General features: G+C 35.5%; 48 protein-coding genes, 1 rRNA gene and 2 pseudogenes (1 of these 51 running past the window's edge). 18 read left to right on the top strand and 33 right to left on the bottom strand.

Annotation, left to right across the window (positions count from 1 at the left end; genetic code table 11):
- Window positions 1-196: ribosomal RNA gene (locus tag ORL93_RS19480) — 16S ribosomal RNA — on the bottom strand; the annotation flags it as partial.
- 342 nt (window positions 197-538) lie between these two features.
- Here ORL93_RS19480 and ORL93_RS19475 point away from each other — a divergent pair.
- Window positions 539-895 (top strand): YgzB family protein, encoded by a 357-nt coding sequence (locus tag ORL93_RS19475; protein ID WP_016113001.1) that lies wholly within the window; start codon window positions 539-541, stop codon window positions 893-895.
- A gap of 63 nt (window positions 896-958) precedes the next feature.
- Here ORL93_RS19475 and perR read toward each other — a convergent pair whose 3' ends face one another.
- The 6 genes from perR to ORL93_RS19445 all read right to left on the bottom strand — a co-directional run bounded on the left by perR (window position 959) and on the right by ORL93_RS19445 (window position 5,275).
- Window positions 959-1,387: a peroxide-responsive transcriptional repressor PerR gene (gene perR / locus ORL93_RS19470; protein WP_018768004.1), complete on the bottom strand. Its 429-nt coding sequence runs from the start codon at window positions 1,385-1,387 to the stop codon at window positions 959-961.
- Window positions 1,388-1,705: 318 nt separating this feature from the next.
- Window positions 1,706-2,161 carry a thioredoxin-dependent thiol peroxidase gene (gene bcp / locus ORL93_RS19465; RefSeq protein ID WP_003194937.1) on the bottom strand — a complete coding sequence of 152 codons (456 nt, stop codon included), beginning with the start codon at window positions 2,159-2,161 and terminating at the stop codon, window positions 1,706-1,708.
- A 45-nt stretch (window positions 2,162-2,206) separates the two neighbouring features.
- Entirely contained in the window at window positions 2,207-2,611 is a 405-nt protein-coding gene (locus tag ORL93_RS19460; RefSeq protein ID WP_016112998.1) for a potassium channel family protein, read from the bottom strand.
- Between the two features lie 76 nt (window positions 2,612-2,687).
- Window positions 2,688-3,473 carry an ABC transporter permease gene (locus ORL93_RS19455; RefSeq protein WP_018782728.1) on the bottom strand — a complete coding sequence of 262 codons (786 nt, stop codon included), beginning with the start codon at window positions 3,471-3,473 and terminating at the stop codon, window positions 2,688-2,690.
- A 4-nt stretch (window positions 3,474-3,477) separates the two neighbouring features.
- A complete protein-coding gene (locus tag ORL93_RS19450) occupies window positions 3,478-4,269 on the bottom strand; it encodes an ABC transporter permease (protein ID WP_018768003.1) in 792 nt (263 codons plus the stop codon).
- Window positions 4,262-5,275: an ABC transporter ATP-binding protein gene (locus tag ORL93_RS19445; protein ID WP_003194928.1), complete on the bottom strand. Its 1,014-nt coding sequence runs from the start codon at window positions 5,273-5,275 to the stop codon at window positions 4,262-4,264. The genes ORL93_RS19450 and ORL93_RS19445 overlap by 8 nt, the downstream gene beginning before the upstream one ends.
- Window positions 5,276-5,402: 127 nt before the next feature.
- On the opposite strand from ORL93_RS19445, the gene hemL reads away from it, so the two are divergent.
- From hemL to ORL93_RS19430, 3 genes are all read left to right on the top strand, one after another.
- Entirely contained in the window at window positions 5,403-6,698 is a 1,296-nt protein-coding gene (hemL, locus tag ORL93_RS19440) for a glutamate-1-semialdehyde-2,1-aminomutase (RefSeq protein WP_141556351.1), read from the top strand.
- Window positions 6,699-6,906: 208 nt separating this feature from the next.
- Window positions 6,907-11,343: a glutamate synthase-related protein gene (locus tag ORL93_RS19435; RefSeq protein WP_097793906.1), complete on the top strand. Its 4,437-nt coding sequence runs from the start codon at window positions 6,907-6,909 to the stop codon at window positions 11,341-11,343.
- 327 nt (window positions 11,344-11,670) lie between these two features.
- Entirely contained in the window at window positions 11,671-12,759 is a 1,089-nt protein-coding gene (locus ORL93_RS19430) for an FUSC family protein (protein ID WP_003194921.1), read from the top strand.
- Between the two features lie 13 nt (window positions 12,760-12,772).
- Here the strand turns inward: ORL93_RS19430 and ORL93_RS19425 are convergent, their stop codons facing one another.
- From ORL93_RS19425 to ORL93_RS19410, 4 genes are all read right to left on the bottom strand, one after another.
- Window positions 12,773-14,533 carry an ABC transporter ATP-binding protein gene (locus ORL93_RS19425; protein ID WP_006093309.1) on the bottom strand — a complete coding sequence of 587 codons (1,761 nt, stop codon included), beginning with the start codon at window positions 14,531-14,533 and terminating at the stop codon, window positions 12,773-12,775.
- A 53-nt stretch (window positions 14,534-14,586) separates the two neighbouring features.
- A complete protein-coding gene (ntdP, locus tag ORL93_RS19420; RefSeq protein WP_003194916.1) occupies window positions 14,587-15,117 on the bottom strand; it encodes a nucleoside tri-diphosphate phosphatase in 531 nt (176 codons plus the stop codon).
- Between the two features lie 257 nt (window positions 15,118-15,374).
- Entirely contained in the window at window positions 15,375-15,629 is a 255-nt protein-coding gene (locus ORL93_RS19415) for a YgaB family protein (RefSeq protein ID WP_003194914.1), read from the bottom strand.
- Between the two features lie 250 nt (window positions 15,630-15,879).
- Entirely contained in the window at window positions 15,880-16,167 is a 288-nt protein-coding gene (locus ORL93_RS19410; protein WP_018767253.1) for a gamma-type small acid-soluble spore protein, read from the bottom strand.
- Between the two features lie 123 nt (window positions 16,168-16,290).
- Between ORL93_RS19410 and ORL93_RS19405 the strand changes: the two genes are divergently transcribed.
- The gene (locus ORL93_RS19405) at window positions 16,291-16,515 is read left to right on the top strand and encodes a hypothetical protein (RefSeq protein ID WP_097793907.1); all 225 of its coding nucleotides are present in this window, start codon (window positions 16,291-16,293) and stop codon (window positions 16,513-16,515) included.
- 11 nt (window positions 16,516-16,526) lie between these two features.
- On the opposite strand, the gene ORL93_RS19400 is transcribed toward ORL93_RS19405, so the two are convergent.
- Window positions 16,527-21,827 carry a lamin tail domain-containing metallophosphoesterase family protein gene (locus tag ORL93_RS19400; protein WP_098018900.1) on the bottom strand — a complete coding sequence of 1,767 codons (5,301 nt, stop codon included), beginning with the start codon at window positions 21,825-21,827 and terminating at the stop codon, window positions 16,527-16,529.
- A 114-nt stretch (window positions 21,828-21,941) separates the two neighbouring features.
- A complete protein-coding gene (gene mutY, locus ORL93_RS19395) occupies window positions 21,942-23,036 on the bottom strand; it encodes an A/G-specific adenine glycosylase (protein WP_006093315.1) in 1,095 nt (364 codons plus the stop codon).
- Window positions 23,037-23,184: 148 nt separating this feature from the next.
- Here mutY and ORL93_RS19390 point away from each other — a divergent pair, with 148 nt between their 5' ends.
- Window positions 23,185-24,165 (top strand): metal-dependent hydrolase, encoded by a 981-nt coding sequence (locus ORL93_RS19390; RefSeq protein WP_018782723.1) that lies wholly within the window; start codon window positions 23,185-23,187, stop codon window positions 24,163-24,165.
- 27 nt (window positions 24,166-24,192) lie between these two features.
- On the opposite strand, the gene ORL93_RS19385 is transcribed toward ORL93_RS19390, so the two are convergent.
- Window positions 24,193-24,459 carry a YfhJ family protein gene (locus ORL93_RS19385; RefSeq protein WP_003194903.1) on the bottom strand — a complete coding sequence of 89 codons (267 nt, stop codon included), beginning with the start codon at window positions 24,457-24,459 and terminating at the stop codon, window positions 24,193-24,195.
- Between the two features lie 214 nt (window positions 24,460-24,673).
- Here ORL93_RS19385 and ORL93_RS19380 point away from each other — a divergent pair, with 214 nt between their 5' ends.
- Together ORL93_RS19380 and ORL93_RS19375 are read left to right on the top strand one after the other, a co-directional pair.
- On the top strand, window positions 24,674-24,832 hold the full coding sequence (locus tag ORL93_RS19380) for a small, acid-soluble spore protein K (RefSeq protein WP_018767248.1): 159 nt from the start codon (window positions 24,674-24,676) through the stop codon (window positions 24,830-24,832).
- Between the two features lie 58 nt (window positions 24,833-24,890).
- The gene (locus ORL93_RS19375; RefSeq protein WP_003194901.1) at window positions 24,891-25,043 is read left to right on the top strand and encodes a YpzG family protein; all 153 of its coding nucleotides are present in this window, start codon (window positions 24,891-24,893) and stop codon (window positions 25,041-25,043) included.
- 63 nt (window positions 25,044-25,106) lie between these two features.
- Here ORL93_RS19375 and ORL93_RS19370 read toward each other — a convergent pair whose 3' ends face one another.
- A complete protein-coding gene (locus ORL93_RS19370; protein WP_029427596.1) occupies window positions 25,107-25,424 on the bottom strand; it encodes a YfhH family protein in 318 nt (105 codons plus the stop codon).
- Window positions 25,425-25,433: 9 nt separating this feature from the next.
- Window positions 25,434-26,246 (bottom strand): recombination regulator RecX, encoded by an 813-nt coding sequence (gene recX, locus ORL93_RS19365; protein ID WP_003194898.1) that lies wholly within the window; start codon window positions 26,244-26,246, stop codon window positions 25,434-25,436.
- Between the two features lie 82 nt (window positions 26,247-26,328).
- On the opposite strand from recX, the pseudogene ORL93_RS19360 reads away from it, so the two are divergent.
- From ORL93_RS19360 to ORL93_RS19345, 4 genes and pseudogenes are all read left to right on the top strand, one after another.
- Window positions 26,329-27,236: pseudogene (locus tag ORL93_RS19360) on the top strand (TIGR01777 family oxidoreductase).
- Window positions 27,237-27,312: 76 nt separating this feature from the next.
- Window positions 27,313-28,443, top strand: a complete 1,131-nt coding sequence (locus ORL93_RS19355; protein ID WP_003194894.1) for an amidohydrolase — start codon at window positions 27,313-27,315, stop codon at window positions 28,441-28,443.
- A gap of 241 nt (window positions 28,444-28,684) precedes the next feature.
- Window positions 28,685-29,242 carry a GNAT family N-acetyltransferase gene (locus ORL93_RS19350; protein ID WP_018782720.1) on the top strand — a complete coding sequence of 186 codons (558 nt, stop codon included), beginning with the start codon at window positions 28,685-28,687 and terminating at the stop codon, window positions 29,240-29,242.
- Window positions 29,243-29,420: 178 nt separating this feature from the next.
- Window positions 29,421-29,540 carry a YfhE family protein gene (locus ORL93_RS19345; RefSeq protein ID WP_003194890.1) on the top strand — a complete coding sequence of 40 codons (120 nt, stop codon included), beginning with the start codon at window positions 29,421-29,423 and terminating at the stop codon, window positions 29,538-29,540.
- A 588-nt stretch (window positions 29,541-30,128) separates the two neighbouring features.
- On the opposite strand, the gene ORL93_RS19340 is transcribed toward ORL93_RS19345, so the two are convergent.
- The 8 genes and pseudogenes from ORL93_RS19340 to nagE form a co-directional block, all read right to left on the bottom strand.
- Window positions 30,129-31,295, bottom strand: a complete 1,167-nt coding sequence (locus tag ORL93_RS19340) for a diglucosyl diacylglycerol synthase (protein WP_018767243.1) — start codon at window positions 31,293-31,295, stop codon at window positions 30,129-30,131.
- Between the two features lie 411 nt (window positions 31,296-31,706).
- On the bottom strand, window positions 31,707-32,438 hold the full coding sequence (gene pflA, locus ORL93_RS19335) for a pyruvate formate-lyase-activating protein (RefSeq protein ID WP_003194887.1): 732 nt from the start codon (window positions 32,436-32,438) through the stop codon (window positions 31,707-31,709).
- A 66-nt stretch (window positions 32,439-32,504) separates the two neighbouring features.
- On the bottom strand, window positions 32,505-34,754 hold the full coding sequence (gene pflB / locus ORL93_RS19330; RefSeq protein WP_018782719.1) for a formate C-acetyltransferase: 2,250 nt from the start codon (window positions 34,752-34,754) through the stop codon (window positions 32,505-32,507).
- A 568-nt stretch (window positions 34,755-35,322) separates the two neighbouring features.
- Window positions 35,323-35,469 carry a hypothetical protein gene (locus tag ORL93_RS19325; protein ID WP_179864018.1) on the bottom strand — a complete coding sequence of 49 codons (147 nt, stop codon included), beginning with the start codon at window positions 35,467-35,469 and terminating at the stop codon, window positions 35,323-35,325.
- Window positions 35,470-35,581: 112 nt separating this feature from the next.
- The gene (locus ORL93_RS19320; protein WP_003194883.1) at window positions 35,582-36,232 is read right to left on the bottom strand and encodes a DsbA family oxidoreductase; all 651 of its coding nucleotides are present in this window, start codon (window positions 36,230-36,232) and stop codon (window positions 35,582-35,584) included.
- A 108-nt stretch (window positions 36,233-36,340) separates the two neighbouring features.
- A pseudogene (locus ORL93_RS19315) lies at window positions 36,341-36,493 on the bottom strand (sugar ABC transporter ATP-binding protein); the annotation flags it as partial.
- 43 nt (window positions 36,494-36,536) lie between these two features.
- Complete coding sequence (locus tag ORL93_RS19310) at window positions 36,537-37,748, bottom strand: serine hydrolase domain-containing protein (RefSeq protein WP_098018902.1); 1,212 nt, start codon at window positions 37,746-37,748, stop codon at window positions 36,537-36,539.
- A gap of 260 nt (window positions 37,749-38,008) precedes the next feature.
- A complete protein-coding gene (nagE, locus tag ORL93_RS19305; protein WP_003205798.1) occupies window positions 38,009-39,502 on the bottom strand; it encodes an N-acetylglucosamine-specific PTS transporter subunit IIBC in 1,494 nt (497 codons plus the stop codon).
- 499 nt (window positions 39,503-40,001) lie between these two features.
- On the opposite strand from nagE, the gene glsA reads away from it, so the two are divergent.
- Both glsA and ORL93_RS19295 read left to right on the top strand, forming a co-directional pair.
- Entirely contained in the window at window positions 40,002-40,931 is a 930-nt protein-coding gene (gene glsA, locus ORL93_RS19300) for a glutaminase A (RefSeq protein WP_006093333.1), read from the top strand.
- Between the two features lie 177 nt (window positions 40,932-41,108).
- Window positions 41,109-41,450: a DUF3969 family protein gene (locus tag ORL93_RS19295; RefSeq protein WP_003194872.1), complete on the top strand. Its 342-nt coding sequence runs from the start codon at window positions 41,109-41,111 to the stop codon at window positions 41,448-41,450.
- A gap of 21 nt (window positions 41,451-41,471) precedes the next feature.
- On the opposite strand, the gene ORL93_RS19290 is transcribed toward ORL93_RS19295, so the two are convergent.
- Both ORL93_RS19290 and ORL93_RS19285 read right to left on the bottom strand, forming a co-directional pair.
- The gene (locus tag ORL93_RS19290) at window positions 41,472-41,630 is read right to left on the bottom strand and encodes a hypothetical protein (RefSeq protein WP_000532411.1); all 159 of its coding nucleotides are present in this window, start codon (window positions 41,628-41,630) and stop codon (window positions 41,472-41,474) included.
- A gap of 117 nt (window positions 41,631-41,747) precedes the next feature.
- Window positions 41,748-42,356 (bottom strand): manganese efflux pump, encoded by a 609-nt coding sequence (locus ORL93_RS19285; RefSeq protein WP_098018903.1) that lies wholly within the window; start codon window positions 42,354-42,356, stop codon window positions 41,748-41,750.
- A gap of 137 nt (window positions 42,357-42,493) precedes the next feature.
- On the opposite strand from ORL93_RS19285, the gene ORL93_RS19280 reads away from it, so the two are divergent.
- Both ORL93_RS19280 and ORL93_RS19275 read left to right on the top strand, forming a co-directional pair.
- Window positions 42,494-43,147, top strand: a complete 654-nt coding sequence (locus ORL93_RS19280) for a helix-turn-helix domain-containing protein (RefSeq protein WP_098018905.1) — start codon at window positions 42,494-42,496, stop codon at window positions 43,145-43,147.
- A gap of 377 nt (window positions 43,148-43,524) precedes the next feature.
- Window positions 43,525-43,728, top strand: a complete 204-nt coding sequence (locus tag ORL93_RS19275) for a hypothetical protein (protein WP_018767239.1) — start codon at window positions 43,525-43,527, stop codon at window positions 43,726-43,728.
- Window positions 43,729-43,912: 184 nt separating this feature from the next.
- Here the strand turns inward: ORL93_RS19275 and ORL93_RS19270 are convergent, their stop codons facing one another.
- Together ORL93_RS19270 and ORL93_RS19265 are read right to left on the bottom strand one after the other, a co-directional pair.
- Window positions 43,913-45,334, bottom strand: a complete 1,422-nt coding sequence (locus ORL93_RS19270; RefSeq protein ID WP_265959381.1) for an amino acid permease — start codon at window positions 45,332-45,334, stop codon at window positions 43,913-43,915.
- A 232-nt stretch (window positions 45,335-45,566) separates the two neighbouring features.
- Window positions 45,567-45,821, bottom strand: coding sequence for a biotin/lipoyl attachment domain-containing protein (locus tag ORL93_RS19265; RefSeq protein WP_003194859.1), 255 nt, complete (start codon window positions 45,819-45,821; stop codon window positions 45,567-45,569).
- 281 nt (window positions 45,822-46,102) lie between these two features.
- Between ORL93_RS19265 and ORL93_RS19260 the strand changes: the two genes are divergently transcribed.
- The gene (locus ORL93_RS19260; RefSeq protein ID WP_003194858.1) at window positions 46,103-47,518 is read left to right on the top strand and encodes a sigma-54 interaction domain-containing protein; all 1,416 of its coding nucleotides are present in this window, start codon (window positions 46,103-46,105) and stop codon (window positions 47,516-47,518) included.
- Window positions 47,519-47,582: 64 nt separating this feature from the next.
- Here the strand turns inward: ORL93_RS19260 and truA are convergent, their stop codons facing one another.
- Both truA and ORL93_RS19250 read right to left on the bottom strand, forming a co-directional pair.
- Entirely contained in the window at window positions 47,583-48,320 is a 738-nt protein-coding gene (gene truA / locus ORL93_RS19255; protein WP_040119100.1) for a tRNA pseudouridine(38-40) synthase TruA, read from the bottom strand.
- Window positions 48,321-48,553: 233 nt separating this feature from the next.
- Window positions 48,554-49,405, bottom strand: a complete 852-nt coding sequence (locus tag ORL93_RS19250; RefSeq protein WP_265959380.1) for a DnaD domain-containing protein — start codon at window positions 49,403-49,405, stop codon at window positions 48,554-48,556.
- A 412-nt stretch (window positions 49,406-49,817) separates the two neighbouring features.
- Here ORL93_RS19250 and ORL93_RS19245 point away from each other — a divergent pair, with 412 nt between their 5' ends.
- The gene (locus tag ORL93_RS19245; RefSeq protein WP_006093344.1) at window positions 49,818-51,266 is read left to right on the top strand and encodes a L,D-transpeptidase family protein; all 1,449 of its coding nucleotides are present in this window, start codon (window positions 49,818-49,820) and stop codon (window positions 51,264-51,266) included.
- A gap of 235 nt (window positions 51,267-51,501) precedes the next feature.
- Here the strand turns inward: ORL93_RS19245 and ORL93_RS19240 are convergent, their stop codons facing one another.
- From ORL93_RS19240 to ORL93_RS19230, 3 genes are all read right to left on the bottom strand, one after another.
- Entirely contained in the window at window positions 51,502-52,980 is a 1,479-nt protein-coding gene (locus tag ORL93_RS19240; protein WP_098018908.1) for a WD40/YVTN/BNR-like repeat-containing protein, read from the bottom strand.
- A gap of 211 nt (window positions 52,981-53,191) precedes the next feature.
- Window positions 53,192-54,577 carry a 23S rRNA (uracil(1939)-C(5))-methyltransferase RlmD gene (gene rlmD / locus ORL93_RS19235; protein ID WP_003194847.1) on the bottom strand — a complete coding sequence of 462 codons (1,386 nt, stop codon included), beginning with the start codon at window positions 54,575-54,577 and terminating at the stop codon, window positions 53,192-53,194.
- Window positions 54,578-54,587: 10 nt separating this feature from the next.
- Window positions 54,588-55,322, bottom strand: partial view of a DNA-3-methyladenine glycosylase family protein gene (locus tag ORL93_RS19230; protein ID WP_033798588.1) — the 3' portion only. It continues 129 nt past the right edge of the window; 735 of the gene's 864 nt are visible here — the last part of the coding sequence; its start codon lies beyond the right edge, outside the window; it ends in the stop codon at window positions 54,588-54,590.

Below are 55,322 nucleotides of genomic sequence, written 5' to 3'. Positions count from 1 at the left end.
ATGCGGTGCAAAATGTTATCCGGTATTAGCCCCGGTTTCCCGGAGTTATCCCAGTCTTATGGGCAGGTTACCCACGTGTTACTCACCCGTCCGCCGCTAACTTCATAAGAGCAAGCTCTTAATTCATTCGCTCGACTTGCATGTATTAGGCACGCCGCCAGCGTTCATCCTGAGCCAGGATCAAACTCTCCAATAAAGTTAGTTTGTCTAGCATCTAAAATAAAAATTGACGTTTCACGTTGTTTGTTTCGTTCAGTTTTCAAAGAACTTGTTTGTCGCTCATTTGCGACTCCCTTATGTTAACACCTTCATTTTTCCATGTCAACTAAGTTTTTTAATTTCTTTTTTTCGCTTTCTGCCGTTTCGCATCAGCGACGGTTATTAATATATCATGCAGTTTATACATGGTCAATACTTTTCATAAAAAAATTTCACATCCCGTTTATTTCTTTTTTTCATCATTTTAACAAACCCCGCTTCTTTTAAATCAAAAATTCAAAATTTTATGTTATATTATTCCTATAGGAGCGTGATGGGAATGGGGATTAAATATTCGAACAAAATCAATAAAATTCGAACCTTTGCATTAAGTTTAGTATTTATCGGACTCTTCATTGCATACTTAGGCGTATTTTTTCGCGAAAATATTATTATTATGACCATTTTTATGATGGTTGGCTTTTTAGCAGTTATCGCTAGCACCGTCGTTTACTTTTGGATTGGTATGTTATCTACAAAAACCGTACAAATCATTTGCCCAAGTTGTAACAAACCTACCAAAATGCTCGGCCGAGTAGACGCATGTATGCATTGCAATCAACCCTTAACGCTTGATCGTAATTTAGAAGGAAAAGAGTTTGATGAGAGGTATAATAAAAAGAGCTATAAAGCATAAAATGGAGTTTATATAATAAAGAAAGAGGTCAACGTAACCGTTGACCTCTTTCTTTATTATATATTACGCCTTATGACATTCTGGACATACGCCATAAATCTCTAAACGATGACTATTAATAACAAAGCCGGTTGCTTTCACAGCTTCATCTTCAAGTTTTTCCAAACCTCCATAAGGAAAATCAACAATCTTACCACACTTTTCACAAATTACATGGTAATGCTGACTTGTAACATAATCAAATCTACTTGAAGCGTCTCCATAAGTTAATTCCTTAACAAGCCCAACTTCTTTAAATACACGTAAGTTATTATAAACAGTTGCAACGCTCATATTTGGAAACTTACCTTCTAACGCTTTATAAATTTCATCCGCTGTTGGGTGCGTCATAGATTCCACAAGGTACTCTAAAATAGCATGACGCTGTGGAGTAATGCGTACACCCGTATTTTTCAGCATTTCTAGCGCTTCTTTTAATTCTTCTTTGACCACCGTCATGCACCCCGATTCTATACGGATTATTATTTTATAATTCTTATAAAGAGTGTACTCCTTTTCTTGTCAATCGTCAATATTTCTACTATAACTGTGTAGTTTATTTTTCATCTAACCTTATTCTTATGTATATTTGTCCTTCCTTTATACATTTACATAGAAAAAAGTGCGAAATAATCGCACTTGGAATACTATCATCTGAGGAGGTATGCCCTACCCTTTTAATGTATGAAACATCAGCACAAGTGTATAGACATATGCCTCATAGTAATTACATCATAATAAATTCCCTTCAGTTCTTGCTTATGCAGAACCTTAATCTAAATAAGAAAGGATGTCTTCGATATGCCCTTTCACTTTTACTTTACGCCATTCTTTTACTAGTTCACCATCTTTATTAATAAGAAACGTAGATCTTTCAATTCCCATGTACTCTTTTCCGAAATTCTTTTTCAGCTTCCATACATCATATAGTTCCGCCACTTTATGATCTTCATCTACTAAAAGTAAGAATGGCAAATCATGCTTTTCAATAAATTTCAAATGTCTATTCACTGGATCTGGACTTATACCAAGTATAACCGTATCTTTTTCTTGAAATAATCCGTATGCATCTCGGAAATCACACGCTTCTGTTGTACAGCCTGGTGTCATATCTTTCGGATAAAAATATAGTGCTACATTTTTCCCGTGAAAGTCCGATAGCTTAACCTGCTCTCCGTTACTTCCTTCTAGTGTAAAATCCGGTGCCATTTCTCCTACTGCGACCATCTTTATCACTCCTTGTCTTTTCCTTCTACTATAACAAATGTTATCTCATTTTTCATTGTCTATCACTGTTCGAACTACGAATGCAAACGGCAATGTATATCCAATCAACGCTTCAATAATTGCAATCCAGCGTCCGATTCCAACAGGAGTTACATCACCATATCCAACAGATAATAAAGTAACCGCACTAAAATATAAGCATACTTCTACCAGTTGGAAAGAATGGACAGTTAAACTTTCTCCGTCTTCTCTTAAGACGGCAAATCCACTTTCCTCTAATACAACATAACTTAATCCGAATGCGATAAGCACCGTTGTGTAAATTAGAAATAATGAAGTTAGGTTATACAAGGAAAAGAAACGCTTCGAATCTGAGTATGAGCTCCATAATATTTGAATACTCCTTAACACAGCAATGGCTGAAATTAATAAAATAAGTCCCCATAACATGTCCTCCACCTCATCCTATATGTATGAGGACAAAGAACAATTTATCCCACAGTAGATGAAACTTGTATATCTGTCGTTAGTTTCCCGCACCGCGGTATTTCTTCACTCCAAAATTCCAAAGCGTGATTGCAATTGTAAAACAAATTACACCAACAAACGGTGTCGCAAACGCATAACTGTTCCATTCTGTCTTTCTAAGAAAATACGCCGCTGGATATACACCAACAAATGCAAATGGTAAGACAAACGTTAAAACAAACCGGATCACACGGTTATAAATATTTACAGGATATCGCCCGTAATTCCCAATGTTATACATCAATGGCATAATAGAGCTTTTTGCATCTGACCAAAAGCCAATACTTGCAAGTGTCACAAATATCCCGCCATATACAAGGGCACCTCCAGCTACCATGAACAAGAAAAGAAAGAAATCGTACCAATAAAAGGATAATTGAAGCTGCACTGACGCATATCCCATTACAATAATCCCAGTAACTGCACCAATCAAAGACTCCAGTTCCATTCGCTCTAATATAATTTGGAATAAACTATGAATCGGTCTTGTTAAAACACGATCCATTTCTCCCTTAATAATGTATCGATCATTAAAATCCCATATATTAAAGAAAGCAGAAAAGATAGCAAATGGTACTAAGAAAAAGCCATAAATAAAAATAACTTCTTCTCGACTCCATCCCTTTAATGCTTGTGTATGTCCGAAAACAACAAGAATAAAAATTAAGTTAACAGCTTGGAGTAGTAAATCAGATAATAATCCAACGATAAAATCGCCGCGATACTCTAGTTTAGTTTTTATATATTGGCTTGCATATTGCAAAAACAGTTTTATATACAGCATCTCATCATCCCCCTTGTACAATTAGGCGTTTTCTCGCCGTTTTCCACATCAGCACAATTGGAACAATAAGTACGACTGCCCAAATCATTTGAAATAATAAAGCCTGATACAACTTACTTCCTTGTATTCCTTCAGAGAAAATCATACTCGGAATATAACTGATTGCTTGAAATGGCAAAAACACCATTGCTTTTTGTGCCCATAGAGGATAAAAGCTAATGGGTAGTAATAAACCTGAAAATAAATCAATAACCACACGTTTTGCATACATAATTCCACTATTATTAAATAAGAAAAAAGTAAGCATGCCTGTCATTAAATTAATTTGCGTATTAATAATAAAACTGAAAACTAACGACAGAAAAAAATATAACCACGTTTGAAAATTGGTTGTAATTTGCAACGAGAATAAAAGTGTAACAATGATCATACCGGGAATAGAAAAGAATGCAAAACGGAAGATCCCCTCTCCAAGACCTTGCATAACTTTCATTCCTAAGTAGTTATATGGACGAATTAATTCAACAGCTACACGTCCCTCTTGAATTTCCATCGCAATTTCTCTGTCAATATTATTAAAATAAAAAGCGCGAGCCATCCACGCGATGGCAATGTAGGTTGTCATTTGAGAAATCGATAAACTTTCGATATTCTCTTTCCCACTGTAAATAGCTTGCCATAAAAAATAATACGCTCCGATGTTAATCGTATAAATTAAAATTCCACTATAGTAATTTGTCCGATAAGCAAGCATCATTAAAAAACGAATACGAATCATTTCAATATACTTACCCATGAATCATACCCTCTTCATAAATATTACGGATAATTTCTTCTGTCGACACTTCATTAATTTTTAAATCTTTAATTTGAAAGGCTTGGACTACTTTGGAAATAAGCATAGAAATTATAACTTCTTCATTGGGTATTTTCGCAATCCATGTATATTCTTCTTTCCCTTGTGACCAAACTACATGATTATCCGGCATTAGCATTAACAGTTGTTGATATGAAACTGGTGCTGTAAATTGAAAATGTATTTCTTTTTCTGCTCCCCACTGCGAACGAAGCTTTTCTAATGATCCATCATACATAATGTTTCCTTCATCCAGCATAATAACGCGTTCACATAACGCTTCAATATCAGTAATATCATGTGTTGTTAATAAAATTGTTGTTTTATAACGTTCATTCATTTCCTTTAAAAACTCACGGATTTTTAATTTTACGAGAACGTCTAGTCCAATCGTTGGTTCATCTAAAAATAAAAGCGGTGGATTATGAATTAACGCTGCTGCTAATTCACAACGCATTCGTTGACCAAGCGACAATTTACGCACCGGTTTATCTAGCAATGGTCCAATATCTAGTGTTTCAATGACATGCTCCATATGTTCCTTATACTGCCTATCAGATACACCATACACTTTTTTTAATAAACGAAATGATTCTTGTACCGCAATATCCCACCAAAGCTGTGAACGCTGACCAAATACAACACCAATTGTTTTCACAAACTCTTCTCGCTGTTTATGTGGATTCATGCCATTTACTGTAATTTGACCAGACGTCGGTGTTAAAATTCCGGTTAACATTTTAATTGTCGTTGATTTACCCGCACCATTCTCACCAATATAACCAACCATTTCACCTTGATTTACAGTAAACGAAACATCATTCACTGCTGGCACTATTTTATAATTACGATTTAATAAATCGCGAAACGCACCTTTTAAACCAGAGCGGCTTGAATATGCTGTAAATTCTTTACGTAATCCTTGTACTTCAATTACCGATTTCATAATCGGACCCCCTTCCTCGATACCACAACGAATAGTTTACCCAACTGCCCTTCCTATCACAAACAATACGTCTTTTTGAAAAACATGTTAGAATAATACATAGATTTTTGTAAGGAGATGAATTGTAGTGAATTTCACAAAATCAGAAGCATTACATAAGGAAGCGTTAGAACATATCGTTGGTGGTGTTAACAGTCCTTCTCGTTCTTTCAAAGCAGTTGGTGGCGGTTCACCTGTTGCAATGAAACGCGGAAAAGGTGCTTATTTTTGGGATGTAGATGGTAACAAATATATCGATTATTTAGCAGCATACGGTCCAATCATTACAGGACACGCTCATCCTCACATAACAGAAGCAATTAAAACAGCAGCTGAAAATGGTGTTTTATACGGAACACCAACAGCACTAGAAGTAAAATTTGCAAAAATGTTAAAAGAAGCAATGCCTGCTTTAGATAAAGTTCGTTTCGTAAACTCTGGTACGGAATCTGTTATGACAACAATTCGTGTGGCTCGCGCTTATACAGGTCGTACAAAAATTATGAAGTTTGCTGGTTGCTACCACGGTCATTCAGACTTAGTTCTTGTAGCAGCTGGTTCAGGTCCTTCTACTCTTGGTACTCCTGATTCAGCCGGTGTGCCCCAAAGTATCGCTCAAGAAGTTATTACCGTTCCATTTAATAACGTAGAGACATTAAAAGAAGCACTCGATAAATGGGGACATGAGGTAGCAGCTATTCTTGTAGAACCAATCGTTGGGAACTTCGGAATTGTCGAACCTAAACCTGGCTTCCTAGAAAAAGTAAATGAGCTTGTTCACGAAGCTGGCGCACTAGTTATTTATGATGAAGTAATCACAGCTTTCCGCTTTATGTACGGCGGTGCTCAAGACTTACTTGGTGTAACACCAGATTTAACAGCACTTGGTAAAATAATTGGCGGAGGTCTTCCAATCGGTGCATATGGTGGTAAAAAAGAAATTATGGAACAAGTTGCACCGCTCGGCCCTGCTTACCAAGCTGGTACAATGGCTGGAAACCCAGCATCTATGGCTGCTGGTATTGCTTGCTTAGAAGTACTGCAACAAAAAGGTGTATACGAAAAATTAGATGCACTTGGAGCAATGCTTGAAAAAGGAATTTTAGAACAAGCTGCAAAACATAGCATCGATATTACAGTAAACCGTCTAAAAGGTGCGTTAACTGTATACTTCACTACAGATACAATTGAAGATTATGACGCTGCTCAAAATACAGATGGAGAAATGTTCGGTAAGTTCTTCAAGCTTATGCTCAACGAAGGAATTAACTTAGCTCCATCTAAGTATGAAGCATGGTTCTTAACAACAGAACACACAAAAGAAGATATCGAATATACAATCGAAGCTGTCGGTAGAGCATTTGCTGCTTTAGCGAACGCATAAGAAAATACATGCTCAAAAGAAAAAAATAGAGGCCACCCTCTATTTTTTTCTTTTTTCTATTTCATAAATCACACATCAATAGTATAATTATTCATAATTATCTGTTTTATATCAAAATTCATATTAATTATTCTGTTGTTTATAAGGCAGTATACACCTTGAATAATTAGATTATTCTTAATTTTATAACAGAGGGGGGGATTGACGGATGCCTAACAATACAAATAAATGGACACCGTCTTTATTTCGAAATTACGCAAATGCAGAACACGATGCGTGTGGAATCGTTTCCGTTATGGAAAAACAAAATGTTCCAACAAAAGAAAACATCGATCTTTGTATACAATCACTGATAAAAATGAATCACCGTGCTGGCTTTATTAATGGAGAAGGCGATGGTATTGGTGTTCATATCGACTTACCGAAAGCCCTTTGGAAAGAAAAATTAAAAAATAGTGGATATAATCCAGCGATTGTGGACCATCCCCACTTTATCGTTGGACATTTTTTTCTAAACAAAAAAGAAAATCCTACTCTTTTAAAGAACAGTATTCGTAATAAATTAAACAATAAAAATTTCACCGTTCTCTTCGAAAGTGATAATGTTATAAATTCTGATGCACTTGGTCCTCTTGGCAAACAAGAAGAACCGTTATTTTGGCAAATTGCTATTCTTTCAGAAACAAAAAATGAAGCCATCGACCAAGTACTATTCTCTTTAACAATTGAAATTGAAGAAAATACAGCAATTCATGTTGCTTCATTAAGCCACGACCATGTTGTATACAAAGTTCTGGGCGCTGGCGATACACTTGTTGCCTACTATGATGATTTACAACATTCACTTATTGCATCAACAATGACACTTGGACATAATCGCTATTCTACAAATACATTATCTAATTTCTTTCGCGTGCAACCATTTAGCATCCTTGGACATAATGGTGAAATTAATACAATTTCCAAGTTACGTGATCAAGCCGAAATGATCGATGTACCACTTACTGCTGGAGGCAGTGATTCTCAAGATTTAAACCGCACCTTAGAAACACTTCTCGTTCACTACAACTACAGTCTATTTGAAGCAATGGATGTATTATTTCCACCAATTATTAATGAGATTAAATTATACGAGCCACATATGCAAGATTTATATACGTATATTCGTGAAGCATGGGGACATTTCGCCCAAGGGCCGGCCGGCATTATTTCACGTTATAAAGATGAAGCTGTTTTTAGTGTAGATTCACTTGGTTTGCGACCAGTTTGGAAAGTAGAAACAGAAAGTTCCTATATCTTTTCTTCTGAACCAGGTGTCGTATCACCATCTGAATATGTAGCAGAACCAAAATCACTTGCTCCCGGAGAAAAAGTAGGTTTGAAGTGGAATAAACAAGGTGCCCTCGTTCTCTACGAATATGAAACATACCAAGAAGAAGTATATAAACGCATGAAACAACGTATTAATTTTTCAGATTATCATTTCAACTTATCTATTCCAGCTATGGAAAAGGTCGAAGGGCTATCTAACCTCTCTCAAGTTGAAACAGAACAATATGTAGCTTTCGGCTGGGATCGCGAGCATATCCAACTTCTTGAACAGATGGCAACAAAAGGTGTTGAACCAATTCGTTCACTCGGCCATGACGCCCCTCTCGCTGCACTTGATACAGACAGACGAAACATTGCCGATTTTATAAAAGAAAGTGTTGCTGTTGTTACAAACCCAGCAATCGATCGCGACCGAGAAATTGAACACTTCTCTACACGCACAGTACTAGGAGAACGTCCTAGCTTGTTTAGTGGTGAGCAGCAAACTTTTGTTACCGAACTTTTGTCACCGATTATACTAGAAGGTCATTTAGCACAATCAATTTCAGAAGATTTAGAAATTATTTCATATGAACAACTTGTAAATCTATTTGCAATTCATAGTACAGTTTACAAGTTATCTGTTTCCTTTTCAGCATCAGACACTTTACAAGATGCATTAAATCGAATTAGTGCCGAAGCTACAGCAGCTATTAAAAAAGGTGCTTCTCTCTTATTACTTGATGATGCAAAAGCTCATCAAAATGAACACTTATGGATCGATCCACATTTGATTACAGCTAAAGTACATCAAGAACTAACTGAGCACAAATTACGCCGAAAATGCTCCATTGTTATAAGATCCGGCGCTCTCCGTTCTTTACACGATATTGTTACACTGTACGGACTAGGCGCAGATGTTATTAATCCATATTTAATGTTCGCAACCGTAAATGATGGGACAACGATACCAATTTCTAATTTATATAAAGCGCTAAACAAAGGTCTTGAAAAAGTCATTTCAACTATCGGTATCCATGAACTGCGTGGTTACGGCCGTCTCTTCTCTTCAATTGGTTTACACGAAGAAATTGCAAACATACTACAAATTACAAACTTTTTAGGATCACGTACTGTAGCATTTTCACTTGAATCTTTAGCAGAAGACGCTAAAGCCCGGGCACTTGATTATAATAACCCAAAAGTTAGAATGCGAAAAACGTTTCATATATTCCCTCGTATTTGGAAAGCAATTGGTGATGTGGCAAAAGGGAATGCTTACGATAATTATCGGGAGAAATTAGCTGAGGTAGAAGATAAGAATCCGATTGCAATTCGTCACCTTGTCCAAATGAAAGAAGCAGAGCAACCAGTGCCGACTGAGCATGTTTCAATTGGCGTAAAAAATCATGACTTGCCGTTTATTATTAGTTCGATGTCATTTGGGTCCCAAAATGAAATTGCATTCCGCGCTTATGCAGAGGCGGCAGACCGTCTCAATATGATTAGTTTAAACGGTGAAGGCGGAGAAATTAAAGATATGATTGGTAAATACCCACATACACGCGGCCAACAAATTGCATCAGGACGTTTTGGGGTGAATGCCGAACTGTTAAATTCATCAAATTTAATTGAAATCAAAATTGGTCAAGGAGCAAAACCTGGTGAAGGGGGACATTTGCCTGGATCAAAGGTAACTTCTAAAATTGCAGAAGCTCGTAATGCAACAATTGGTTCGGACTTGATTTCTCCTTCCAATAACCATGATATTTACTCGATTGAAGACTTAGCACAAATTATTACTGAAATTAAAACAGCCAATCAACTTGCAAGAGTCGCGGTCAAAGTTCCAGTTGTCCCTAATATCGGAACGATCGCTGTAGGAATTGCAAAAGCTGGTGCTGATTTTATTAATATTAGCGGCTTTGATGGTGGAACAGGTGCCGCTCGTATTCATGCACTGCAACATGTAGGCCTTCCAGTTGAAATCGGAGTAAAAGCTGCACACAACGCTCTATTAGAAGCAAATATGAGACACAACGTAGAGATTTGGGCAGATGGTGGTATCCGCAGTGTAAATGATGCACTTAAAATTATGCTTCTTGGTGCAAACCGTATTGGATTCGGTACTTTATCCATGATTGCAATCGGTTGTACAACGTGCCGGGGCTGTCACTTAGATACGTGTCATGTTGGTATTGCAACACAAATCGAATCCGAAGCGCAGGCAAAAGAACATGGACTACGTCGCTTCGTTCCACGGCAATTTGAAAATGCTGTAGAAGGTTTATTGCACCTATTTACTACTTTCGGAACAGAACTTAAACGTTTAACCGGTGGACTCGGTTATACGAACTTACAAGAAATTGTTGGTCGCTCTGATTTGCTAGAACAAACGCGAGGCACAGAACTATTAGATTTACAAAATTTATTACAAACATTAGACAGTACATCCTACATGATAACAGGAGCAGCCCAGCAACAACATTATGCAACAACTGATTCTTTCCAATCAAAAGAGCTAGTTGGTGTTGGTGTGGATCAACGCGTAATGGGTGGTCTTGAATCATGCTACCGAGTCCGCAGTAAATTATATGACAACAATACGCTGGAACCAATTACACTAAAATACACAAATGGCTCCGTTCCCGGAAACGGATTAGGTGCCTACAATAGTGAAAACTTATTTATTCACGTCAATGGTGGTGCACAAGATGGTATCGGAAAAACCTCATTTGGCGGTGGCATTTATATCACAAAAGCAAGAGGAAAAGATGGAACATACTATAACGGTTCTGTCGGAAAAGGATTCGGGTATGGTGCACAAAAAGGAACTTTATATGTGCAAGGTAACGCTGATGCACGTGCTGGCATCCGCTTATCTGGAGCAGATATGATCATCGGGGGAAGAATCACAAAACCACTTCGAGAAAAAGAACACGGGAATCTCGGTGTTCATGCAAATATTAAAGGCTTTGCTTTTGAATATATGACAAACGGTCGCGCACTCGTTCTTGGTGATCCTGGCCCATGGATTTGTGCAGGTATGACTGGTGGTGTCGTTTATTTACGCCATCAACCTAAACTTGGTTTAACAGAAGCTGCTTTGCGAAGAAGAATTGCAAAAGGAGCGAATGTAACATTACGTGAGCTTAGCAAAAACGGGGAATCAGACATCACAGAATTATTATTAGACTACGTTCGTGTATTAAAGGAGCATGAACAATATGAAGAAGCTGCTCTCTTAACACCATTATTAGAGGACATTCAGTCTCACTTTTATGAAGTCATTCCGAAAAAAGAGCAAGCAGATCCATCTATTTCGACTGAATAATTTCCATTTGCTTAAAATTGACTAAGTGAGCATCACATAGTAATCTATAATAACAATTTGAAAACCTGCTGAAATTCAGCAGGTTTTTTCACTAAAAAAGAAGGATAAAGAGAGCCGAGCAGTTCGAGGCACGGAAGCCAGGAGGATACGGAGTGTAGCTTATACTACATGAGTACCGGACTGGCGACGTAACGAAGAATCGCGACAGCTATCTTTACCGGACTTTTTGAACATCACTAAAATATCACTTGCTAACATATTGTAATGAATGTATAGTATCATGTTGTACATTCATTATGACAAGAGAGAAAGGATATTAAAAAGGGTATGAAACTTGGTGCTCGCATTTTAAAAACGGGTATTGCCATTACATTAGCTTTATTTGCTTGTACTCTGCTCCAATTACCGAGTCCAGTATTTGCGGGGATTTCAGCAATTTTTGCTGTACAGCCATCTGTATATCGCTCGTATTTGACAGCACTCGAACAAATCCAAGCAAACGTAATTGGTGCAGTATTCGCTATCGGATTTGCATTTGCTTTTGGACACAATCCTTTTATTATTGGATTAACTTGTATATTAGTCATTGCTCTTACACTACAATTACGTTTAGAAAATACAATATCAATTGCTTTAGTGACGGTTATTGCGATTATGGAATATCAAGGAGCAAACTTCTTTGACTTCGCTCTGCTTCGCTTTGCAACCATTATGGTCGGTATTGTCGCGGCTTCACTTGTAAATTTAATGTTTATGCCGCCAAAATACGAAACAAAACTATATCATCGTATCGTTGATAACACCGAAGAAATTGTGAAATGGATTCGTATGAACAGCAGGCAAGCTTCTGATTTTACAACACTAAAAACAGATATTGATCGTATGAAAGAAAAAATGATTAAATTAAATCATTACTACTTACTTTACAAAGAAGAAAGAAGCTATACGAAAAAAGTACAATTTGCAAAAATTCGTAAGCTCGTCTTATTTAGACAAATGTTAGCAACAACGAGTCGTGCATTAAGTACATTAAAAGCATTACATCGCACTGAAAACGAATTACGATATATGCCTGAACCATTTCAAGAATCCATTCAAAATGAATTAGATTCATTAACACACTATCATGAACAAGTTTTGTTAAAATTTATTGGCAAAGCGAAAAAACAACAGTCTGTTGAGATGCTTGATGAAGTAGAAACTGGTAAGCAGGAATTAATCGATATATTTATGGACTATCAAAATAAAGATAATGAAGAATCATATAAAATATGGTTACATCTCTTCCCTCTTATTTCTTCAATTATTAATTACAGTGAAGAAGTTGAACATTTAGATTTACTTGTAGATAGTTTTTATACGTATCACAAACCCGAAGACGAACTACAAATTGATGAAAAAAAAGAAGATGAATGAAAAAACAGCCCCTTTACGCCAAAGGGGCTTTTTCTTCTATATGTTGAATTTGATATAAATCATAATAAAATCCTCGTTTTTGCATTAATTGTTCATGAGAACCCTTTTCTTTTATTTCACCATCTTCGATATATATGATCGTATCCACATGTGTAATAGTTGCCAATCTATGAGCAATGATTATTGTTGTACGGTCCGCAGCTAATGTTTGAAGAGCCTCTTGAATATGTCTTTCGTTCTCTAAGTCTAAAGCCGATGTTGCTTCGTCTAATATAAGTAAAGAAGGATTTTTCAAGAAGACACGTGCAATCGCTACACGCTGTCTTTGTCCACCAGACAACTTTACGCCTCTTTCTCCCACAACTGTATCGTATCCATCTGGTAGATTCATAATAAAATTATGAATCTGCGCTGCTTTTGCAGCCGCAATAACTTCCTCTTTCGTTGCTTTCGGGTTTCCATATAAAATATTAGATTGAATCGTATCACTAAATAACAGATTATCTTGCAAGACAATACCGATATGACTACGTAAATTTCTTACATTATACTCTCTCACATTCACACCATCTACATAAATCGCACCGCTAGAAACATCATAAAATCTTGGAATTAAACTAGCTAAGGATGACTTTCCACCTCCACTCGCTCCAACGAGGGCAATTTTTTCTCCAGAACGAATTGAGAAAGAAAGGTCATGTAGTACATCTTTTTCATCAGTATTATACCGAAAGGAAACTTGATCAAATACAATTTCACCAGAAAGCTTTTTTGCTTCAATTGCATTTGGAGTATTTACAATATCATACTTTTCATCTAACAGTTCAAACACTCGATCCATTGATGCAAATGATTGTGTGAGTGTTGTAGAAGAGTTAACAAGGCGGCGTAATGGACTATATAAACTATCCATATAGCCAACAAAAGCAACCATCGTTCCAAGTGTTAAAGAGCCTTGAATCACTTCATATGCCGCAAACGCAATAACAAGTAACGGTCCTAAATCCGTTAACGTATTCACTGTAGAAAATGTCCGTGCTGTCCAGCTTGTATGTGTTAATGCCTTTGTTAAAAAATCATTATTTTTCTTTTCAAACTGCCCTTTTTCATACTCTTCTAATGCAAAACTACGCGTTACTTGCATCCCTTGGATACGCTCATGTAAATAACCTTGCATCGTTGCCAATGCTTGTGAACGCTCTCTCGTTAATTTACGAAGACGCCCGAAAAAATATTTCACTGCAACTGCATAAATCGGCAAAATTAACAATGCAACAAGCGTTAATTTTATATTCATAGAAAACATAACTACAATTGCAATAAAAATTGTAGCTGTATCAAGCCAGACATTCATAAGTCCTGTAATAACAAAATCCTTCGTCTGCTCTACATCATGGATTACACGCGAAATAATTTCACCTGTTTTTGTATTCGAATAGTAGCGTAAACTTAACTTTTGCAGATGACCAAAAATATGTTTTCGTAAGTCGTAAAGTACTGTATTACCAATACGCTGTGCAAAATATTGACGATAATATTCAACAGGTGGTCTCAGTACACCAAAAATAAAAAAGGCAATCCCGATTGCTGTTATCAATTGTGATGTTTTTTCCTGAAGTGATCCACCACCTTGAATGACATCATCAATAATATACTTTAATAACCACGGCATAATAAGCGGAATACCAAACTTAATGAGTCCAATAATAATTGTAATTGTAATAAGCCATCGATATGGTTTTACAAATTGTAAGTATCGATTTATTCCTCTCATATGATCCCCCCTTAATAGGACAAACCTGCCGGGAAAACCCCTGCAGGTTTGTTCTAATCTCTATACATTAAATATCGTTCATACCACATATCTACAAAATCTGGCGCGAATGGTCCTTTTCTTTGATGAATCCACTGCGTTAAATACTCTACATTTCTTTTTAGAATCGTATCAATTACTGGAGGATAATTCATCATCTGACTATGCTTTTCATACTCATCTTCATCTAAAAGTGTATATGTCATATCTGGATATACCTTAATATCCAAATCATAATCAATATACTTTAATGCTTCAAAGTCATATGCAAATGGAGAGCTTAAATTACAATAATAATACACTCCCTCTTCTCTTAACATACCGATTACATTAAACCAATAATTTGAATGAAAATAACAAATTGCAGGCTCACGCGTAATCCATGTTCGACCATCTGATTCGGTTACTACAGTCCGATCATTTGCACCAATTACAAGACTTTGTGTCCCTTTTAAAATTGTAGTTTCTTCCCACATTCTATGAATGAAACCATTATGTTTATAACTATGTATTTGTATTTTTTCTCCTTCTTTGGGAAATCCCATACGTTCTCCCTTCTTTCACTGTGAATGCTCTTCTAAAGTTGTCCCAACTAGTATCGTTCCTTTTAAAAACGTATTGAGCCGAATTCACTTTTTTTCTATTATAACTTTTTTGTCAAAATTTTAAAACTAAACCGACACAATCCAGCTTTCGTAAAACATTATTACTCTCCATTGACAAATCCTGATGCGACAAAAAGCCCTTTTTCATAAATTAAGAAAGGGCTTTTCCAACTAAAGCATCCGGATACATCACTTCTTTAGTTAGAAATTATTTTTTCAGTTTCAAAAGAGTGAATCACTTCATTTGTTTGTTGCTCAAATTTTTCATGCAAAAGCTTCAATGCTTGTTCCGTTTTGTGTATTTCTTGACGAATAAAATGCAACTCTTTTTTATCATCTTTTTCTTGTTCACTTGTTTCGATCTGTTGGTACTTCTCTAAATGCGCTTGTAATTTCAACAACTCATCCATTGTTTGCAATTGTTCTCCTACCAACTTATCAAATGAATTCATTATTTACCCCCTGTTTTTAATAAATTCCAACATCTATTCATACAGGATACATCGCTACTAAATATTTTCTAATGTCCTATCTCCTTCTCCTTTGACTACATTTGTTGACTTATTAGAAGTTATGTCGGCTCCCTCAACAAAATTCTTAAAGCAATCGACCTTAAACTATCACTAGTAAATTTCCCCCTGTCATAATCACATTACCAAACAAAGAAAACACTTCTCTTGAATCGAGAAGTGTTTTTCTTTGTTATTGATTCGTGCTAGAAGATTGTGATTTTTTTGCTGCTGATTGTGCATTTTGTTGTTTCACTGCTTGCACATCTGTGTCAGTTGCAAACTCTGTGCCGTAGCTAGCATTTGCACTTTGAACACCAGCGCTAGAAGCCTGTGCTTTTTTCGCTTCTGATTGTGCATTTTGTTGTTTTACTGCTTGTACATTTGTCTCAGTTGCAAACTCTGTACCATAGCTAGCATTTGTACTTTGAATGCTAGCACCAGAAGTTGCTTTGTTATAACCTTGTTGTTTTTTACTCATCTTTCTCACCTCCACAATCAATAATGTAACCAACCCTTTCAAAAGATATCCGCAATTTTATTTTTTAATTTACGCATACATCTCCCTAGGCTCATTCAAACTACATATGATGGAGGTGTACACATGTACATTGGACGCGATATGACAGAACTATCTATGATTTCGAAAGAAGAATGGAAACAAGATGAATTAGCTTATTTTCACCATTCCTTGCAACAAATCATGCCTTATTTAAACGTAGAAGGCCAAACGATTTACAAAGAAATTATAAAAGAGATCGAATCTCGAGGTGGTCTTCAAAGAAGCGACGTGGATTGGACGCACAGTACAAAAGTTTCTTATGACTAAAAACGTGTTCCCTAATTTGGGAACACGCTCCATCTCCAACCTTTTTTACCTGTTGTAAAGGACCAAACTGGTGAAGTCACTTGACCACCATATCGGTCTTCGACTTTTATATACCATTGATACGTCGTATTTTCCTTTAAATTCTCCCATTTTACCTTTGCGTTGCGCCAATTCGCCACAAAATTATCTTTACCGATTACTTCATTCGTGTACACGTTTACTTCTACATAGTCTGTTGCGACTTGTTTTATCGCAGGTTTTAAATCAATGTCTAATTCAAATTCATCTTTTCCTGGATACTCTTCTGGTTTATAAAAATTATACTCATTTAAATATGGGGAGTACGTTTTGACATACATTTTGTTCGCAGTTGTATGAAATTGTAAAAGTCGCATATATCCTTGTCCACCCTCTGGACCACCTTGATAATCCGCCAGCATTTGATATACTTTACGATCTACGATGCCGTCCCCATTATCATCAATTTCATCAACTAATGTCTCACTATCATGATAATGTCCACTCAACACAGCTAACACATTCTTATTCGGTTTAACTACTTCATTAAAAATTTTGTCACCAATCGGACTACGATTGCCTGATACAAGTAAATATTCATGGAATGATAAAATCGCTTTTCGATTCGGATATTTCTGCAATACTTCCTTCATCCATTGAATATCTTCATCTGTAACGCCCCATCCCATATACAGCATAATAAAATCGTTGCCTTTTACTGAAATCAAATCATAATGTCCGCGGTTATCCTTATAACTTTCTCCATAAAATGGCTTATCTTTAAAACGCCAATCCCCAAAATATTTCGAGTATGCTGTATAGTCTTCATCTTTATGATTTACATCATGATTCCCGGCCAACACACCATACGGTACTTTCGCATTCTCAAGTACTTTCATATATTCATCTGCGCGCTGCCATTGAAATTCTTGATATGACTTATCAACAAGATCCCCTGTATGGAATACATATTTAATATTTAATGGATCTTTTTGTGCAGCAATCCAGTCAACCTGGCTTTTGTAAATATAGGGATAACTTTCAGAGTAATACTGTGTATCCGACATCCATACAAATGTGTAATCAAACTTATTTGGTGAACTTGGAATTTGGTCTTGCACAATTACACTTACTTTTTGATCTTTTACATATTCTTTCGCTAATACAGCACCTTTTAATTCAAAGTCCTTATCCCCAGCAATTTTCGATGTAAGTTCTGTCCACTTATTTGTCATGTAGTTCCAAGCATACATCGTAACTTTTCTTCCTTCTAGAGAATGTCCATACCATTTTACTTCTACCGTATCATCGTTTTTCACATCATCAGCAACCGTTACATCAAAACGATGATATGGAAATTTCTCTGTTGATTCCGTTGTATAATATTTCCCATCTTTTTTACTAACTTTACTTAGCTGATCTTGGTCAAAACTTTTCTCACCATTCACAGCAAAAGCTTGTGGTGGTTCTTGTTCTATCGAATTTTCGGTAATTTTCATACGATCCGTTTCATTCGGCTTATACGTATACCCTTTATAAAATATTGCCTTCATTGCGTCATTTGTTGGATCAGTTACTTTTGCTTCAAGTGTCGGATTCGTGCTCACATTTTTTTCTCCATCTTTAGGTGCAATTGGAGTAGGATCTGTTGGATTTTCAGCCCAAGTTTCAAACATAATTGTCTTTTCTTCACGATTTCCTACCTGATCCTCAGCCTCTACATGTAACTCATGCTTTCCTGCTGCTAATTGTGCAGATGATGTTTCATATGGAGTTACAATTTCCTTGCCATCCAATATAACTTTTTTACTTTTCACTCCTGCTATATCATCTGTAACTGTTACATCAATTGGAATTTTCCCTTTATATTTTTTCTCGTTCTGTACCGTAGTTGAAATCTTTGGTGGTGTATTATCAACTTTTACATTTGCAACGACTTCTTTATTCACACCATCTTGCACTGCAATTCGATGCTTTCCATCCTTCACTTGTTTTGTATCCCATAAATATGCATTCGAAATAAACTTTTCTTCTGGAACTTGGAATCCAAACGTAAATACTGGTGTTGATGTATCTCCATCACCAATTGATAACTCCTGATTTGGATTTGCAAAATTCGGATCATATAAAGTCGTTCCATCCGCTAATACAAGGCGAACATTTTTTAAATAAAAATCATCTTTATTCTCTTCAACTCGATTGTCAAATGGTGACGTCTTTGTGCCAGATCGAATATCAATTTTGAACGGCTCATTATATTTAATTTTTGATTGATCAATTTTTACAGTTAATGTGACATAATCACTATACGTATCATCAAATATACGTAATACCTCATTTTCAATTGTGACTGCGTTTTTAAAATACAAGTCAGTTTGCTTCACATCGAAAGCAAAATAAGCAGGCTTCTCTAACGAACGATATGTGTTCGTCTCAACTTTCTTTCCGTCCACTAAAAGAGAAAGTCGTTCAGCCCCAACCGACGAAGAGGTTCCTTTTAATAAAACTTGATTTGCAACCACTTCATCATCTTTTACATTAAGACGAAGAGGTCCTTTATCTTTCTCTCCAGCTATTTGCACTGAATACATATCACTTTTTACTACATTGAAGCCATCAGAAGCTTCCAAGTAATATGTCACTTTCTCTTTTCCAATTAATTCAGGTGAATAAATGGTATAATGATATTTTTTATCTACACGATCCTCTACTAAATTTTCAGCTTTATATTCTGCATTCGGATTCGTTTTGTAATATAATTTCACACTCTTAACCCGTTCGTTATCAAGAACAGAAAAACTCAGTTTATGATCTTGAAATTCAGAAACTAGTCCTTCTGCTGCTTTATGTGAAATCGTCGGCGCAATCGTATCCTCTTTCAAAGCAACTCGTTCAGCTGGTACTTGTCCTTCGAATATAGTTCCAGGAGATGCATTATGTTCTGCACTACTAATCTTTTGCATAATTTGCGAGCCATCTTGAGGATAGCGATATAAAATTCCCTTATTAGCTTTCACATCAGCTTGGTTTGCTTGATCATTGTAGTAAGCAGATGCAATTTCTGTCCCCGTCTTTGTTGCAACGACAATACCACGTGCACTTCCATTCGCCATTCCATTTGAATATATTCTAACAATATTTTTATTTTCTACTAAGTTCACACCAAATTGTTTATTAAAGTCAGCAACGGTTTTCTCATTGTTTTCACCATTTATAATCCAAAATACGAGAGACTGCCCTGATGGAATTACAACATCATCTGGAGTAGATCCCCAAATGAGATCACCTTCTGGTCCTTCAGATGGATAACGATATCGAATTGTATAATCCTTAAAATTAAGATCTTGTGTGCTATTGTTATACACTTCAATAAATTCATATCCATCTGCTTTCCCAACATTCGTCGTGTCCGGCGTCACTTCGGTAATCAACAACGGCGGTACGCTTTGTGGTTCTATTTTTTTATGCTCTATTTTTGTTTCATAAGATTTTTCAATTGTTTCTTGATTCCCTTGCACGACAATTTTATAGAATAATGAATTTCCCCATAGCTCTTTTTGAGGAATTGTCACCTTATAAACATCGCTATTTCCTTCTTTATTCATCTGCAATTTTTTGTGTGTTAACTTGCCATCTTGGGTATACAAAACTGCTACATTCTCTCCGCCCTTAATCGTTGCAGTGATAGTTAAATCTTCTGTTACTATATGAGCAGGTAATGCCGTGTGCTCAATCGCAACGCCTACTTGATCTGATTGCTTTACTAGCTCTAGTGGTACTTGAAATGGTATTTGCACACCAAGTGTTCCTTTTTCAAACCAACCTACTTTTTGCATTTCAGTACTTTCGGTTTTGTATGCATACGCCATACTCTGACCAACTTTTACATCCTCTTTCCCATATGTTGCAGATGATAAAACTGTTCCGTACTGATCAGCAAATTGAATGGTTCTCCCAGCGCTATTAGACATTCCATCCACTTTAAGTGGAAGAACTTGTTCTTCGGTTATATTCCCGCCGTATGCTTGAATAAAGTCTTGTTTTGATAATGCTGCGTTTCCTTCATTTTTAATCCAAAACACTTTCGTTCCTTTTGATGGAATTGTTGCATTTTCTGTAAAATTCCAATCTTCACTTCCAGTTTCTGAATACTTATAAATAAGTTTATAATCTTTCAACTGTATTGCTTCACTAGAATTATTGTATATTTCTATAAACTCATATCCATCTTTCCCGTTCACATTTATCGTATCTGGCATTAGTTCAGTAATCATAACTGCCCTATTCTTTGTATAATCCTCTACATGACGTTCAACAGTACTTACATATTGTTCTTTTTCTGGAAAGGTAATAATCTTTCCATCCTGTTCAATTTCAAACCAATATGTAAATGTATCAGACCAAACATCTAGCTTTGGAACAACAGTAGAATACAAATTATTCTCACCTTTGTTCATTTCCAGTTTTTTCACTACCAAACCGGACGCACTACGATATACAAGGTTTACTTTTGCCTTATCGTATACACTTGCTAACTGAAGTTCAATCGGTAAATCTTCATGTGCATTAATTTTCATTTTAGGTACATGCGCTGTTTCTTGTAATGACTTTTCTTTTTGATTATTATCTTTTTGTGCAGGCTGCTTTTCTATCGTTTCTTTGGAGTTTGGTTGTGTAGGCTCTAGTTGTTTGGAGTCTGGCTGGACTGCCTCTTTTTGTGTGGGTTCTGTAGGTGGATTTTCTTTTTTATGCGATTGGAATACAGTGTAAGTCCCAGGTGATGGTATTTCATTTTTCATTTCTTTCTTTGTTTTATTCCAAAAAGAATGAATGGATACATCTTTATTCTCTTTTCTTGTTTCAATGACATCTACCGTTTCATTTTTTTCAGTCGTTACTTCAATCCTAATTTGTTTATCACTTAAATCCTCAGTAGCAAATAAAACTTGTTCTTCTTTTATTTCCGTCTTATAGCGCTCATTAATCTCATTAACTGTTTTATTTCCAAATACGATTAACTTCGTTTCTTTTGGTTGTACAGATTGCTTTTCATTTTCATCTTTAAGTTTTAGCACTTTTCCATTGACCTTCAGTTGAACATTCTTCATATCCATAACTTTCGCTGATGGGTTATACAATTCGATATAGCTCAGATCATCCGTATAATGCACTTCTGAAATGAGAGTGTGCTGATTTTGTTCCTTCTCCTCAGCAAAAGTAACATGGCCTGGCCCAGTTAACGTTTGAAGTAAGAAAGTCGCTACAACTGCTGAACTGATTACTTTTTTAAGCATTTCCTATCCCCCTTTAAATTTTTCATTACAACTTTCATTGTATTTGTCATTTGTTAAGGGAATATGAAATATTTGTAAGTAATTATTATGTTTATGTCGAAAAAACTTCAACCATTAAGGCTGAAGTTTTTTAACACATTCTTCATAAATCATACGATGCGATTTAGAAAAAGGTAATTTTTCAAATTCTTCTTTAGATACAACTTTTAATGTATCTGTTTCTTTAATAGCACTTGTTACCTTCCCATAAAATACAAATACATCCCATGTCCGATGAGTAAAAGTATGTTGCACATTCATTGCATACTCATCGATAGAAATAGAAATGGAAAAGTTCTCTTTCATATAATCAGTAAGCTGTTGTTTCTGATTTCGAATCCCTTCGCTAATTTCAACATTTGGGAATTCCCACATATTTGCAAGTAATCCTGTACTCGGTCTTTTGTTAATTACATAATTTCCATCTTCTGTTTGCAGCACACCCGCAACAAGTGGCACCATTTTAGGAGCTTTCGCCTTACTTTTGACTGGTAACTCTTTCTGTACACCTTCTGCATAACCACGACAGTGTTCCCGAACTGGACAAAGTAAACAAGCTGGATTTTTCGGAATACAAATGAGCGCACCTAGCTCCATTAAGCCTTGATTAAAATAAGATGGATTTTCCTTTGAAATGATTTCACGTACAATCTCTTCAAATACTTTTCGCGTCTTAGGTTTCGCAATATCATCCCAAACCGATAATATACGGGATAAAACACGCATTACATTTCCATCTACAGCTGGCTCTGGTATACCGTATGCAATACTTAAAATTGCACCTTTTGTGTATGGACCAACACCTTTTAATTTTTCAATTTTTTTCACATCACTTGGTACTTTCCCACCATATACTTCTTTTACTTCCTTCACCGCTGCATGTAAATTCCGCGCTCTAGAATAATAACCGAGGCCTTCCCATGCTTTTAATACCTCTTCATCATCTGCCGATGCCAACGCTTCTAACGTTGGGAACTTTCCCATAAAATTTGCGTAATATGGTTTTACAGCTTCCACTCTTGTTTGCTGCAACATAATTTCAGAAACCCAAACGCGATACGGATCTTTATTTTTACGCCAAGGTAAATCACGCTGTTCTTTTTCAAACCAACTAATTAAATCATGTTGAAACTTCTCTATGTTAAAATCATCTAATATTTCAAGTGCCAAACTTGATCCCCCTCATTTTTTGCATATACGTACTATTATAAAGATTTTAGGAAAAAATTTAAGTAAGATGATATAGGAAATAGAAGGCAAATGCCTTGAGATATCGAATAAAAAGAGTTACATTAATAAAAAACGGAGGTGTATTTTCATGGACACGGCCACTCACCTTGTTATGGGCGTCACATTAGGTGGTTTAGCAACGTTAGATCCAGCCATTAGCCAGAGTGATTTCGGACCACAAGCTGTTATGCTTGCAACGATCGCTGGTTCCAATATTCCTGATATTGATACCGTCTTAAAATTACGTAATAATGCAAAATATATACGAAACCATCGCGGGGTTACTCATTCCATTCCTGCTGTTATTCTCTGGTCTTTCCTTATAAGCGGAATTTCCTTTGCCTTCTTTACAGAAGCTCCCTATTTTCATCTACTACTTTGGTCATTTATCGCCGTCTTTCTTCACGTGTTTGTTGATATTTTTAACGCCTATGGTACACAAGCGTTGAGGCCTTTTACAAAAAGGTGGGTTGCATTAGGTGTAATTAATACATTTGATGCTGTTATTTTCTTTATCCATATACTCGCTATCGCTTGTATGGTTGTTGGCTCCCATAAAGGATATACTGCTTTAGCTGCATATATATTAATGTTTGTCTACTATGTCGGTCGAATTGTAATGAGACAAAATGTAAAAAGTGTAGTTTACAAACGATTTGAAGATGTAGAGGAAGTCATTATTTCTCCTTCTTATCGCTTTTATCACTATCATTTGGCTATTGTAACAAAAAAACACTATTATGTTGCGCGTTGGCACCGCGGCCATATTATGGTGCATGATAAATTTAATCGTATTCCACTTCCAGATAATAAAATTATGCGAGCTGCACAAAAAGATGAAAACATTTCTGCTTTTTTATCTTTTTCACCCGTATACCGCTGGGATATTTTTGATTACGACAACTATTATGAAGTGCGTTTTATCGATTTACGGTACCGTAGTAAAGACTATTACCCATTCGTTGCAATTGTCCAACTGGATCAAAATTTAAATATTATTAGTTCCTATACTGGATGGATTTTTAGTGAAGAAAAGCTTCGTAAAAAATTGGAATTGATTCCGCATTAAAAAAAGCGACCAACTTCGGTCGCTTTTTTAATGCTTTAAATGATCATCTTGATTAATTAAATGACTATATTTCGGATTATTCGTGCGGATTTCATGAAGGCGTTCACCATGGTTATTAATCCATGTTCTTACAATTTGTTCCGTCATCTCTTCACCTTGATAACGACCAGACTTTGCATACGTTACTTGGAAGTCCTCCCATAATAACTCAATCCATGCACGAGCCTGAGAATAAGACAGAAAGCTATTTTTTTCAAGTAATTCTTTTGTTAATACTTCATACTTATCATTCATTATTTATTTCTCCTTTTATTAATTTCGTACTTTATTTCCAAACCTCATTACCACATCAAAATTATAAATGAACAAAAGGATACACGCATTCATGAACTTCTTCCATCGCCAACAGAAGTTTCATTTTATGTTCAAGCATAATTTTCTCTATTTTGCACATTCTATTAATGATACTTCTTAGTAAGTATCATTTAATAATGAGGGGGCGTTCTTCTTGGGTAGACAAGCCGAATTTTGGTCTGAATCAAAAAACAACAGCAAAATCGATGGTCCAACGAAAGCAAAAGCTCGTTTTGCTTCGAAAAGACCTAACGGCACAATTAACACGCACCCACAGGAACGTATGCGTGCCGCAAATCATCAGGAAGAGTAAAAACAATAGTCCGTTCTAAAGAGTTATTGCAATTAACTTCCTACATGAGGTGATAAAGATGAGCTACCGTAATCATTTAGATCGTCGTTCTGAATTATTCAACCCTACCTGGGCACGTCCGAAACATGCAAAAGCGCAAGTAAATGGACAGACGCAGCAAAACCAGTCTCTCATTATTTTGGCGAATGAGATGAGAAAACGCCAAATTTAATTGCCTATCTCCTTTAACAACTACGAAAAATGAAAACCAGAGCAGCCAAGGCTCTCTGGTTTTTTATTTCTCTTGTAATAGCGAAATAGGAATACCAATTTCCTCTGTCTCATTTTGTTTATGTCCCCAAGCAAATACCCCATTGAAATACGTAATCGTAAAGAAGACACCCGGTTCTTCTATAAGTTCATACATTTCACCAATCTGAAATGCGTTTATATCTGTCATATAAGCACGAGCCATTGCCATTTTTCTCATTAATACGTCAAACTCATTTACTATACCAAGCTGCTCTGCTTTCACAGCCTGTTCTTTTAAAATGCCAATTTCCTCTCTTAACTCATGTGGTGTCATATCACTATAACGTTTTGGCATATTCATCATATTCTCTCATCCCTCTTCACGTTTCATTTGTAAAAATGTCTCTATCTCATCAATAGAAAATCCTTTTCGATATAATGCTTGTTTCATCTTATTTTCATATGTCCATCCATCATGCTTTTTATGCTTCTCATGATACTTATTTCCATGATATAACAATGCAGCTTGTTGCTGCGTATCATCCTTTTCCTCTTTTAATTCTTCTAGACAAATTTGAATTACATCACGATTATATCCTTTACGGACTAACATTTCTTCTAGCTTTTGTTTCATTTGTAAAAAAGAATGCTTTTGATAGGACTTTTTCTTTTTTTCTACAAGCTCAAAAGCATTTTCAATTTGCTTCTCTTTCGGATACTCTTGTAAACTATGAGTAATAATTATATCTTGGACACCTTTACTAAAAAGTTCTCGTCTAATAATTGTCGGTCCTTTTTGGTTCACGTTACTATGAGTTCGCACATACGAAATGGCATACTCTTTATCATTAATATAGTGATCATGTAATAATTTCGAAATAACTTCAGAGATGACGGCTTGTCCAATTTCTTTTTTTCGTAAGTATTCTTCTACTTCCTGTTTCGTCCGCATTTGATAGGATAAATAAGAAATTGCTTGCAAATATGCTTTTTGTACTTCTTCATTGTATAAAATATTTGCTAACTCTACTTCATCGATTTCTAAACCCTTTTGCAAACCGTGCTTGATTAAGGTTACTTGATTCACACTAAATCCGTATTCTTCACCTTGTCCTTTATCAATATAAATATTAAATCGTTCTTTCGTTCGTTTTTGTACTTCTATTTTTGTAATGACAGCCATATTCTTCACCCCGCTACTATTTTAACATAGTTGCGGAACAATTTTGCTTTTCATGAATATATATAATGAGGAGGAAGTTTAGTTGAAAATTGCAATTTCTGGGGGCACTGGTTTTATCGGTAAAGCATTAGCTACTTTTTTAAGCCTAAAAGGGTACACCATTTACATTCTTACCCGAGAAAAAAAGAGACACCTTTCAACTCTAACATTCACTACGTCCAATGGGATAAATGCTCACCTAAATTCCCTCTCACCTCTATCGATGTTGTTGTTAATCTAGCTGGAGAATCTATTAATAACGGTCGATGGACAAAGAAGCAGAAAGAAAACATTATAACGAGTCGTCTTCATACAACAAATAGTCTCATCAAACAATTACAAACATTACCAAATAAGCCCCATACTTTTATTAACGCTAGCGCAATTGGCTATTACGGTACATCTGGAACAAAAATTTTTACAGAACAGAACAAAGAACATGGCAGTGACTTTTTAGCAACTACAGTAAAACTATGGGAAGAAGCCGCCTCTCATGCAACTTCTCTCGGAATTCGAACCGTCTATACACGCTTTGGAATTGTTTTAGGAAAAGAGGGTGGTGCCCTTCCTAAAATGTTGCTTCCCTACAAATTATTTATTGGTGGCACAATCGGTTCAGGTAATCAGTGGCTGTCTTGGATTCATCTAGATGATGTCATCCGCATGATTGATTTTGCAATAGACACAAAAGAAATAGAAGGCCCTCTTAACATTACAGCACCAAATCCTACAACAATGAAAGAGTTTGGAAAGACACTTTCATTTATCATGCATCGCCCACATTGGCTTCCCGTTCCAGCATTTGCACTACATGCTTTACTTGGAGAAATGAGTATGCTTGTGCTACAAGGACAACATGTATTGCCTAACAAAGCAATACAGCACGGATACCAATATTCTTTTCCTACATTAAACCCTGCATTACAAAATATTATATTGCATACACTGTAGTACTTCTGAAATAAACCCATTAAAATTGTTCTATTTACTAATTTAAAGGTTATTAGCCAATGGAAATGAGGTATCTATGAAAACGCTATTTAAGCAGGCCATTGTATATCCCATTACTTCTTCCAAATTTCAAGGAGATGTATTGGTTAAACACAATCAAATCGCTGCGATAAAACCACATATTGAGCCCACTCAAGATATGACTGTTATTGATGCAAGAGCCCTTCACCTTTTACCAGGATTTATCGATGTGCATACTCATCTCGGCTTATACGATGAAGGGACTGGATGGGCTGGAAATGATGCCAATGAAACATCTGAAGTATTAACACCACATATTCGTTCTTTAGATGGTATCCATCCTTTTGATATTGCTTTTCAAGATGCGGTTCAAAATGGGGTTACAACTGCCCACGTTATGCCTGGAAGTCAAAATATTATTGGCGGGACAACATGTGTGATTAAAACTGCCGGAACTTGTATCGATCATATGATTATTCAAGAACCTGCTGGATTAAAAATTGCATTTGGAGAAAATCCAAAACGAGTTCATAGTAATGGCACAAAAGAATCGATTACTCGTATGGGGATTATGGGATTGCTTCGTGAATCTTTTTACGAAGCACAACATTATGGAAACGAAGCAGATTTTCGAATGCTCCCTATTCTAAAAGCTTTGCACCGAGAAATTCCAGTACGTATTCATGCTCATCGGGCAGATGACATTCTTTCCTCTCTTCGCTTTGCAAAAGAATTCAATCTTGATTTACGTATTGAACACTGCACAGAAGGACATTTTATTGTAAAAGAACTTGCCAATCAAAATTTAAAAATATCTGTTGGTCCGACATTAACACGCCGATCAAAAATTGAACTAAAAAATAAATCATGGGATACTTACCATACTTTATCAAAGCATGGGATAGAAGTTTCGATTACAACAGATCATCCCTATACTCCCATTCAATATTTAAATGTTTGTGCAGCCATCGCTGTCAGGGAAGGATTAGATGAAAAAATTGCATTAGAAGGAGTTACAATCATTCCCGCTCGAAACTTACGTTTAGAGAAAAGAATTGGAAGTATTGAAGTTGGAAAAGATGCCGATCTTGTATTATGGACACATCACCCATTTCATTACTTAGCCAAGCCCGTACTAACTATGATTGATGGAAAAATAATTTACAAAAAAAATAAAAAAAACTAGTTTATTTTTTTGACTAGATAAAGTATTATACGATTATAAACTGAATGAAACCATAATCAATTTGTGTCGTGATTTTTCATTTCAAATTGATGAATGGGGAAGGCAAATGGTGCGCCACCAGCGTTATAGACTGGTTCTAGTGGGTTCGATTCCCACCCCGAAATTTTTTAAAGGTTGATATAAAAATTTCGAGGGTGGGGTGTTTTTTCGTCATGCTACCCTCATATGAGGAGGAGTTAGTATGTTAAAAAAACGCGACTTACACGACAGCCACGTTCTATATGATTTAATGGTGGATCCTGCTGTCTTCCCTTTTGTGCGTCAAAAAGCTTATTCATACGAAGAGTTTTTATTTTTAACAAAGCAAACAATAGAAGCAGAAGAGCGTGGTGAATTAATTTCACGCACAATTTTAGATGAATGGGGAAACCCTATCGGCACGATTACTTTATTTGATGTGCAAGAAAAAGCTGGTTTTCTTGGTACATGGCTTGGAAAACCGTATCATGGCCAGGGGTATAATAAATTAGCAAAAGATGCTTTTTTCAGCGAGCTTTTCTATGAGTTAGATATTGAAATAATCTTTATGCGTATTCGCAAAGTAAATATTCGTTCGATGAAAGCAGCTGAAAAACTACCATATGTAAACCTAGCAAACGAAACTAGAAAAGCTGTTTATGATCAAATTAACACAATCGAAGAAGTATATAACTTATATGAAATTCCAAAAGATCAATATACTCTTTCTACAATGCGTGATACTACATTCCAAGATACTCATCATTTAAAAGAAGCGTAGTATGTCACTAATTATAAAGTGAAACTTTAATCAGTGGGAAACTTATCCCCCACCTATTTTGTGGGAGCCTTACTGCCCGCGAATAGCGGGATAAAATGAATATACTTGTTTATTGTGTATACCTCTTTATGTCATTGGAAATGATAGATAATAACTTTATGACACGAGGTGATCTGTAATGGATAGAAAGAAACGTGAAAAAGCAAGAAATACATTAAATAGTACACAAGAGGTTCTTTATCAACGAGAGTTTCGAAGAGCAGATCGTGCAGCGGGATATCGCCCTAAAGGTGTATAATTATAAAGTGAAATTTTAATCAATGGGTGCTTTATCCTTCACTGATTATCAGCCCTCACCAATCGGGCTTTTACGGGCACTTGATCACTTAACTTCTTTGCTTTCGTCAAAGTTTGAGATGAAATTTTACTGCCCACAAATAGTGGGATAAAGTGAAACTTGAGGTAATTTTTTTACCCTCTCCTACCCTTTACTTTTTGGATGACAAAGTAAAGATTTACCCCTTATATTATAAGGGGTATTTTTTGTGGAAAACTTTATCCACAAAATTAATAGAATTGTGTATAAATTTATCAATTCTTTTGGATTATTATAAACTTAATCACAAATATCATGTTTATTTTGTGGATATTTTTTCTGAAAATTGTGGACAATGTGGATATCGTTGTTAATATTCCGACTTTACCGTCTATTGAAACCGCATTCTCTTGTGGATAACATATAACGAATATATAAAAACATACAACTTTATCGAGGGGAACTGTTTTGGCTAGGGCAGTTATACCTTGTGACTAACTTTAACTTTTATACTGAATTCCTACAAAACAACAAAGAAACCCTCTTTCCAAATACAAAGAGGGTTTCATATTACGTAAAAGATTGAGCAAGAGCTGGCGACTTAATCGGCATATGATTAGATTGCACATGGTTCTCTTCTAAAATTGCATCTACAATGTGGCAAGCTGGCTCTGGACGATAGATACTTCCCATCGCTTCTTTCATTTGTAAGAGCTTCCTATCATCTTCTAATAGTGCCTTTGTTTTCGCAAAAATGTCCTCATCTTCACGAATTACAAGTGCAGCTCCTTTTTTTTCAAAATATATTGCATTTTCATTTTCTTGTCCCGGTACTGGTTTATATAAAATGACAGGTACTTGTAAAGCTGCCGCTTCGCTTAATGTAATGCCTCCTGGCTTTGTAATCATACAAGAGGTAATACGGAATAACTCATCGATATTCTCTACATAACCAAATACTGTTAATGCCTCAGGCTTTTGTTCCTTAAGCCCTAATAACTCTTGTTTTAAGGCTTCATTTTTCCCACAGACAACAGCTATTTGAAGATTAGGAACTGTCATAAATGATTGACATAATTCTTTTACATTTCCTAATACACCATGGGCACCTGCTACAATAAGTAAAATCTTTTTCTCACGAGATAAATGATATTTACTATATAGGATTTCCGGGTTAATAGTTAATTCAAAGTTTTTACGAATTGGAATCCCAGTTTCTACAATTTGCTCTGAAGGTACACCAATTTCAACCATTACTTTTTTCACATGATCTGTCGCTACAAAATAACGATCTACTTCACGATGAATCCATATTTTGTGTAAACAAAAATCCGTTAACACATTATAAACAGGAATTGAAAAACCTGTTTGCTTTTTCAATTCTGGCACTGCAATAATTGGAAATGTATTAATAACAATATCTGGTTTCTCTGCATGTAATAGTGCTTTTAAACGTTTTCTCCCAAAATTCGCATACCACGATGCAATTTTCTTATCGTAAATCTTTTCCACACCGTAATAAAATAAGCGATATAGCTCTTTACCTATTGTATAACTTTTTAAGTATAAGTATTTTGTAATATCCGTTATGACTGGATGTGACTCTCCAAATAGATCACACACAATCACATCTTCAATTCCTTTTTGACGAAATGTTTGTGCTAATGTTTTTGCTACTTGCACATGACCATTACCGTAATGTGCAGTTAATATTAAAACCTTGGGGTTTTTTATCAAACAAATCCACTCCTAGCTTTTTCGCTTTTCCATATTGCATATACGACAATAGGAAAAACATTTTCCTAAAAAAAATTACATGTTTGGATTCCAACACTTTCATGTTAGCTATGTACCTGTCGTGGATATGCAAAGCATATAAGATTGACCCCTTAATCCTATCTGTGCTCATATCTTTACATTATACTTTCCTATCAGAGCTTTCGCAATAACTTACAAATGATCATATTCCATGATACTCACCCTGCTACTTCTTAATTCTTGTTACTATTTGGTTTTCCCTTTACAATTATGTAAATTTATCCTCTTATTTCTTTACAAAAATATGGATATTCTACTTTCAGTATACTCTTTTCTATAGATATACTCTAGATTTTATTAAAAGAAAGCAAAAAGTCTAATCCAAATGGATTAGACTGCTTGTAAAATATTTTTTGCCTTTTGAACATTTTTTTCTGTTGGAGGTTCTACCCCTTCAAGAGGATACTTATGTCCTAGTGCTTCCCATTTATATACACCAAGCTTGTGATATGGTAAGACTTCAACTTTCTTTACATTAGAAAGACTTTGAATGAAGCTAGATAATCTCTGCAAATCTTCTTCACTATCAGTAACACCTGGAACTAATACGTGTCTTACCCAAATTGGTTTTTGTTTATCAGATAAATAACGAGCAAATTGTAGAATGTGTTCATTCGTTTTACCAGTTAATTTACGGTGCTTTTTAGGATCGATATGTTTTAAATCTAATAATACTAAATCTGTATAGTCCATTAAAATATTTAATTTTCTTTGGAACTCTGGCTCTTCAGAATAACAGCCTCCAGAAGAATCGATTGTTGTATGAATTCCAATTTCTTTGCATTTCTTAAATAGCTCAATTAAAAAGTCTAACTGCAGTAATGGTTCCCCACCGCTCACAGTAATGCCACCACCGGAAGCTTCAATAAAAGGAAGGTAACATGTAACATCCTGCATCACTTCTTCAACTGTTATTTCTTTTCCTTTACCGATTTCCCACGTATCAGCATTATGACAATATTGGCAGCGTAATAGACACCCCTGTGTAAATATGACATAACGAATTCCTGGGCCATCAACAGTACCACAAGACTCTACAGAATGAATTCTTCCTTTTACCATGTTAACTTCCTCCTTTATTGAAACAGCCTCCCTCTGCTTTTATTACAACAGAGGGAAACTTTTTACTTACATACTTTCATGCATTGTACGATTAATTACATCGATTTGTTGTTCACGAGTTAATTTAATGAAGTTAACTGCGTAACCAGATACACGAATTGTTAATTGTGGATATTTTTCAGGATGTTCCATTGCATCCATTAATGTTTCACGGTTAAATACGTTAATATTTAAGTGATGTCCTTCTTTCACTGCATATCCATCAAGCATAGATACTAAGTTTTTAACTTGTACATCATCTTCTTTACCAAGTGCTTTTGGAATAATTGAGAATGTATTAGAAATACCATCTTGCGCATCTTCATATGGTAATTTTGCAACAGATAATAGTGACGCTAGTGCACCTTTTGTATCACGTCCATGCATAGGGTTTGCACCTGGTGCAAATGGCTCACCAGTACGACGACCGTCTGGAGTGTTACCAGTTTTCTTACCATATACAACGTTAGATGTAATAGTTAAGATTGACATTGTATGAACAGAGTTACGGTATGTTTTATGTTTACGAAGCTTGTTCATAAATGTTTTCACAAGGTTTACTGCAATTTCATCTACACGGTCATCGTTGTTACCGTATTTAGGGAAATCACCTTCAATTTCAAAGTCAACTGCAATGCCATTTTCATCACGAATTGGTTTTACTTTCGCATATTTAATTGCACTTAAAGAATCAGCTACTACAGATAAGCCAGCGATACCCGTTGCCATTGTACGAAGAACATTTGTATCATGAAGTGCCATTTCAATACGTTCATAGCTATATTTATCGTGCATATAATGGATAACATTTAATGTGTTTAAATATAAACCTGCTAGCCATTCCATTGTCATATCGAATTTGCGCATTACTTCTTCGTAATTTAATACTTCAGAAGTGATAGGTGCAAATTCAGGTCCAATTTGTTCTTTTGATTTTTCATCTTTACCGCCATTAATTGCATATAATAGTGTCTTAGCTAAGTTTGCACGAGCTCCGAAGAACTGCATTTGCTTACCTATTCTCATTGCAGACACACAACAAGCAATACCGTAATCATCGCCATACTCTGGGCGCATAATGTCATCATTTTCATATTGAATTGCAGATGTTTTAATAGACATTTTCGCACAGTAGTTTTTAAAGTTCTGTGGTAATTGTTTAGACCAAAGAACTGTTAAGTTTGGCTCTGGAGCTGGTCCTAAGTTATCTAATGTGTGTAAGAAACGGAATGAGTTTTTCGTTACTAATGGACGACCATCAAGTGCAATACCACCGATAGATTCTGTTACCCAAGTTGGGTCACCAGAGAATAATTCATTATAATCAGGTGTTCTCGCAAATTTCACAAGACGTAATTTCATAATGAAATGATCGACAATTTCTTGTGCCGCTTCTTCAGTTAATGTACCATTTTCAATATCTCTTTCGATGAAGATATCTAAGAATGTAGAAGTACGTCCAAGGCTCATTGCTGCCCCGTTTTGTTCTTTAATCGCTGCAAGGTAAGCGAAGTATAACCATTGGAATGCTTCTTGTGCATTTGTTGCTGGTTTAGAAATATCAAAACCATGAGAAGCAGCCATTTGTTTTAACTCTTGAAGTGCACGCATTTGCTCAGATAACTCTTCACGTAAACGCATTGTATCTTCGCTCATTACACCGCCGGTTAAATTTAAGTCTTCTTTTTTCGCTTCGATTAAACGATCAACACCGTATAATGCCACGCGGCGATAGTCACCAATAATACGTCCTCGACCATATGCATCTGGAAGACCTGTAATAACACCTGATTTACGAGCTAATCTCATTTCTGGAGTATAAGCATCAAATACACCTTGGTTATGCGTTTTGCGCCAATCTCTGAAAATACGACTAAGTTCTTTATCCATTTCGTATCCATAAGCTTCACAAGCTTGTTCTGCCATACGAATACCACCATAAGGTTGTAATGAACGCTTAAATGGCTTGTCAGTTTGGAAACCAACTACTTTTTCAATATCTTTATTTAAATATCCAGGACCGTGAGATGTAATAGAAGAAACAATGCTTGTATCCATATCAAGAACGCCACCATTTTCACGCTCTTGTGTTGTTAACTCCATTACTTGATCCCAAAGTTGTTTCGTTGCTTCTGTTGCTCCCGCTAAGAAGGCTTCGTCACCTTCATAAATGTTTACATTATTTAAAATGAAGTCGCGGACATCAATCTCTGCTTTCCACTTTTCACCTTTAAAGTTTGTCCATGCATTTTTTACATTTTCTAATACTTGAGTCATCCTAATCTCCTCCATTTTTTGATTAGTACAGGACTAAGATTTTTTATATAACAGCTTACACATTTAGAATACTACTTTTTTTAAAAAAGTGAATGAGATAGTTGTGACACGTTTGTGAAATATTGAACAAACCACTATACACATAGTGTTAACTTCATTTAAGACTCTTTTAAATTAACTCTTTCCTTAATTGTATTTTTTTGGTATTCTTATAAACGAATCCTATTCTGTAGTATAAAGGGTCATACCCATTTTAAACTGTAATACCCTTACCTCCTATTCTGTTATAGTTTTTTTAGAACAGAATAGAAAGAAGTGTACCTGTTTGGTACACTTCTTTTCATGATTAATTGGAAATATATTTTACATTTTTCGAATTTGCACTAATCCATTCATTCGTCCCACACAATATAAAGTGAAACTTTAATCAGTGAGGGTTTTCTCCATTCCCCACTGATTATTAGCCCTCACCAATCGGGCTTTTACGGACAGTTCATCTCCCACCTAACTTCTTTGCTTTCGCTGAATTTTGAGGTGGGAGTATTACTGTCCGTTAATGCGGGATAAATCATTTTCTTCTCCATATATTTTGAGCAGCTGTTGCATTTGGATTTCCGGTATCATGAGCAACAACAAATGTAACTTGATCCATTTGTAATCCAGAACATCTTTTACTTGGGACGGGCAAATACTGTGGGGGAATTGCATGCTTCATTTCTAATACCTCCTCTTTTGGTTTTTGCTACATATAAGCTTGAACATAGAGAAATGGCAGAACTTATTTAAAATAAAAATAGCTGTTGGGACACTCCCAACAGCTATTTTTATCACTCACAACCATCTATGTTACATGTCATTCCTTCTGACAAAGTTGTAGTTTCTTTTTTCAATTCTTGTTCAATCACTGCTTCTAACGTTTTTTTATCTCGGACACCTTGGACAACGCTATCACCAATAATAAATGTTGGTACAGCTTGTACGCCCTGTTCATAATATGCATGATGTACTGCTTTTTCATGAGCTGCTTTATATGTGTGATTTTCTAAAGCAGCTCGAAATGCTTCTTGATTCAATCCGACTTCTCCAGCAATTTCTACTAGCACTTCAATTTCGCCGATATTTCGTTCTTCTTGGAAAAATGCTGTGAATACACGGTGCTGATACTCATTTCCTTTTCCATGTTCTTTCGCAAATTGATACCCTTCAAAAGCTGTATGTGTATATGGATGCGGTGAAAGTCGAGGCAGTTTCATATCAACACCCATTTGCTCTGCCCATGGCATAATTGTGCTTTGAAACATCCCTAATTTATCTGGCTCATTCCATGGATCAATTCGCTCCGCTGGATATGGTCGTAATTCAAACGGCATCCATTCTACTTCTACATCTTTTCCTTGAATTGCTTCTTGCAGTGGCTTTTCACCTAAAAAACAAAATGGACAAACGTAATCCGAATAGACTTTTATTTTTAACGTCATGATTAATTTCCCCTTTACGATCAAGTTGAAACAATTATAGTTACAACGAAGTTTAATTGTCAACTCTTATACTTTTCCAATAAAAGAGGCATCCTACTACGATGTCTTCTAATTTTTAAAGGTTATAATTGTTGTTACCGCATAGTATACCGCTTTTTCAAAATCCGCATGTTCAGATACCGATATCGAAACAAGTGACCCGCCACTTGCTGAAAAATATTGAACTGCTTCTAGTGGAATGTCGTCTTCTTTTACATCAATTCTCAACTTACATGAAAAAAAGACTACCTCAAAAGATAGTCTCTTACACTTCAATATGCTGCAACATCGTATAAATATCATTATTAACCGTACCAAATGATTTAATGTTATTTTGAATATTAGATAATAAAATAACATACGCATTACCACTTCTACTAAATCCATTTAAACAATTCCATCCCGGCATTACACCGTGATTAGAGTAACTTCCCGGATTTACATACCATCCAAATCCATAATCTTTTTTAAATGCTGTAAACATTTGATTGTAGCTTTCTTTGGATATTAGCTTCCCAGAAAATAGCGCTTCGTTAAATAAGTATAAATCATTTGCACTCGTATATATGTCGCCATTTCCATATAATTGTGACATGCTCGGGATAGCAGGTACTGTCATATTATTATTTACAATCTTGTAACCAGTAGAAGGATACTTTGTTTTCTCTAATTCAGTACCAAAACCCGAATTTTTCATGCCTACAACATCAAAAATATGTTGTTTAATATATTCTTCTAATGGTTGTCCACTAACTTTCTCAACAATGTAACCAAGTATTGAATAATTGGAATCCGAATACTTCCATTTTTCACCTGGATTAAATAAACGTTTTTGTTGTCCAATTCGCTTCAACAATTCCTCATGAGAAATATCATCTGCTCCTGCCTCATATTCAGGAATTCCAGATGTATGTGTCAATAGATGAACTAATTTAACTTCGCTACCTCTTGGAAAACTAGGAATATATTTCGCTATTGTATCCTCTGTTTGAAGTTTATTTTGATCTTTTAACTGCATAGTCGCTGTCGCTACGAATGCCTTTGAAATTGAGCCAATATAAAATGTTGTTTCTGAATTATTTAGTATTTTTTTCGCCTGATTTGCCAGCCCGTACCCTTTATTCAAAAGTACTTTTCCATTTTTCACAACAACTGCTGTTCCACTAAAATTTTTGCTCTTTAAATACTCATCTAATTGGGCATTCTCGTTAATTTCTTGTGGTGGTCCTTGGACAGGTTGTTCCACTTCCTTATTAGCTTGCTGTGGCACTTCCGGAGGCTGTTCTGCTTGTTTTTGTACCGTTTCTTTCTTTACTTCCTTAGTTGCTTTTAACGCATTCTCTTTCTTATTATGTGAAGTATTTTTTGTAAACGCAAAATATACAAGCGAAAACAATACAATGAGAATGACCGTTCTTTTTATGTATGTAACCGGTCGACGAGCTTTCACACTGACACTATCCTTTTCTTCATTCATGGTTCTTTTTTCCCCTTATTTACCAATAATTTAATCCATTCATAAAAAAGATATCCTCTAATTTCTCCTAACTAATGGAAGTTTTGTTTTATACCATCCCTACTTTATCATGTGACGAACGTATTACCAACAAATATGCACAAAAAAGAAAAAGAAAATTCCAAAAAGTAAGATTCCCGATAATATTTCTATAAAAAAAGAGGATGCCCTCAAAAAGATCAACTTTATCGACCTTTTTGAACATCCTCTTTTACAATTATTTATACATGTTTTTTCATATCATCAGCTACAGATTCAACGTTTGTACCTACGATAACCTGCACGCTTGTATTACTTAATTTCATAACACCTTTTGCACCTGCACGTTTTAATGCTGGCTCATTTACTAAGTTTGCATCTTTGACTTGTAGGCGTAAACGAGTCGCACAGTTATCAATAACGGTTAAGTTGTCTTTTCCGCCTAATGCTGCTACGTAAGTTTCACCGATAGATCCTGCAACTGGTACTTCATCTTCTTCTACTAACTCCTCATCATCTTCACGACCTGGAGTTTTTAAGTTAAATTTCTTAATTAAGAAATAGAATACCGCAAAGTAAATTGCTGCATAAATCAAACCAATTCCCGCTAATAATAACGGTTTTGTTGCAATACCTAAGTTTAAGAAATAATCAATCGCACCGGCACTAAATGAGAAACCATCGTGAATACCAAGTTTTGTTGTTACGAATAACGAAATACCTGTTAATACAGCATGAATACCATATAATACTGGAGATAAGAACATGAATGAGAATTCAATTGGTTCTGTAATACCAGTTAAGAATGATGTTAAAGCAAGACCAGCTAACATTCCTGTAACCATTTTACGTTTTTCTGGTTTAGCAGCTGCAATCATTGCGAAACATGCTGCTGGTAAACCGAACATCATAATTGGGAAGAACCCAGTCATAAACATACCTGCTGATGGATCTTGCGCAAAGAAGCGTGCGATATCACCATGAACAATATCGCCTGCTGCATTTGTAAAATCACCAAGTACAAACCAGAAATATGTGTTCATTACATGGTGTAAACCAATTGGAATTAATAGACGATTTAATAAACCGAATAGACCAGCTCCGATTGCATCTAAGTTTACAATACCGTGTGCTACTGCATCAATACCGCTTTGAATTGTTGGCCAAATTTGACCGAATACTAATCCTAAAAGAAGCATGACAACAGAAGTAATAATTGGCACGAATCGTTTTCCTGCAAAGAATCCTAACCATTCTGGTAATTTAATCTTATGGAATTTGTTATATAATAAGCCAGCGACAACCCCGGCAATAATACCACCAAGTATAGCCATATTTATCTTCGGTGTTAAAGCCGATGCTTTTGAAACTTTTGTCATTGTATCTGCTAACTTACTTGGATCAACTGAACCGAGTAAGTCTTGAACACTTTTTAATTTATCATTTAATTCTGCTGTTGAATAACTAACACTTAAAGTATTAGTTGTATTCTTCATAACTAGATAACCAATCGCACCTGCAAGACCTGCGGCACCACTACCATCAACAGATAAACCGATTGCAACACCAATTGCAAAAATAAGTGCTAAGTTATCAAAAATTGCTGCACCGGCCTGTGCCATAACAGGAATATCAAATACGTCTGGTTGACCTAAACGAAGCAATAATCCTGCTGCTGGTAACACTGCGATTGGAAGCATTAACGCTTTACCAATACGTTGTAGAAACTGCAACATTGTAATTCCCCCTATTCAATTTATGAAATCGTTATCATTATAATTGCACCTTAGAAAACGCTTTCTATTACATAATCATAATAACATATAGTTGTATAGATGTGTAGCTTTTATTTATGAACTTTTTATGGTTATATTCCCCATTTTCAAACTGTTATATAAAAGGGGGATTTTCCTTTTATTACCGACTAAAATGAAAGATAAGGCAACTATACAGCCATTTTGATTTTCCAACATATAAGCCACGGCTATGAAGAACAAAAGGTGACCTGCCCTCGTTTTCTCTCTTTGTTTTACTTGGCATGGGGCAGGAAGAAGATCTGACCGCTTCTATGCATGGCCAGATCCTCTCTCCCAACTAAAAAAGGGTTTATATTGTTTTCAATTTTTATTCAAATAGAAGTTTCATTTTATCATTCCACTTTTTCATGTTATTATTTATTTCCAAGTTTATAGGGAACAGTAAACTTAGTGAAAAAGGAACAGGAGCGTTGGTATTATGCAGTGCATCGAGATAAATAACTTGCAACAGCTGTTAGAACAAGTAAAGCCATATACAAAAAAAGGTAAACTTGCTACTTATATCCCCGAACTAGGAAATGCAAATCCAGACGATTTAGGGATCGCTATCTACCATAAAGAGACAGAATATATCCATGCTGGTAACTCACAAACACTCTTCACCCTTCAAAGCATTTCAAAAGTAATTACACTTGCTCTTGCTCTTCTAGATCGCGGTGAAGAATATGTATTCTCTAAAGTTGGAATGGAGCCCACTGGTGACCCATTCAATTCTATTATTAAGCTAGAAACAACTAGCCCTTCTAAACCTCTTAATCCAATGATTAACGCTGGTGCGTTAGCTATTACAAGTATGCTTACAGGAGATAGTAACGAAGAGAAGATGGAACGAATTCTCCGCTTCGTACGTGATATTACAGACAATCCTACAATTAACTACTCTTCAAAAGTAGCCATCTCTGAACTAGAAACTGCTTACTTAAATCGTTCTCTTTGCTACTATATGAAGCAAAATGGCATCATTGATGGCAATATCGAGGAATTAATGGATTTATACACACGTCAATGTGCTATTGAAGTAAACTGTATTGATTTAGCACGTATTGGTTTAATCTTCGCAATGGATGGCTACGATCCATATAAGAAAAAACAAATTATTCCAAGACATATCACAAAAATTTGCAAAACATTTATGGTAACATGTGGCATGTACAACGAATCTGGTGAATTTGCAATCCGCGTTGGTATTCCCGCAAAAAGTGGGGTAGCCGGTGGTATTTTTGGCTGCGTAAAAGGCGAAATGGGAATCGGTATTTTTGGACCAGCTCTAGATGCAAATGGAAATAGTATCGCTGGATTTAAAATATTAGAGTTACTCTCCGCTCAGGAAGGTTGGAGTATTTTTTAAAAAGGTTTCTTAATGACAGTTTTCCTCATTACCTATAATTCAATTTCAAATTCCAACAAATAAAAAAGTTATCCTGCCCCCACTTAAATAGGATAACTTTTTTTATTATGCATATTTGTTCCCCCCTCCCGAATAATATAGTACAACCTAACGCTATACGGTGGAGGTGTAAAAGAAATGAAACTTATTTTTCAAATGGAGGAACAGCCTGTCCTAGAAAAAACCATCCTTCTTTTTATACTCAGTATTGTAGAAAGCCTAAAATTAAAAGTTGTTTCCCCCGATGAGGCTTATCGATACATATTCAATTTAGAAGTATTGGAATTATTAATGGATCGAAATATTGATGATCAAGTACTAGAGCTTATTCATTTTGGAATGGGGCTTGAAGACATTCATCATGTCCTTCCCGAAGAACTTGAACCAAGTATTGAGGAATTAAAATGGCGTTGCATTCAAGTTCTAGGTGAATATGGCATGTATGAAGAATCACAGCAATTAATTGAGGACATCCGCTAAAAAAGCACCTATATAGGTGCTTTAATGTTTTTTTAAACTATTTTTGTACGTTTCAATATTAACTGGTAATTCTTCCTCTTCTAACGTATGCTCATTTACATCCTTATGAATGAATGCTCCTTTAGGCGGCTGATGATCATGACCTTTTTTCTTATGATCAAATGCTTTACCACGTCCCATACTCATCCCCCTTTCTTTAAAAGAAATCAATGTTAGTATGAAGAAAAACACGTCGATATATGCAGTACTTTGTTGTATTTCCAAGGAAATATTCGAATATTGTTTTCCAATCTGCTCTCACATCAATTGATCGATTCCGATAAGAATTAGTAAAATGCCCGCAATAATTGTTGCCCATTTTCCTAAGTATTCCGCTAAAAATCTCTTCCCTATATAGGAAAAACCGCTAATACAAATGAAACTAAATGTACCTGAGATAATTGCAGTCCACCAAAGATTCAAGTTGGTTACTCCCGCATCAAATCCCCCTGCAAGATTATTAATTGATAATGCAACACCTAATACCAATGCTTCAGAAAAACTGATTGTTTTAGACCTATCAAAGTCAGCATTCTCAGGATTACGTAATATTCCCATCACGCTTCCAGCTTTCTCTGATACCTCCCCTTGCTTACTAAGTAAGGGTTGACATAAAACAAATACCCCAATTATCCCGAGTACAAGTGCACCAATTAAATTTGCGATAAAATCTGAAATAAACAATGAAATCCAACTTCCAAAAAAACCAGCCAATAGAGCAAACAAGAAACCAAAAAAGGCGATGATAAAATTATTAAACCCAGAAATTCGAATCTTGCGAATCCCATACGCAATACCTACACCTGCATTATCTAAATTAGAAGCAATTCCAATCAAAAAAATTGAAAATAAACTGGCTGTACTCATCAACATTCACTCCTTCTGTTCACTTTTCATTGCATATTATGCAAATGTTGAGCAACTGTGCCTGTCGGCTTCATATACTTGTAATAAAAAGCTCCACATTTTTTCAACACCTTAGAAAAAAAAGGAGTGCCAAAACTATGTCTACTCAAAATCCAAATGATAAACTTGGTACCTTATTAAAAAAATTGTTAAAAGAACGTGCCTTATCTATGCGCCAATTAGGAACACTTACAAACATTGATCCTTCCACAATTTCAAGAATTATAAATGGTAAACAACAAGCAAAACAAAAACACCTGCAAAAATTTGCAGAATGTCTGCAAATTCCACCGCAAGTGTTATATGATGCAATCTATACAGATTCCCCTCATACAAAAAAAGAAAAAACAGATATGTACACATCACTTGATGCAATTCAACAAACATTACAATCCTCCAACTTATTTGATTATGAGTACACAACAACTCGTGTGAAACAGGAACTTGAAAATTATGAAAGATATGCACAAACAACAGAAGGTCAGAGACGCATTCATGAGAGTTTCTCAACAAAACTAGAGCAAATTGATAGTACAGGTCCTTTCATTGAGCAATTAACAGATATGTATCATCAATTTTGCAAAGAGTCCACTCCTCTCAATGAGCGTGCTATCATTGGAAGTGCCCTACTGTACTTTGTTTTATCAACAGACATTATTCCAGATTATATATTTCCAATTGGCTATTTGGATGATGCAATTGCAGTTGTGTTAGCAAAAGAGAAATTGGCTGATATAAAGAAGAAAACTTAGAGGCTGCTCAAGAAAAATGGAACTATTTCGGAATTCTAATTTGACTAACTTCTGAAATAGTTCCATCCTAAAAAAATCGTACAAACATCAAAGTTTGTACGATTCCACGACAGGTACTTTTCATATTACATGATGTATCTTATCCTTTTATTAGGAAAACCTTAATTTTTTCTTATTTTTGTGTATGACACCATTCATAGATAAAAGCGGTAATCACTTTCGTAAACTCAATCAACTGCTGAACTTCAACTTCTTCATTTTATCCATAACTTAAGATGAAACTTTTCTTACTCTTTCACAAATCAGAATTCCACCACACAAATTGGAAAATTTTATGCTATAATTTAATTATAAATTTATAAAAAGGGGCTAAGTTGATGATAAAAGATAAACGACTGAAACGCTTATATTATCTATACCTTTTCCCTGCAATCCTATGCATGATGTTTTTTCTCAACAGCGACATGAATAGCCTTCCTTATGCACAGCTACTCGGGACAGTTAGCGGTTGTATCGCAGCGATTATGCTTGCTGCTTTTTGGACTGTTAAACTACAAATCAAAAAAGATCAATCCTCCTAGTCTACATGTATTTTATAAAAAACGAGCTATCTGGTAGATTAGCTCGTTTTTTTTGATTTTCATTTCAATACTAATGATATCCTGTCATTCTCTACATATAACATAAAGCTGTGATTATGTACCTACGGTTGATTTTTTTATAACACTATTACTCATCTACATAAAAATCAAACCTAAAATTCCATCATAAACTTTTTACTTCTATTGTATCCTTCTTTTCAATGTGTTCCATTGATTTTTTCTTATTTTTTGTAACACGGTAAAACAGTAAACAAACAATCATAAATGGAACACCACAATACAATGCCATACGTTGTTCCGGAATAAACGCCATACCAACAATTACCGTTAAATTTAATACCAAAGCAAGAAGCGGGACAAACGGATACAATGGGGTTTTAAATTTCAAGTCCTTAATATCTCCTCCTTGCTTTAAGTATGTTCTTCTAGCCAAAAGGTTAGATAAAGCGATAGATGCCCAAACCAATATTGCACCGAATCCCGCAATAGAAAGAAGCCATAAATAAACTGTATCCTCTGCATAAATACCTGATAATAAAGAAAGACAACCTACAATCGTACTTACAATCAATGCATAAATTGGAACACCATTTTTAGATAGCTTACCAAAAATCGGACTAATCATGCCTTGATTAGACATAGACCATAACATACGAGAAGTCGCATATAATCCAGAATTTGCTACTGATAATACTGCAGTAATAATAACGAAATTTATAATATCTGCTGCATAAGGAATACCAATTTTATCAAATACAACTACGAATGGACTTTCTATCACTCCTGCTTGTTGCCAAGGGAACAACCCAGCAAGTATAAAAATGGAAAGTACAAAGAAAACTAGTATACGCCAAACTGTATTATTAATAGCTTTTGGAATTGTTTTTTCTGGATTTTCGCTCTCTCCAGCTGCAATACCAACTAATTCTGTTCCCTGAAAGGAAAAATTAACTGCAATCATTGTAATTAAAATAGCTGTTAGCCCATTTGGAAACAGTCCTCCGTAATCAGTAAAGCTAGAAAGCATGGGTGCTGGTTCATTTCCTTTCATATCTAGGAAACCAAACATAGCTGCCCCGCCTAAAATAATAAATGCGATAATCGTAATTACTTTAATGCTTGCAAACCAAAACTCAACCTCTGCAAAACTTCTTGAGGATAATGCATTAATAGCAAAAAGTAAAATTGCAAAAATTATGCACCAAATCCATGATGATACATCCGGAAACCAACGTTTCATTAGAATACTAACTGCAATCAGTTCAATTCCTATCGTAGCGGACCAGTTTAACCATGACGTCCATCCCACTACGTAACCTACTGCAGGTGAAATATGCTTTGTAGCATACGTTTGATAGGACCCTGCATCAGGCATAGCAACTGCCAATTCTCCAAGGCAGAGCATTGTTAAATACATAACAAATCCCCCAACAAGATAAGCTACAATTGCCCCTCCAGGTCCAGCTTCATGAATTGTATAACCTGATCCTAAGAAAAGTCCGGTACCAATAACCCCTCCAAGTGCAATCATAAATATGTGTCGACTTTTTAGCTCTCGCTTTAACTCTTGATTTTGCTTTTCCATATGAGCCCCCCTAGCAGAAATGTAAACGCTTTAAAAAATAATATAAAAAAATAAAGTGCATACTCATGATTGCGATAGACTTGTAACAAGAGGGAGATTTTTCAAAAGAAAATCTCCCAATCCAAGGAAATACCTATCACACGATAAATAGTTGCTACTAAAATTTTTTTATAATTTTCCACAATTGTTTAAAAGATCCTTAGAAAACGGTACATCATCCAGAAGGACTATATTAATCACTTCCTGTAATCAATAAATCATCCCTGACTGTTATTAATAATGTTTGCTCCGTGATAACTTGTCCTTCTTCTACTTCTAGCAATTCCACATAACCGCTGATTCCCACTTTAACTTCTACTTTCCGTTCATCCATCGTTTCAATTAAAGCTAATTTCTCCCACTCATATACGTAGGAACTTTCATTAATAAATAATTTTGTAACTCTGCCATAGCAAGGGCTGTACACGTTTTCTATTACTGTTTTCATCTTTTAAACCCCTCTTTCTTATTAAGTGCGCATGTAACTCTTTTCCCCCACCTCCAAATTTATAAGATTCAACTACTATTCATGCAAGATATATACCAACCTAATTTCTTACTTAGGATTAAGAGATAGTACTGAAAAAATCTGAATTCCACGCAATATCTTTCTTCTCTTTTAAAGATTTTTCACCTTAAACATGCAAATTTTTTTTGCATACTCGCAAAAATTTTATTAAAATTAAGAAAAATCAGTCTTCATAGGGTATAACAAGGAGAAGATGAAACATGTATACAGAAGAAATCAATTTCAAAAAATTAGTTAAAATGAATATGCTATATGAAACTTTACTGAATGAAATTGATATTGGCATCCATATGATTAACGAAGAAGGTAAGACGATCATTTATAACCGCAAAATGATGGCGATTGAATCGATGGATCATAAAGATGTACTATATAAAAATCTTTTAGAAGTATTTGCTTTTGAAGAAAACCAGAATAGTACTCTTATAGAGGCATTAACACTTGGAAAAGCAAAGAAAAATATAAAACAGACTTATTTTAATAATAAGGGGCAAGAGATTACAACGATTAATGACACCTTCCCTATAGTGAAGAATGGAAAAATCAAGGGCGCTGTTGAAATCGTAAAAGAATTTCCTCCATTAAGGCAAACGAGTAAAGGGCGCGCGATTCGAGGGCATCATACGAAATTTACCTTCAATCATATAATAGGTAATTCAGGCGCGATTCAATCGGTTATTACAGAAGCAAAAAAAGTAACGCGTACCTCTTCCTCTATACTGATTGTGGGAGAAACAGGAACTGGAAAAGAACTATTTGCACAAAGTATTCATAATAAAAGTCAACGTGCTGGAAAACCTTTTATCTCACAAAATTGTGCTGCCATTCCTGAAACTTTAATGGAAAGCTTATTATTCGGTACGAATAAAGGAGCGTTTACAGGCGCAATCGATAAACCAGGCTTATTTGAAGAAGCACATGGTGGAACTTTATTGTTAGATGAAATTAACTCGCTAAGCCCTGCACTTCAGGCCAAATTATTGCGGGCAATACAAGATAAAACAATACGAAGAATCGGCGGATCACAAGAAAAAGAAGTCGACGTTCGAATCATAGCTACCATTAATGAAGATCCGATTGAAGCTATCACGCATAATCGCCTGCGAAAAGATTTATATTACAGACTAAGCGTCGTTACTTTATTTCTCCCACCTTTAAGACAGCGGAAAGAAGACATCTTACCGCTTCTTCATAGCTTTATTGAAAAATATAATATGCAGTTTGGTTTACGAGTACAAGGTGTGGATGACAGCGTAATAAATTTCTTCTATAAACACGATTGGCCCGGCAATATACGCGAATTAGAGCACATAATTGAAGGGGCTATGAACTTAATTGAAGATGAGGACGTTATTACAACATCCCATATCCCAGCTCGTTTTTATGAGCTAACAAAAAACGAATCCCCTATTCAACCTCCTCTAGCTAGATGGGAAACAGATAAATTAGATCATACATCGAAAACTTTAAAGAACACAATAAAAGAAATGGAAAGAGAGTATATTATTCAAATTCTTAAAGAACATAATGGAAATATCTCGCAAGCCGCAAAATACTTAGGATTAAGTAGACAAAACTTGCAATATCGATTAAAAAAGTATGGGCTAAATACGTAATCATAGAATGTTCTATAAGCATAAAAAATAAAGGCCGTTCCGAAAGGACGGTCTTTATTTTTTCCTAAAAATCAACCTTCTCCAAATACAATCCACTCGCATCCGCAAGACAATTAATTTGATTTCGTTGTTTCGCTTCTAAAATTTGTGGGATCACTTCAGCATCTAACTGACCTAATCCAACTTCTACTAACGCTCCAACGATTTTTCTCACCATATTGTGAAGAAATCCATTTCCGTTCACTCTAATTTGGATGAAACCTTCACTTTCCACGACATCGAGCATATATATTTCACGAACCATAGATTTCTTTTTAGATTTAGCATTAGAAAAAGCAGTAAAATCATGTGAACCAATTAAATATTGCGCTGCTTTTTGCATGTTTTCAATATTTAACTTTTTCCCAACATGCATGCTGTATTTACGCATAAATGGATTTGTATGTTCCTCATTCCAAATTTTATATAAATACGTTTTCGCTTTTGAGTTGTAGCGAGCGTGAAAGCGTTCTGAGACTAACTCTACATCAGTAATACTAATATCGTTTGGTAAGTATTGATTTAAATACTTTTTAACTTTAAGTTCTGGTAAATTCTCATCAATCTTAAAATTAGCTACTTGGTGAAGAGCATGTACACCAGCATCTGTTCTGCTGCAGCCAATAATTTCGATTTCTCTTCCGGTCATTTCTGATAATACACTTTCGATTTTCCCTTGAATCGTATTATCATTATTTCCAAGACGTTGCCAGCCTTTATAGCGGCCTCCGTCATATTGAATTGTTAATTTGTAGTTGTTCATTGTTTTCTGCTATTAAAAACATAGACATTTTCCTATTCATGTTTTTATTAACAGACTCACCGCCTTTCTTTTTCCGTTACATAAAACAAAAATTTTAAGCATTCTATGATGTTTTTCGTAATCTTCTTTTCATAGTAACACAAGACAGCTGATTAGGCGTCTACTTCTGCCAATGTATTATGCGCATAGACCACACATATTAAATCAATAATGTATAATCTCCCTTTTCTAGTTCACGGACGCCACCCATGTTCCTGCAAGAACTTCTGTAGCTCTTCTTCAGACGGTACGTTTTTCTCCCATTCTTCACAATCATTTAGAAATTTCTCAGTATCATGGGCAACAGACGATTCCTTCTTCCGAAACCTCACTGCTGCTTCCTCTACTTCACTAAGCCTCGTATATCCTTTTTCATGCCAGTCCCGTAAAATGCCCTTCACATAAGCAAACGTCCGCTTGTTATTTTCATAGACAATCTGGAGTGCTTTCAATACAAGTTCATCTGACAGATCATCCATCCACGCATTCAGTTCCTCCATCGTATGCGGTGACAAGCTGTCAAAGTTTTGTTCATAAAACGTGAATACATTACCTCCCGAATCAATTTCCCCATCTGTTTCACAGCTTTCGGCATCATCTTGAGGAACAGCTTGAGACTCTTCAACCGGCATGCCAAAATGCTCCAATAACAGCGAAATGCTCAGCCCTTCCTCCAAACATTTTTGAAGAAACATATGTAAAAACTTTTTGCTTTTCACAGTCTTTAGCTCACGCAAAACACATTTCTCGATGTTCGTGTTCGTAACTAGGTTATAGCGCACCCAGTTCTGGATGTATAGCTCCTTCGTTTCTGCATCATATAATATTTTTCCATAGTCAATGAACCGCTGCAGTAGCTTCTCAACAGTCTCCCGGTTATAACCTGTTTCCATCTCCGCCAAACGCTTCGGCAACGGATAAATGCCGCATTGCGTCGTTTTAGAGCATGTCAGCAAGTATATGTAAAAGTATCGTTCCTCCGGCGTTAAGTCCAATACAAAATCATCCTGCCAAAAATTCACCTGTACATTCCGGTATACTGCCATATTGATTCCTCCCATCTTTTGCGGCACATAGAAAATTGCCGTTTCCTTAATAGATATAAGGACGAATGAGGAAATTTGGCAATTTGATTTTAAAAAAATGACTAATACGGTTTTATTTCTTTTAGGATGATTCTTGTAGTAGTAGTTTTTTTTGTTTTGTTTTTGTAATGATTTATTACTTGTAAAGGGCTTGGGATGGGCTTGCAAGGGCATTGTAAGGGACTATTCATTGTGAATCAAAAGAATTTAGCTATCCTTTTGATATCTCACTCTATTAAAAAAATACAAATTCAACCAATTCAATACGATAAAATCTAGTCAAAAATAATGAAATTTTAAGAATAATAAGGTACACTAGTCAATGGTTTTAGTTTAAAATCGGTTGACGTTGATGTATACGGAGGAATAGTTTATGAACAACAACACAATAAATGAATCAGTTGAAGAAGTTGATAGAAAACGAGTAAACTCAAGCAAGCGTTTTAAAAATTGGAAGTTTATCACAGCAGGTGGCGTCGTTACAATTGCACTTCTAATTGGGGGAATGAGTTATTATCAGGCAACTCGTTTCAATTCACAGGTTACGATTAATGACACAAAAGTCGGCGGTCTGACTGCTGATCAGGCACTAAAGAAATTAAAAACATCTGGATTAGAAAACAAAGTCTATGTCGGCCAACAACAAATTTTAGATGAAAAAGATACGCAAACGGAACTTACGGAAGAAGATTTGCCTAAAGTTAAGAAACTATTAAAAGGCCAGTGGACATTTTTCCCTTCCTCAAAGGAAAAGGATTATTCGTTGCTACCAGAAAAGGCGGATCAGTATCGAAGCGAAACGATGAAAAAACTTGTAGAAGAAAAACTCATATCTATGAATAAAAGTTTAAAAGCGCCTCAAGATGCTATGGCGAAGCTCGAACAGGGCAAAGTTGTTATCTCAAAAAGCATTGACGGAAAACAGTATGATGTTGCTAGTCTATTAAAGGATTACGACAAGCAGAAATATAAAAGTGAAATCCATCTGAATCCTGTATACATACAGCCTATTAAGGAAAACGATTCGATTGTCAAAAAAGAAGAACAAGCGCTACAGGATCTTCTTCAACAAACCATTGATTATAAGGTACAAAATGAAGTTTACTCTTTAAAAGCTAAAGATTTAATTCAAAATGCCTCTATGTCAAAGGATATGAAAGTTACAATCGACGCGAGCGACATTAAGAACAAGATTGCTGAAATTAATAATTCTAAATCAACATTAAATAAAGACTTCGCATTTAAAACCCATTCTGGTTCGGTCATATCAGTAAAAGGACAAGGCTATGGCTGGGCAATACATATTGAAAAAGAAGCAAAACGAATCCAAGAAGCCTTCGAAAAAGGGGAAAAATCGCTTTCCGCTTCTAATATTTACGGAAATGGCTGGAATAATGAAGGCATCGGTTATGAAACAACAGCGAATAATGGCATTGGAGACACGTATGCGGAAGTGTCTATTGCAGAACAGCAAATTTGGATTTACAAAAATGGAAAATTGGAAGTCACAACGAATGTAGTAACTGGTAAACATAGCACGAGTGAAGATACATCACCAGGTGTGTGGTATGTACTCTATAAACGATCACCGTACACACTCAAAGGTAGCGCAGTAGGTAAACCCGATTATTCCGTTAATGTAGATTACTGGGCTCCGTTCACAAATGGCGGACAAGGATTCCATGATGCCGGCTGGCGGACAAACTGGGCCAATAATGCCTATTTAACGGGAGGATCGGGCGGATGTGTTAACCTTCCTCCTAGTGTTGCGAAAACTGTGTATGATAATCTCAGCACTTATGAACCGGTTGTCGTGTACTAGCGAATAGCAGTATCTCAAGTATTTTCTTTATAAAAACAAAGAAGCAGGAAATCCTAAGTGATTTTCTGCTTCTTTGTTTTTATTATTTATGCTCCGTATTTCTCCTGTGCAGGGTGGAAAACAGTTGTATACTTATATTCAACTGCCATAAAAACCCCATTTGCTTATGGTATTGTTCACTGTTGCACCTGCAACGGAGGCCATTTTATTTATTCACCTTTAGTACTAACTCTAACTATTTTTCAACTTCCTTTATATATTCCCATGTTTCTCCTTTATCTTTTGATTGATAAAGTGCGCTACTATCACCATTATAATCTCCATCTGCTCCTTGTCCAACTAACATATTAAAAACTCCATCTTTCTCATAAGGCATACCAGGAGAATCAAAAGGACTTATTATAGACTGTGTATGATCTAATTTCACTTCATGAGGTGTATAATTTACCTTTTTAAAAGATACGCCCCCATCATCTGTACGATATAGCTGTCCGTTAGTACCAGAAGGACGGATTGCTCCTAAAAATCCAAGTTTATCATTTATAAAAGTTATTCCTGATACACTACCAATTCCTCCGATGAATGGGTCTGTATTTATAACCTCCCATGTTTTACCTCCATCAATAGTCTTGCTTAGTGAATAAAAAGCACTACCTAATGCTTTTTCTGTCATATTTAGTTTATAACCAACTTCTTTTGATAGGAAAAACTGTTCCTTGCTATTAGTTAAATCTTGTTGCTTCTCTTTAGAACTCTTTTGATTTGGTTTAGTATTTAGTTTACTCCAATTCGGGTCACCTATTAAGTTATATCTAGCAGGTACTAACTCTTTCTCTTTTCCAGGGACAAATATAGATACAGTATATCCAATGATTTCAGAAGTTGCTTCTTCAAGTTTATGCTCCTTACCGTCCTCATTAATATTAATAATTCCCTCCGTATTGTACCCCCAATTCCTTTTCCCGTAATAAATCAATCCATACTTACCTTCATTCCACTTACTAACTGTTCGCTTAACTGGAATAGCCTTAACCGTTTTAATTAAAGGTTCTACTAGCTTATCATCATCATAATCAGGATTTGCATATCCATTTCGTATTATAGTAATGTCTTGTGACTTTTTTTTATTATAAGTTATTAAGTAAGTTTCCTCTTTCCCATCAGCATTTTTTCCATAAACAAATGTATCAAACGCTGTGATTGTTCCATCTGAATGAAATGTAAGATCAAAATCAGTTGCCATATATAATTTCTTTGGCAAAGTATATTTTTTATTTATATCTTCAAAAATACCTTCTACCCCATATTCATATATATTATTATGTTTAAATTTAACTGACCTTTCATGTTTTAACCTTTCTATAAACCATGCAAGCTTGCCTCCATAATTTGTTGCACTTTTATAAATCTGTACTCCATAAAATGATGTGATTACCACAATAATGATAATAGAAATGTATTTCCATGCAGTTAAATTAGTTAATTTTTTAGATTCATATTCTCTATCTTTTATCATTTTCATTGTAGTAAATGTAATTATAGATATAAAAAATACTATACATAATAATAAAATATAAATATTATAATTCATTCTTCCATACGTACAGAATGAAGCTAACTCATAACAAAAAATCCAGTATCCAATTATTAATATTGGATTTGTTAATAATGATATAAGTATCCTTTTTGCATTTTGCTTAAGTATAAAAATCACTCCTAATTAAATTGATTATATTTATCTATATTGAGTATACTTTGTTTTACCAAATATTTGTATAATCCTTTGATCATCATATTATTTACTTACATACGAATTAATTCAAATCACTATCCGTTACTTATGATACGATTCAGCGTAATTCATCCTGAATAAAAATTAGGCCTTATCGATTTTTCGATAAGACCTATCTCTCACTGCTACACCTTTAATTTTCTTTTCTAACAAGCCTTACCACATTTTCCACATGCGCCGTATGTGGGAACATATCAACCGGTTGTACATATTCCACTTCATAACTCTTCATTAATGCTTTCACATCACGCGCTAATGATGAAGGGTTGCAAGAAACATAAACAACTTGCTTTGGTTGTACTTTTAAAATTGTTTCAAGTAACTTATCGTCACAACCTGTACGCGGTGGATCAACCACGATTACATCTGGACGCCAGCCTTCTTTCACCCATTTTGGTAGCCATTGTTCTGCCTTTCCAGCTTCGTACTTTGTATTTGTAAATCCGTGACGTTTCGCATTTTTCTTTGCATCTTCAATCGCTTCTGGAATGACATCCATACCGCGCACTTCTGCTGCATCATTTGCTAGCCAAAGCCCAATTGTACCAACGCCACAATATGCATCAACGATTTTTTCTTTTCCTGTTAACGCAGCGGCTTTTTTCGCTTCGTTGTAAAGGACAACAGTTTGTTCTGGATTCAACTGGAAGAATGCACGTGCTGATAATTCAAATGATAAATCACCGAGTGTTTCTTGAATGACTTCTTTTCCAGCTAAGTTGAATGTTTTGTCACCGAAAATAACAGATGTTTTACGCCAGTTCACATTTTGCATAATCGATTTGACTGTTGGCATTTGTTTTTGTACTTCTGCGATAAATTGCTCTTTATTTGGTAATTCTTCTTTTGTTGTAATTAATGTGACTTGTACTTCCCCTGTTTGAACTGCAGCACGTGTCACAATTGTACGCACTAGACCTTTTTGTTTTTTCTCGTTGTAAATAGAAATGTTCAATTTTTCTAATATACGTCGTACAACTTTTGTCGCTTCGTTTGTTGCTTTATGCTGAATCATGCAGTGAGAAATATCAATTAATTGATGTGAGTTCTGTTTATATAATCCCGTAATCACTTTTTCATCTTTACGTCCTACTTGTAATTGACTTTTATTACGATAATGCCATGGGTTTCCCATACCAAGTGTTGGACGAATGTCAGCTTCCATGCTTCCGTTCATATACTTTTCAAAGGCTTGTACCACAATATCTCGCTTTTGATTCAACTGTTCTTTATAATCTAAATGCTGCAATTGACAACCACCGCATTCATCATATACTGGGCATGGCGGTTTTACGCGATGCGGTGATGCTTTACGAATTTTTTTCACTTTCGCTTCAGCAAAGCCACGCTGAATTTTCGTTGTTTCCGCAACAACTTCTTCTCCTGGTAATGCCCCTGGAATGAAAACAACTTGTCTCTTAAAATAACCAACGCCTTCTCCGTTAATCCCTAGACGCTTAATTGTCACAGGAAACGTTTGACCAACTTCCAACTTACTCTCATGTTGCTTTTGTACCATTATTACACCTCTACTCTATACTTTTCCATAAATACAACGCTGCATAACTGCAGTATGGTTCACACTCTTGTTTCATTTTTTCTAAAAATGCATCATCTGGTTTATCCTCTAATTGAAATATACCTTGAAGTGCACGCTGAATCCCAATATCTGCTTTTGGGAACATATTTTTCCGTCCGAGCCCAAACAGTAAAAAGTTTTGCACCGTCCATGCACCAATACCTCGCACTGGTAACAATTGTGCTGCTACTACTTCTTCTGTTTGTTTTTCTAGCTCCACTAAATTTAACTTACCTTCCACAATATGTTTTGCTAGTCCTACCATATATTCAGCTTTTCGTTGACTAAATTTCTGATTTCTGAGCTCTTCTATTGAAATATTCGCCACCCTTTCTGGTGTTGGGAAAAAGAAAACGCCATTCTTCTCTGTTCCATATCGCTTTACAAATTGTTCTGTAAGAGAAGTAGCAAATTTCAAATGAACTTGTTGATGAATAATACAACGAAGAAGACAAGCAAAATAATCAAACTCTAAAACAAGTGGTGTATAGGCATATGTTTCAAAAAGTGGACGTAATGATGTGTTTCTAAAATGGGTTTGTATATCTTGAAAAGATTCATTCCATTGAAAAATGGAATAGATGCGTTTCATAACCTTCTCTTGTTCACCTGTCTGACTTGAAACCCAAAATTGTGGGTTTTGAAGCGTACCAATTCCTTGTACGCGGACAACAATTTGTTCTTC

Source organism: Bacillus sp. DHT2 (assembly GCF_026241455.1).
GTDB lineage: Bacteria > Bacillota > Bacilli > Bacillales > Bacillaceae_G > Bacillus_A > Bacillus_A pseudomycoides.
The sequence above is the reverse complement of the archived record's forward strand: the minus strand, read 5'-3'. Positions and strand labels throughout refer to the sequence as shown.

Bases quoted from the DNA above. Each gene is read 5' to 3' on its own strand.
- recX (WP_003194898.1), bottom strand. From the start codon at position 26,246: ATGGCTGTCATTACAAAAATAGAAGTACAAAAACGAACGAAAGAACGA.
- ntdP (WP_003194916.1), bottom strand. From the start codon at position 15,117: ATGGGATTTCCCAAAGAAGGAGAAAAAATACAAATACATAGTTATAAA.
- ORL93_RS19460 (WP_016112998.1), bottom strand. From the start codon at position 2,611: ATGTTATGGGGACTTATTTTATTAATTTCAGCCATTGCTGTGTTAAGG.
- ORL93_RS19430 (WP_003194921.1), top strand. From the start codon at position 11,671: ATGAAACTTGGTGCTCGCATTTTAAAAACGGGTATTGCCATTACATTA.
- bcp (WP_003194937.1), bottom strand. From the start codon at position 2,161: ATGGTCGCAGTAGGAGAAATGGCACCGGATTTTACACTAGAAGGAAGT.
- ORL93_RS19265 (WP_003194859.1), bottom strand. From the start codon at position 45,821: ATGAAAACAGTAATAGAAAACGTGTACAGCCCTTGCTATGGCAGAGTT.
- pflA (WP_003194887.1), bottom strand. From the start codon at position 32,438: ATGGTAAAAGGAAGAATTCATTCTGTAGAGTCTTGTGGTACTGTTGAT.
- ORL93_RS19310 (WP_098018902.1), bottom strand. From the start codon at position 37,748: ATGAATGAAGAAAAGGATAGTGTCAGTGTGAAAGCTCGTCGACCGGTT.
- ORL93_RS19425 (WP_006093309.1), bottom strand. From the start codon at position 14,533: ATGAGAGGAATAAATCGATACTTACAATTTGTAAAACCATATCGATGG.
- ORL93_RS19390 (WP_018782723.1), top strand. From the start codon at position 23,185: ATGGACACGGCCACTCACCTTGTTATGGGCGTCACATTAGGTGGTTTA.
- ORL93_RS19415 (WP_003194914.1), bottom strand. From the start codon at position 15,629: ATGAATTCATTTGATAAGTTGGTAGGAGAACAATTGCAAACAATGGAT.
- rlmD (WP_003194847.1), bottom strand. From the start codon at position 54,577: ATGGTACAAAAGCAACATGAGAGTAAGTTGGAAGTTGGTCAAACGTTT.
- ORL93_RS19320 (WP_003194883.1), bottom strand. From the start codon at position 36,232: ATGACGTTAAAAATAAAAGTCTATTCGGATTACGTTTGTCCATTTTGT.
- ORL93_RS19325 (WP_179864018.1), bottom strand. From the start codon at position 35,469: ATGAAGCATGCAATTCCCCCACAGTATTTGCCCGTCCCAAGTAAAAGA.
- ORL93_RS19445 (WP_003194928.1), bottom strand. From the start codon at position 5,275: ATGAAATCGGTAATTGAAGTACAAGGATTACGTAAAGAATTTACAGCA.
- ORL93_RS19285 (WP_098018903.1), bottom strand. From the start codon at position 42,356: ATGAGTACAGCCAGTTTATTTTCAATTTTTTTGATTGGAATTGCTTCT.
- ORL93_RS19450 (WP_018768003.1), bottom strand. From the start codon at position 4,269: ATGGGTAAGTATATTGAAATGATTCGTATTCGTTTTTTAATGATGCTT.
- truA (WP_040119100.1), bottom strand. From the start codon at position 48,320: ATGAACAACTACAAATTAACAATTCAATATGACGGAGGCCGCTATAAA.
- ORL93_RS19295 (WP_003194872.1), top strand. From the start codon at position 41,109: ATGAAACTTATTTTTCAAATGGAGGAACAGCCTGTCCTAGAAAAAACC.
- ORL93_RS19290 (WP_000532411.1), bottom strand. From the start codon at position 41,630: ATGGGACGTGGTAAAGCATTTGATCATAAGAAAAAAGGTCATGATCAT.
- ORL93_RS19245 (WP_006093344.1), top strand. From the start codon at position 49,818: ATGAACAACAACACAATAAATGAATCAGTTGAAGAAGTTGATAGAAAA.
- ORL93_RS19260 (WP_003194858.1), top strand. From the start codon at position 46,103: ATGTATACAGAAGAAATCAATTTCAAAAAATTAGTTAAAATGAATATG.
- glsA (WP_006093333.1), top strand. From the start codon at position 40,002: ATGCAGTGCATCGAGATAAATAACTTGCAACAGCTGTTAGAACAAGTA.
- ORL93_RS19455 (WP_018782728.1), bottom strand. From the start codon at position 3,473: ATGCTGTATATAAAACTGTTTTTGCAATATGCAAGCCAATATATAAAA.
- ORL93_RS19250 (WP_265959380.1), bottom strand. From the start codon at position 49,405: ATGGCAGTATACCGGAATGTACAGGTGAATTTTTGGCAGGATGATTTT.
- ORL93_RS19280 (WP_098018905.1), top strand. From the start codon at position 42,494: ATGTCTACTCAAAATCCAAATGATAAACTTGGTACCTTATTAAAAAAA.
- ORL93_RS19355 (WP_003194894.1), top strand. From the start codon at position 27,313: ATGAAAACGCTATTTAAGCAGGCCATTGTATATCCCATTACTTCTTCC.
- nagE (WP_003205798.1), bottom strand. From the start codon at position 39,502: ATGTTGCAGTTTCTACAACGTATTGGTAAAGCGTTAATGCTTCCAATC.
- ORL93_RS19350 (WP_018782720.1), top strand. From the start codon at position 28,685: ATGTTAAAAAAACGCGACTTACACGACAGCCACGTTCTATATGATTTA.
- ORL93_RS19435 (WP_097793906.1), top strand. From the start codon at position 6,907: ATGCCTAACAATACAAATAAATGGACACCGTCTTTATTTCGAAATTAC.
- ORL93_RS19375 (WP_003194901.1), top strand. From the start codon at position 24,891: ATGAGCTACCGTAATCATTTAGATCGTCGTTCTGAATTATTCAACCCT.
- ORL93_RS19405 (WP_097793907.1), top strand. From the start codon at position 16,291: ATGTACATTGGACGCGATATGACAGAACTATCTATGATTTCGAAAGAA.
- ORL93_RS19400 (WP_098018900.1), bottom strand. From the start codon at position 21,827: ATGCTTAAAAAAGTAATCAGTTCAGCAGTTGTAGCGACTTTCTTACTT.
- ORL93_RS19385 (WP_003194903.1), bottom strand. From the start codon at position 24,459: ATGAATGATAAGTATGAAGTATTAACAAAAGAATTACTTGAAAAAAAT.
- ORL93_RS19475 (WP_016113001.1), top strand. From the start codon at position 539: ATGGGGATTAAATATTCGAACAAAATCAATAAAATTCGAACCTTTGCA.
- ORL93_RS19275 (WP_018767239.1), top strand. From the start codon at position 43,525: ATGATAAAAGATAAACGACTGAAACGCTTATATTATCTATACCTTTTC.
- pflB (WP_018782719.1), bottom strand. From the start codon at position 34,754: ATGACTCAAGTATTAGAAAATGTAAAAAATGCATGGACAAACTTTAAA.
- ORL93_RS19345 (WP_003194890.1), top strand. From the start codon at position 29,421: ATGGATAGAAAGAAACGTGAAAAAGCAAGAAATACATTAAATAGTACA.
- ORL93_RS19370 (WP_029427596.1), bottom strand. From the start codon at position 25,424: ATGAATATGCCAAAACGTTATAGTGATATGACACCACATGAGTTAAGA.
- ORL93_RS19270 (WP_265959381.1), bottom strand. From the start codon at position 45,334: ATGGAAAAGCAAAATCAAGAGTTAAAGCGAGAGCTAAAAAGTCGACAC.
- ORL93_RS19410 (WP_018767253.1), bottom strand. From the start codon at position 16,167: ATGAGTAAAAAACAACAAGGTTATAACAAAGCAACTTCTGGTGCTAGC.